Consider the following 57,671-nt stretch of genomic DNA (forward strand, 5'->3'; position numbering starts at 1 on the left):
TTTATAGATAAATTCAGTTAATTATTCTTTTAAATTATATTATTAAAGATTATTAATCTTTAAACAAATATAATAATGCAGGAAAACAGATAAATATTCTTTTGTGACCGAAGATGATTGACTTGGAGTTTCCCAGAGCGCTTTAAAAACTCGAAAAAGAAAACAATATCATTTATATTTGCCAAAAATTAAGACAGACATAGCAATGAATTTGATAGAAAATTTAAAATGGCGCTACGCCACAAAAGCTTATAATAACATTAAAGTAACAGAAGAGAAGATCGATCAGATCTTAGAGGCTATAAATCTTTCAGCATCTTCTTGTGGTCTGCAATCTTACCGTGTTTTTGTTGTAAGCAATCCGGAAATTCAAAAAAAATTAGGTGCTGATTCGTATAATGGACAGATTAGCTCTTGCTCTCATTTGTTGGTTTTTGCCGCATTCAATGATATGTCTTCGACTTACATTGACGATTATATGGCAATGACAGAAAAGCAAAGAGGTCTTGACGCCGGTGCCTTATCAGGATTTAAAAATGGACTACATTCCTATTTTAGCGCTATTAATGCAGAACAAAAAGCCAATTGGGCGGCCAAACAGGCTTATATTGCACTAGGAACGGCACTTATTGCTGCGGCAGAATTGAAAGTGGATGCCACTCCTATTGAAGGATTTAATGCCGCCACTATCGATGCCGTTTTGGGTTTGAAAGAAAAAGGACTGCATTCTACAGTTATCCTTGCTTTAGGATATCGTGATTCGGAAAAAGACTATATGGCAGCTACGAAAAAAGTTCGTTTACCTATAGATGAAATGATAACTAAAGTTTACTAATAAAAATTTAAAACAATACTAGATTTTGCTGCTGTTAGAATTTTAAAAAAGGAATTCGGAAATAACAAACGTGTCCGAAGTCTCCCGACTTCGGACAGCTGGGTTTCCCTCATTTAATGTGTTTCCGAATTCCTACGGTATTTGCATTAATGTTTTGGCTTCAATTTATTTTAGGAACCAAATTTTCAATCATCCACTCTCTAATGGTTGTAGTTCTTGAAGCAGCCTCTGTTCTTGGCTCTGAGTCATATAAACCATTACCAATTGCCGTCAACATTTCTGTTAAAGAGATTGCAAATGCTTCGCTTGTATGATGTTTTTCCAACAGCGTTCTTATATAACTCTCTTTTGAAATCTCCATAAAGTGAATAGGCTTTCCTGTTAATATACTCATTTGTCTTGCAATCTCATTATAGCTAATATCTTCCGGAACAAAAACTGTAACTCCTTCAACGCCAGTCCAGGTATTATCCGTCAAAAATTCTACAGCTTTTGATGCGATATCTTTTACGGCGATTTGCGGTGATTTATAATTTCCGTCCATTGGCAAAGAAAATACTCCCTGTTGTTTTAGAGATGCCATTTGATACAAAAGGGTTTCAAAAAATACCGGACAGCGCAATGCCCTTACTGATGCTCCGCATTGGCTAATTATATCTTCCCCTTTGTGCAGAGCTGTGACAAGACCTGCCTGCAAATTGCTTTCTTTACCGCCGCTGGATAAATAAACGACTCTTTTTGTACCCGCATTTTTAATTGATTTTGAAGCTACTTTTGCAAAATCTTCATAATAGCCATTTACATCTTGCTGGGTATTGCTTTGAGGTACACAAAAATAAAGAGTATCGCAGCCACGTAGTGCCTCTGTAAATTCATATTCGTTGAGCAAAGAACCTGTGGCAACTTCTACTTTTTCTAAAATATCAGCTGGTATTTTTTGAGGATCCCTTAAAAAAATTTTAACCCTTTGCCCCTGCTCTACTAATTGTCGAAGAATTATTGAACCTGTATTTCCTGTTGGCGTTGTTACTAAAATCATAATTGAACTTTTCTATGTTTGTTGAAGTGCAAAGATGATAAGAGCATATTTTGTAAACGTTGTCCTATGTTCACATTTTTAGATCTTTGATTTTAATCTGCTTAATGTTTGAGGAGTAAGTCCCAGGTAAGATGCAACCATTTTATTCGATAGCCTCGTGAGCAATTTTGTTTGATTTGTTAAAACCCAACGGACTTTTTCTACCGCATCCAGACCTTGAAAACAATATATACGTTCCTGGGATTTTATGTAGGCTAATTCTAAAATCTGTCTGTAAATAAACCCAAACTGCGGAACGATGTCTACCAAATGAAAGTAATCTTCGCGGTTTATCACTAATAGTTCCGAAGGTTCAATAGTCTGCATAAATTCAAATGAAGGTTGTTGATTGATTAAACTGGAGAGTGCAGTTCCTAAGGAATCTTCAAAATGAAAATATCTTGTTGACTCTTCCCCTTCTTTATTAATGTTAAATAGTCGGATACAGCCTTTATTGACAAAGTAGAAATTATTACAGATTTCACCCTCTTTCAAAAGAAATTCGTTTCTTTTAGTTTTCCTAAATTTAAAATACGAGTAAATATAAGAAAGTGTCTTATCGTCAATTTCAGTTCTTGATTTAAAATATTTTTCTAATTGTTTATACACATTAAATATTTTTAGGTTTCATTAAAAGCAGTGAACCGCAAAGTTACAGATTGTCTCGATTTCAACAGTAAAGTATATTTCATTAAAATTATTCCAGCTATAAATAATTTTCTGCCTCGTAAAAACGATCAATTCCCTTGGCGTCTTCAAATTTTAAGGCTATATAAACACGCCAAAAATGAATATCTTTGAAGTTTACCGACTTAGATGATGATAATACCAAAATACAAAAGAAACATTAATCGTATTTTACCATTTGGTTTAATATGGCTGGTATTTAGTTTAATTTATACGATCCTTGAGCGAGGGCTCTTAGGCGACCTAAACTTTTACCCTTCATCTGGTAATCAATATGTTTTTAGCAGAAATATTATAGTGATTCCGCTGTTGGCTACTATATTTGGAACAATAATAGGTATACTTGAAATCCTTTACTTTAATAAATGGTTTATTCGGATTAGCTTCACTAAAAAAATTTTATACAAATCTTCGATTTACCTGCTCATCATTATCTTCCTTCTGATAATCATATTCCTGACAACCGCTAATGAAATTCCTGCTGCAATTTCCAGTAAGGGCTTTTGGCTTTTACTGTTAGACTTTTTTACGGACTATTCGTTTCTGGGAATCCTAACCTATATTGCCAGCATTATTCTAATGACCCAGTTCTACACTGAGGTAAGTGAAAGTATGGGAACAGGTCTTCTCAGTAATTTTTTCCTCGGAAAATACAATAAACCTGTCGAAGAAGACAGAATATTTATGTTTCTGGACATGAAATCATCTACGACGATTGCCGAAAAGTTAGGACATGTCGTATATTTTGAAATGCTTCAACAGTATTTTTCAGATCTGAGTGGTCCTGTAATTGACTGTGCGGGAGAAATATATCAGTATGCGGGAGACGAAATGATTATATCCTGGAGATTAGAAAAAGGAGTAAAAGACAATACTTGTATACGGTGCTTTTTTGGTATGAAAGAATCCTTAATGGATAAATCAATTGTCTATAAAGAAAAATATGGCTTAGTTCCGCAATTTAAAGCCGGAATACATTGCGGAAAAGTTACAACTGGAGAAATAGGTGTCTTAAAAAAAGAAATCATATTTACCGGTGATGTACTTAACACAACAGCACGAATTGAAGGTCTATGTAACAATTATAATGTAGATATTTTAGTATCTGACTCAGTTATTGAGAAGCTTAACCTTAGTCCTAACTACAAAATAGAATCAGTAGGAAAAAACACTTTGAGGGGTAAAGACATACAATTTGAATTATTTACATTGTATCCCATATAATCCAGAGAAAATAAATATCAGTAAGCAATATGAGTTTTGAAAGGTTTTCTCTAAAACATAAAACAGGATCAATCCGCTACACGACATTCAAACCAAATTGTTTAAGCTATATAAAGACATGTTCTACCAGACGCCAATCTCTTTAAATCGTCGATAAAATTTATAGAAATTTGTACAGTTGAGGTCACAAAATTAAAATCCCATTTTTAACGAGATGGGATTTTTTTTTTATCTTTGAAATGCAGGATTTTTAATTCAAATGGCTTTATCTTTGAGCCTCTAGAAAATCAATATTCATTATGGAACAGAAAATACATCAGGGTAAAAACGTAAAGCGCTTCAGAGAAATGCTTAACATAAAGCAAGAAGCATTAGCTTATGATCTGGGAAATGACTGGAATCAGAAGAAAATTTCTATGCTGGAGCAGAAAGATGTTATTGAAGACAATCTGTTGAAACAAATTTCGGCTGTATTAAAAATTCCTGTTGAAGCTTTTCAAAATTTTGATGAAGAACATGCTGTGAATTTAATTTCGTGTAGTTTCTCAGATAATGCAATGTTCAATAATAAAATTGAAACTTTTAACAACAATCCTATTGAGGAAATTAAAAAACTTCATGAAGAAAAAATCGCTTTATTTGAACGTATGTTGAAAGAGAAAGATGAAATGATGGTGAGGCTTGAGAAATTGATTGGTAAATAATTTTTTATAGAAGATATATAATTTAAAAAAGAGACTTTTTGAGTCTCTTTTTTGTTTTAGAATATTGTTTACGGGTGCGAAGTCAGGAGACATTAGCTCAGCTTTTCATAAGAGGTCTTCGAAAAGTAGGGATTTTTTTTCATCACAGATTATTTAATTCACATAATATTCTATCTCGCCTCTTGAATTAGCCTATTTTTTTCAACTAAAAAAAATGTTATTTCAAAAACCAGTATTTATACTTACTAATTTATGCAACTTAATAGATAAGTTTGATAACAACAAATAAGTTAATAAATTATGGTTTTCCGTAAAGAAGCAAGAAATTAAATACTAATATTTGTTTTTATTGTTTAAGTTCAATTAAAAACATTCAAAATCATATGGCAAAAAGTAGAGGTTTCTCGATTTATCTATTAAAAGATATATTTACTCCCGAAAATGCATTGAAAGATGGCCACAATCTACAATTATTAGCAGAAGAGAATACAAATCTTCCTGATAATTCGATCATGTATTTATCTGATACTCCAATAAGCCCTCCATGGTGGAAAAATTACTGGGGAATACATAAAGACTTATATCAAATGCAAAAAGGAAGCTTAATCTTTCTTCCTATAGATAACAACTGGATAGTACTGACATTTGGTAGTACTTATCATCAACTAAAAGATAATTCCTATCATTATGATTTTGGATTAAAAACAACATTAAATGCACTTGATCCTGACAAAATTAAATCTACCGATATTTTGCAGCCTGAAAATGCAAAAAGACAAAGGGTACAGAGTCCAACGGCCTCAAGTCTAAATTTCTTTGACATCAGACATGATGAAAATATAATAAAAAAATTAACAGGTGCTGTAAAATCAGAATATATTGATTTATTTCGAAATGCAACTGGCGCTAGTAGTCTTCGAATTTCTTCAAAATTACCACCAGAAGAAATTACAAATTTATGTAAAGAAATTATTGAAATATATAATAAAACTGATTTTATTCAATCTTTTCCAGATATTCAAAATATAGTTCCCGTTAGAGATCCAGACAAAATCAATCAACTTAATCAAAACCTACTAAAAGCTTTTGAAAACGCTCCTCTGGAGCTTGTACTATCGATTCCCGAAATCATCGATTATTTAACATCTTTTAAAATTAAATTCAATGGTGCTGGCAAAACCAATTCTGATTATAATGATGTATATATAGCTGATTATAGAGCCTACCTTGAAGAACGCAACATAAATGAAATTAATGATGTTAATATCTTTTATAATCACCATATGTCTATTATTGATGAAAATGGTGTCCAAATTAAACAATTTAGCATCTATAAATGTTTTCTATATGACTGCGAAATCGACGGCATAACTTACCATTTAACAGAAGGAGAATGGTATTTAATTGATAAAGAATATATCAAAAAATTAGAAAACACTCTTAATCCTTACTTTTTAGATTCACATTCATTCTTACATCCTTGTGATTCTCAACGGGAGGATAATTATAATGAATCTGTAAAAAATGCTAACACAAATGTAATCTGTTTAGATAAAAAAAACATTTCAGTTACTGGACAAACCCAAATAGAACCTTGCGATTTAATTACTATCCTTGGAAATAAAGTAAACTTAATTCATATAAAGATTTCAACTCGTTCTTCAAGTCTCAGCCATCTATTCAATCAAGGAGTAAATTCAATTGAATTGCTTAGAATGGAAGAAGAATCAAAAGAAAAATTAAAAGCACTTGTTAACGATATTAACTTTGATAATTTAATAGATAAAGGAGAATTCAGTGTAACTTATGGAATTATCACTAAGAAGGATCCTATTGGCAAATCAAGTAAACTGCCTATATTTTCTCGTATAAGTTTACTTAGAGCGGTTAACTCTTTAAAATTAATGAATATTACTTGTTCAATATATTTTATCTACGATAATGTAGATCGAAAAAAAATTAATATAGAGAAAGAATAGGACTCTTGCAACAAAATCCTTTAATAAGCATCCAAATTCAAATTGTTAGGATTATACATTAATTATCTTAGTGCTGTAAATAAATTAAATTATACAAATATGATGGGGATTATAGTTAAGTTTTCAGAATTCTATGCAAAACCTGCTCCTATTGACTCAATTTCGCTCTTAAAATCCATACCAAAAGAAGAGTTAATCGCTACAATTTCAGCCATTAATGCACACTTGAATCCTATAACAAGTTCACATCTTGACGACTCTAGAAAAACTCAAATTAAATGCATAAGGGTGATTTTTCTAGATACTGAAAACTCTCTCCGAAATTCTTTTTGCACTCAAATTCTTAGCAGGTATTCTCAATTTCCTAAACAATACGCTCTATTTACCAGGAGCGCCTGTCTTTATGCTCTTCAAGAAATAATAGCAAACAATAGTTTTGCGCCAGAAACTCCTGAATATAATTTTGATCTACGTGAAAGAATTTTTAAATATCTATTGTGCGTAAATGAAAGAATTCAAGCACAGAACGACAATTTTAACGAAAACGATCATGCCCAGCTTGGAGAGAAATTTTTTGAATATTTTGCATTTAAACTATTACCTTTCAATCAGTATAATTATACCTTCAATTCAATAAATTCACTTTACAAATCTTGGACTCTTTTTAAAAATTTAAAAAACAATTCGTTTTTTGAACCTCATATTACTAATTACCTTAAAGAGCAGTTTAACGTTGAAGACATGGAAGATTTCTTCAAAAAGCAGATGTATACTTATTTTGGAAGTTACGATCGTAAATTACAATTAAATTATATAAATATTCGACCAGAAGAGACTGAGCAAATAAAAATTCTTGATAAATTAAGCCAGCGGAATAATTTTCCCCTTCCGAATGATAATGATCTAAATATTTTCAATTTTTTAGAAATTAAGAAAAGTCCACTTTATCGTAATTATAAAAAAGACGGTAAAGATCATATTACTTATGTAATGCTTGATAGTGATTTTTTTTTAGATAAATTATATGCCCTTTTCATTAATGATTTTTGGTTTGATTATTTGCAACCAAAAGATATTTGCACCCGTAATGATTGGGGGAGTTTTATTGGGACGGATTTCTTTGAACCTTTCATTGAAAATATATTTAAAGAAGCATTCCACAACCATAATAGAATTATTTTCAGGTCAACAGATCAGTTAAAGTTTACTTTACCGCGAACAACAGAAACAGAATATGCTGATTTTTACATTCGAGACAAATCCAACATAATTTTAGCTGAGGCAAAAAGTAACTTTTTACCAGCAAACAATGGTTTAAAAACGGTAAAAGATATTAATGACTACAGTAATTTAAGAATGGATGATTTCTATAAAAATTATGGATTAAAACAACTTGCTTTAAAAACAGTTATCAAATTTCATCAATACAAGACTTTTATTGAAGACGATCAAAATGTATTATCAAAAAAAATCACAATATTTCCCGTACTTATCGTAAACGACCCCATTTTAAGTTCAGGAACTGTAGCATTAGCTTTTAGATTGAAATTTATAGAATATTTAAAAGACAATAATTTTGAGATTGAAAATTCAATACATCGAATTATGCCTTTAGCAATTATTAACATAACTGAATTACAGCAAATGGAACAAAGCCTTCATGATCGTGAAGAAAATATTTTTAACTTTCTTCGTTATTTATTTTCCATAACTAATCCTGCAAGAATAGCTTTTGAAGGCAATTTCATTGTATTGCGTACTTTTGAACAGGTACTTGGCAAGCATATAAAAAATAAATTGATAGCTCAAAGAGTAATTAACTTAAAGAAATGGTTTAAAAAATAAATTTCTAACAGCAGCTTAGTATTATAGAGAGTTCAGAACTGAGTTTTTTTAGTCTTTAAAATAAAACCCTATAGCAATGATTTGTAATCCGTGCCGCAGAATATATCTTGACATATTAAAAAAAGAAAATCCATTTTTTATTAATATAGGAAAGTTCACGGAAAGAATTTCCGCGCTATAGTTTGTACGTAATAATCTCATTTCAACAACATTCTTTCAGTAATTATTTTATTTGAGGAAGTCTCAATTCCGGTAACTTCGGCATATTTTACATTTGGTAGCCAAAAAGAACCTCCTTCAATGCGCACAAATATTTTTTCTACTTGTATTTTTTTCTGATTCACGCTTACAAAAACATGATATTTTTGATCTGAATTTATCTTTTTCAAGGTAAAAGGCAACTTTTTATACGATACAAATTGGAGTTCAAACTCTTCATTATCTAAAGTTTTACTTTCTAGTCCATATGCGAATTTGCGCTGCATATAATTAAAGTCTTTCTTCTCCCCTTTCTCAGCATATCGAATCCAATAGGCTTTTATGGGATTGCTTTTGTCTATTTTTCCGTTTTCCTGGTAGTTTATGGCATAAATAGCGGTATTTATGTTAGGATCACGCTGAATATAAAATAGCATATTATCTATATTTTTTGGCGTTGGAAAATGCAATGGCGATGGATTTTTGGATTGTGCCAATAGATTGCCGGAAATTATATTTACTAAGATCGTTATAACGATTAGTGATTTTGTAAAATATTTAAATGATAATTTATTCATAAACGAAATATTTATATTCTAATTTGAAACTGTTGGGTGTAATTATTTTAACACATAGAAACATAGATACGGGACGCTTAAAAAAGGCGTTTCACTTGTTTAAACAAACATAGTTGGTTATGTGTTAAAACTAAATTTCTTTTTGTTTTCTTCTTTTATATATAAAATCTATCCCGAGGCTTCGAGCAATGTCATTAAGTTAAGCTTTTAGAAAATAAAATTATTGCAAATCAAATCCGTTCTATCCGCGTTTTTACGAAGTAAATCTGTTTTATCAGCGTCAAAATTAGACGCTGATTTTACTGATTAGCAAAAGCGAAAACGCTGATAAAAACGGATTTTCTAATTGCTTTCTTGATTGAACAGTTAAATAATTTTATAGTTTTTCCCTTAACTTAATAACATTGGGCTTCAGGACTATGTGTTGAATAGAAAAGCTACGAATTGGACTTAACCGGTTATTTAGATACTAATTTGATTCGACTACATTCTGTTTTTGGTTGGTTTTAAAAACCCAATATTTAATCAGTGGATAATTAAAACCATAAGAAACAAAACTGTCCGTGATTAATCTTCCGATTCTGTAATCGATTTGAAATGATTTTTGTAAAATAAGCGTACCAAATGATTTCAAGGAAATGCTTCCCAATACCACCAATGCAAATCTAAAAAGCTGACTATTGATACGGCTCCTATAACCGGATTGATTTTTAAATACCCAAAATCTATTGATGCTGAAATTGACAATTGCACCAACGCTTCCTGAGATTAAAATAGAAAAGGTAAAATGCAGTTTAAATACTTCTGTCAATAGAATCATTAATCCATAATCAGTAATGCCGCCTAAAAATGCCGCCACTTGTGCTTGTAGAAAAGTTAAAACAGATTTTTTCCGGAACATCAGTCTTGGTTTTTATCTCTTAAATCGCCTAATTTCAAAAGCTTTAAGCTATCTATAACATTGATTATAAATAATACAATAGAGATTAAACCAGCCAAATAGGCAATTGATCCCTGAAACAAAACTTCAATAATTAAAATTAAAGCAATAATAAATCGAAGCTCCGTAGGACCAACAAAGCCGGAATCGATACTGTATTCATTTGTAATTTTATAGCGTAACTGACTAATAATGATAGAACAGCCATATAATGCGACAAAAGCAAAGGCTATTATTTGTGTGCCATTTTTAGCATAAATATAATAGCCAAAACCTATTAGTACAATACCTATCCAGTCGGCAATAATATCGAGGGCAAAACCGTACCAACGACGCGGAATATTTCTATAATAAGCCAATCTTCCGTCTAGTGAATCGCCTAACCAATTTACAGCCAAGCCAATAATACCTAAAAGCAAATACCAATTTGTAAAATAAGTTCCTAAAACAAAAGCCAGAAAAACCAATCCCGAACCAAGCGTACCAATTAAAGTGAGTACGTTTGGCGAAATGAATTTAGGCACCTTTGGAAGCAAAAACACAATCGTTGACTGTTCTGCTCTTTTTAAAATATTAGTTCGCTTACGGTCAGAGAATGTTCTTTGTACAATTGTATTTTTATTTTCAAATTGTGTTTCCTTTTCCATTAATAGCGTAATATTTGCAAGCCTGATAATATAGCCAGTTCTACTTTTGCAATTCTAAATTTTATTTTTCTATGCCCATTTTTAAAAAAATCTGTGGTACGTTTTAGCTTACCTGATCTAACCAGATAACTAAATGCGAGGATAATCAGCATATTATTTAACAATACCCGCAAAACGTTGATAAAAAACCGTTGGGCTGTTCTCATTTTTAGGAGCATATTTTCCTGCTATAATCGGAATGTAAATCACCCTTCTTCTACTCTCTTCGCCACGAATAGAGGATTCTGCCACTCTATGCCACAAACGGCCATCATGAATAGTTAAATCTCCAGCTTCAGGATTGATCGAAACTTCTTTTGGATCAGGTTTATTATCTAAAAAGTATTTTTTACGAAAAAGCATTTGATAAATACCTTGCTTGTGCGTACCCGGAATGATTTTAAGTCCGCCATTTTCTGGTTTTAAAGTGCTTAAGTGAATCCCCACATTTAGCATCGGGTTTAATTTTGCACCATAAAAAATATCTCTTAAACCATCTGTATGCCAACCCATTTTAGTAAACTTACTTTCTGGCCCGTTGATATAATGGTTAAAAACCATTCCGTCTTTTTCTTCAGTTCCTAATCTTGCGCCCTCACCTGCCAATGGCAATAAACCATTAAATCTAGGATCCAGTAAAAGACCGCTTAAGGTTTGATGATGTTGATTGATAAAAGCAAAACGTTGTACAATTGGAGAACCATCCAGATCTTTTCCGTATTTTATGGGAACACCGTTTACTTTTTGAAGGTCATTTTCAATCCAATTTTGCTGCACTTGTTTCGAGGCATCAATGATGGATGAAACAGTTTCGGGATTTATAAATTTTTTGAAATGGATGAAGCCATGTTCGTTAAAAAACGCAATTTGCTCATTAGTTAATTGCTCAGTAAGGGTAAAGGTTTTATAAGAAGATACCATGATAATATAGATTTAATAAATGAAATAATATAGTTTGAAATTTTATCTAAAAGACTGCAACAACAGCAACAACAAAACATTAGCATGTTGGCGTGCATTCGGTTTTCAGATAAATTAAACATATTTTCTCTTTTATTTGACATACTCTATAGAATTAGTAGAATTTAATACAAACTTAATATAATTTTTCTTTTTACAAAGAATATTTTTTTATTTATTTTTCGAAAAAATTAAATTTTATAAATCCCGGCTGCGGTTTTTTCGATAAATCCCTTTGGTAGTATGCGATTGGCGTAAACCGAAATAATATTGGTAAACCCCGGAATAACTTCTGATTTTTTGCTGAACATGGCTTTTATGGCCATTTTAGCCACTTCATCAGGTTGCATATTAAACTTTTCGGCCATTTTGCTTAAAGCATTTAAACCTGCTCTTGCGGCAAAACCAGTATCAACCGGACCCGGACTAAAACAGGTTACAGAAACTGAAGTTTGGGCAAGTTCGAAACGCAAGGCACGCGTAAACGATAAAACAAAAGCCTTTGTAGCCGAATAAACTGCCAGCGTAGGTACAGCCTGATAAGCAGCAGTACTTGAAATATTTAAAATGTAGGCTTGTTTTTGTTGTGAAAGTATGGGAACTAATAAATGCGAAAGTTCTACCACTACATTCATGTTCAGTTGCATCATGCCAAGCTGATCACTTAGAGAAGACTGACTAAAATTGCCCCAAACGCCATAACCGGCATTATTAACTAAAATCCCAACCGGATAGCTATTCATTTTTATCCAATCGATTACTTTTAACGATGCATCATTTGTCGAAAGATCAATTGCTAAAATAGCCGCATTGATTCCGTATTTAGTTTGAAGATCATTAGATAGTACTTTTAATTCGGCAGAACTTCTTGCAACAAGCAATAATGGATAACCTTGTTTAGCCAATTCATAAGCAATAGATTTTCCTATGCCTTTGCTGGCTCCGGTTATTAAGGCATATGGTTTCGTTTTTTCGCTCATTTTATTCATTTAATAAATCAAATATAAAGATTAAAGCTATTATTATTTTCTAAAATTATTTCCTCTAGCTTCAATATCTTTTAGACAATGCATCAAACAGCCTCCATATTTATAGAGATATGGCTTATCCATTCTTATTCGAGGTCTATCAGATTCTGGATCTAAATTTTTATAACTAAAATTTTCAAAATTTAAAATGTAATCACCAGCTAAATCATCATAGCTTAAAACTGTAAAATCTGAAAGATTTAATCGTTTTAAAAATTCAACTAAATCTATCTCTTCTAAATCATCTAAATCAGTATTTAATCCTTCATATTCTCCAAGTTTACTAATTTTCTTATCTACATTTAAAATGAATTTTGTATCAATATAAAAATTAAATAACTCGTCAAGTGTCATTCCCTCTTTACATATATTTTGCAAACTTTCAACCGCACCACGTGTTTCATCCTTATATGGGATTATTAAGTAACCATCTTCGTAAAAATGTGGTATTTTATTATCAATTTCTATTTTTTCATCTGCGAAAATAAGAGTAATATGTTGCCCCATTTTTGATCAATTGTTTAAAAGATTAGTTATTGAGTAAAACGAAAATACTCCATTTTTTTATTAACTACATTTATTTCACTCTGTTAAATTTAAGTTCTTAATTTACTTCTTTAAAAATATATGAGATGATACAATTGTTATTTTTTTTATGGCAATACATTTTCATAATATTATTAATATATTTATATATGAGAAATTTTTACTTGTTAACATATTTATTACTTTTTTCCTCCATCACAATTTTTGGGCAGGTTCTAAAAGAAAGAGATAGTATTTATCAGGATACTGTCAAAAACATACACTTTAATTATAAGCAGCTTATTATTCCCGTGGTTTTAATAGGTTACGGTTTTTGGGGTGCTGAAAGCGGACAGATCAAAAGTTTCAATTTTCAAATTCGTGATGAACTAACTGAAAACATAGATCGCAAAGTAACCATTGATGATTTTACCAGATATGTTCCGGCGGTATCAGTTTATGCACTAAATGCTTTTGGAGTAAAAGGCAAGAATAATATGAGAGACCGTTCTGTAATTTTAGCCACTTCTACTATTTTCACTGTTGTAACAGTTTTTGGATTGAAATCAATAACCAATGTAGAGCGGCCAGACGGAACTTCAAATGATTCTTTCCCATCAGGACATACTGCTATTGCTTTTGCCGGAGCCGAATTTCTTTATCAGGAATACAAGGATAAATCAATATGGTATGGTGTTGCAGGTTATGCAATTGCAACAGGAACTGGAATTTTTAGAATGTATAATAACAGGCACTGGCTTACCGATGTAGCCGCCGGAGCCGGAATAGGAATTCTGAGTACTAAAGCCGCATATTGGCTGAACCCTTATATTAACCGAAAATTATTTGGCAAAAATGCTGAAAAAAAATCTACTTCATTTTTAACTCCTTCTTATAACGGGAGAGAATTCCTGATTTGTTATTCTAAAACATTTTAATAAAAAGGTGATGTAATAATTTCATGGTTTGATTACTAAATCAATGCCGTAGGGATAAATTCTGTATTAATCCTGAATTCTTATGTTTTGTAACATACTTTAATTTATTGTTATTTAGAGATCTTAATTAAGACTAAATCTAAATAATTATATTATTTTTGCGGCTCTTATAAACACCCACAATTTAAATTTTATGCACAAATTTTTATACTGTTTTCTGGTAACTCTACTGGTAAGCACAACTACTGTTTTTGCCCAATCTACGGGCGTCATTTCCGGACAAGTGAAACTTGTTGACGGACAGCCATTTGCATCTACTTCTGTTTCTATAGTTGAATTAAATCGCTCAACTCTTACCGATATAAACGGAAATTATAGTTTTAAAAACATTCCTCCTGCAACGTATCATATAAAGATTCAGGCATTAGGTGCTGCTGAAAAAGAAATCGAAACAACTGTAACTTCAGGAGAAACTGTAATAGTTGATTATCAATTGCCAGAAGAAAACGTAATGGCTTTGCAGGAAGTAACAGTTTCTGGTGCTGTTAACAGATTTTCTAAAAAAGAAAGTAAATATGTTGCCCGTTTGCCTCTTAAAAATCTTGAAAATCCACAAGTTTATAATACTGTATCTAAAGAAGTTATCATAGAGCAATCTGCAGTTGATCTTGGAAGTATTTCTAAGAATGTTCCTGGTGCCGGGATTCCAATGACTGCAAATCAGGGACGCGTAACGTTTCGTTCCCGTGGTTTTGAAACAGAACCAAATGCCAGAAATGGTGTGGCAGGTGCAGCTTTCTCCTCAATCGATCCGGCAAACCTGGAGCGTGTTGAAGCTATCAAAGGACCTTCGGCAACTTTGTTTGGAGCAAGTGTGGCCAGCAGTTATGGTGGTGTATACAACCGTGTAACTAAAAAACCTTACAATGATTTTGGCGGAGAAGTTGCCTATTCCGGAGGAAGTTATAATTTTAACCGTCTTACCGTAGATGTAAATACTCCTGTAAATGATGATAAAACCGCATTATTCAGACTTAATGGAGCTACAACACAACAAAAAAGTTTTCAGGATCTTGGTTTTACTAAAAATATTAGCATCGCGCCTAGTTTCTCTTACCAAATTACAGATAAACTTTCGTTATTGCTTGATGTAGAATTTGGTCAGGAACAAGGAACTTCTGTAGTGCGTTTCAATCCATATAATAAAAGTAATACAACGAGATCTATTGTTGATATTGCCTTTCCTTACGAAAGAACTTTCATGAGTAATGATTTGGTTTACAACACACAAATGTTGAACATCTTCGGGCAAATTAATTATAAAATTTCTGAAGAATGGACTTCTCAAACCATTTTCTCGAGAGCACGTTCTACTATCGACGGAAATATTACAGCAATTAATGCATTAAGCGATACTACAGCACGTGTACAGGTAATTTCTGGTAATACCAATTTTATCGCTACAGATCTTCAACAGAATTTTATTGGTGATTTTAAAATAGGAAAGTTTAGAAACCGTATGGTTATCGGCTTGGATTACTATAATAATTACAACGATTTTGACCGATTAACAATCAATACTGATACTTTTGATTTCGTAAATCCTCCTGCAAATTCCGGAACAAACCTGCAAATTGTAAATGCAATGGCTCAGGCAGGAAAAGGTACATTACGTAAAGAAAAAAACAGGGATAATACTTATGCCGCTTATGTATCTGATGTTTTTAATATAACAGACCGATTATTGGCCATGGCAAGTTTACGTGTAGATCGCTACGAATATCTTGGTGTTTACAACATTGCAACAGGTGTTACTGCTGGCGGACTTGGTGCTAATGGTACTTCTGCAGGTCCATACAACCAAACGTCACTTTCACAAAAAATGGGTTTAGTATATGAATTAAGCAAAGATCATTTATCATTGTTTTCGAACTACATGAATGGTTTCCTGAATAAAAGTGGACAAGCTCTTGATGGAACTGCATTTAAACCGGAACATGCCAACCAGTTAGAGTTTGGTGTAAAAGGAGATGTTTTTGAGCACCGTCTTGTAGGAACATTAAGCTACTACGATATTCAGGTTGCAAATTCATTAAGACAAGATCCTACAGATCCTACCTATTCTATTCAGGATGGTACACAGCGAAGCAAAGGTTTTGAAGCAGAGTTTACTGCAAATCCATTTTCGGGACTAAATATCATTGCTGGTTACGCTTATAATGATAGTAAATATACAAAAGCAGACGCGACGGTAAATGGCTTACGCCCTGCCCTTTCAGGTCCAGCAAATACTGTAAACTTATGGTTAAGCTATCGTGTACCGGAAGGTAAATTTGAAGGATTTGGTGCCGGATTTGGTGGTAATTACGGAAGCATGTCTTACGTTATTAATACACAAACAACCAAAGTTACAATCCCGGAATATAAAATGCTGGATGCTGCTTTATATTACGATCAGCCAAAATACAGAATTAGCTTTAAAGTGAATAACCTTACCAGCGAAAAAGCATGGAATGTGAGACTTACTCCTCAAGCTCCTGCTCAATTTATTGGTAGTTTTGCATTGAAATTCTAAGTCAATTTTAAAGAATATATATCCGATGAAAAACAAACTGTTAATCAAAATCTTTTTTAGTTTTTGTCTCTATTTCGTTAGTCCAAAAGTGATGGCAAGCGCTTACTGGATAGATATAAAAGGCTCCAATAAAATCAATGAACCTGTAAACATTGAATTATGTTATGGCAGCATGGATGAATATGGTGTACGACACAGAGATACCGGAAAAGAACTTCAGTTAGCAGGAGATTTTCAAATTCGAATTTTTGATGCTAAAGGCAATGAGCAGGAATTAAAACTTGTGCTTCAAAAAGATTCCTGGCTTGCCGTTTTTACTCCAAAAAGCGAAGGACAATATCGTATTATCGGTATTAATGATAAACATCCTGTTGTAGATCGTTCTGCTTCAGGAGGCGAAAACATTTTACCTATTGATTATATTGCAGCTGTATACAAGGTAGGCAACTTTAAAACATCAGATATTAATCCGGTTCAAAAGCTTGATCTTATAACAATTTCTGAGAATGGAAAGGTAACAGTTAAGGCTTTTCTTGATGGAAAAGCATCAAAATCGGGTACAAAACTTCGTGTTTTTAATCCTGAAAACTGGGAGAAAGAACTGGTTCTTAACAAAGATGGTGAAGCAGTTTTCTACCCTACAATGAAAGGATTATACATCATTCGTCAGGATTGGAATGAGCCTGTTTCAGGAATTTACAAAAATATTAATTACTCCAGCAAACGTCATCGCTGCAATTACTATTTACTGCATCAGTAAGCATTTGTAATCACTTTTTTGATAACATTATTATGAATTAAACCAGCAGAATTTTTCCTTATATCTGAAATACAAAACTCATATGAAAACTTTACTGACTTCTCTATTTTTAGTATTAATAATTATTCCTTCGTTTGGTCAAAGTCAGAAATTAAAAATAACGACCGGCAAAACGGTACTATACGCTGAGTTTACAGATAGCGAAACCACAAAAGACTTTATTAAAATGCTGCCTTTAACATTAAACATGAATGATCTTAGCGGAAGAGAAAAATACAGTGGAATTTCAAGAGAATTATCCAAAAACGGAAGCGTAAAAACATCCTTTCAAAAGGGAGATATATCCTATTGGCTTGAAGGAGGAATTGCTGTATTCTATAATCAGGATGATCATGAAGTAAAAGCAGGGTTAATTGTTTTGGCTAAAATTGAAAAAGGAATTGAAATTTTTAAAGAATCAGATTCCATGCAGGTTAAATTTGAATTTATTCAAAAATAAGCATAAAGCCTCCTTACTTTTACTGGAGGCTTTTTATTGTTATTTATTTAAAGAAGATCAATCTTATTTAAGGGAATTAAATCTCTATTAAAGATTTGAATAATTGAAATTTCTAAAAGTTACATTTCCTTCTCCTATGGAGCAAAGTGCGATTCTAAGCCCTAGAAAACCACTTAAAGCGTTATGATTATAAGAGGATACTTCGGCCGAATTTTCAATCTTAAGCCATTGCTTTCCATCAAGACTGTAAAACATATCTAAATTATTTTTAATATTTTTCAGTCGAAGGAATACATGTCTTTTATGTACTTTTTTTTCTGTCTCAAACTGCCATCCCCTTAGATTGGCCAGAATATTTTCTTTATCTGCCAAAATACCTGAATAATAACTGTTATTATAAAAAAGAACAAGGCCGCCAATTGCATCACCTTCTATTTCCATTTCAACTTCAGCCGTGTAAGAATGCCCGGACGGTACACAAACCATCGGCGAACTGTCTCCTACACCATGTCCTTTGCCTTTAATAATTATACTGTTATCTGTAATTTTAAAACGGGAATGATCTACTCCTCCAAAAAATTTCCAATAAGGCTTTAATTCAGAGGTTGAAAAGTTATCACTTTGTGAAAAGCGTTCTACTGCAGTACCTTTTGGCTTGACAATAGGTTTATCCGTTTGTATTTTATCAGGAACTTTATACCAGCCATCCTTTGTCCATTCAACAGGCTGTAAAAGTGTCTGGCGTCCCAAATTATAGTATCCTTTCTCATAAGCATGAAACATCATCCACCATTTACCATTATAGTCCTCAAAAACAGTGCTGTGTCCTTTAGACCACCATCTTTCATCACTGTTTTGAGTTCTCATTACGGGGTTATAAGGCGAATTTTCCCAAGGGCCAAATGGTGTTTTAGAACGTGCAGAAATAACCATATGACTAGTTGAAGGACCTGCAGTTCCCCCTTCTGCAACAGTCAGATAGTAATATTCTCCTCTTTTAAAAAGTTTTGGTCCCTCCATACAGAAACATTCAATTGACCATTCTCTAGGAATAGCCCAGCCATCGTAAGAATGCTTAACTTCTCCAACTGTTTTAAGTCCGTCTTTTGATAAACCAATATAATCCCCATTACTAAAATACAGATAACGGTCGCCTTTGTCATCTGTAATGTGCCCAGGGTCAATATTACCAATTTTAAGATCTATAGGATCACTCCATGGACCACTTATATTATCAGCACTTACTACAAAATTCGTTTTATTTGCAGGAAAATAAATATAATATTTATCATTGTATTTTACAAGATCAGGAGCCCACACATCACCCACATATTTATGTAGTGCACTCGTAACAGGTGTCCAGTTAATTAAATCCTGTGAATGCCAGATAGTAAGCCCTGGATAATAATCAAAAGAGGAATGCACTACATAATAATCTTTACCTTCCCTCAACAAACTCGGATCAGGATAATCCCCTCCAAAGATTGGATTTTGATACGTTGGTTTGTTAGCTAAAGCTTCAGGCTGGTTTTGTCCATTCATAGTAGAGACCAAAAGCATAATTATAAATAGTTGTAGTGTATTTCGTGGCATTATTTTAAAAAATTAGAGTACAATAAAATATAAATATACAATTTCAAATAATACTTATGGTCTTTTTAACTACAAGATCTGGAATTTTATAAAAATCTATTTTTTCTATTTAAAAAATGAATAGTACCATTTATAACTTGTATAAACTAATTCGTTGAAAGGTTGATTTACTTTATAGACATTTAAGTTGATTATCAGCCATATCCTGCATATGAAACACACCAAATCCCAGAATTGGCATTTAAACACCATTGTTTCATTTTATATTGTTCATTTTATCGTGATTTAAAATTTTCTTCTGCAAATTTCCAAACTAATTATGAATGTGCTCTTATATGAATTACCGTATCTCTTACCAATATTACTTAATTTAGCATTTACCCTTACGGTACATACAAACCAATTGAGAATAAAAATGTGAAATAATTATTTTACAAATCCATTAAAAAATCCGCCAATATCTTTAAATCATTCATAAAATGGTTTGCAAATTTTAAGCCTTTTAGAATCGATACATCTGCTTTTTAAAATTTGAACTATTACATAAAAAAGCCGGGATAGTATTACCCCGGCAATTAAAGCATACTTTAAATCATTATATAACAGGAAGACTTCCTCCGTCTATTGCATAAATAGAACCTGTTAGATAAGATGCCCTTGGTGAAACCAAAAAGCCAACAAGATCTGCAACCTCTTCAGGTTCAGCCATTCTTCCCATAGGTACACCACCAACCTGCTTCATTAATTCCTTTTCGGCATCTTCACTTTTAATTCCCGATGAAAGAGCAAAATCTTCAACAAATTTTAACATTGGCGGAGTTTTTGTAGCGCCTGGTGCAACCGTAATTACGCGTATTCCATCTCCAGCAACTTCGGTAGACAATGCTTTGCTGTAGCTGTTTAATGCTGCTTTAGAAACGGCGTAAGCCAGATTAAGATTCCATAATGCCTGTTTTCCTGCAACAGAAGAAATGTGTATAATTACACCGTTTTTCTTTTCCTGCATTTTAGGCAGTAAAGTTCTGTCTAGACGAATTGCCGAAATCAGATTCAGCTCCAGCTCATTCTCCCAATCCAAATCAGTTAATGCTTTGTAGCCTCCACCCGGTGTTGTAAGTCCGCCAACATTATTAATAAGAATGTCAATAGTACCAAATTTTTCAGAAATTTCTTCTTCCAGTTTCAAAACATCGTCAGCAGCAGTAAGATCAGCAGCAATAAAATGAGCCGTAGAGTTTTCTGATTCTGGTTTATTCCTTGCAGTAACAATTACGACTGCTCCTGCCTGGTAGAGACGTTCAGCAATAGCTTTTCCAATTCCTTTTGTACCGCCTGTAACCAAGGCGATTTTACCTTCTAATTCGGTATTGTAATTTAATTTTGATTTCATTTCCATTTTAAAATATTTTTAATAAAATTCAAAACTATATAGTTTTTACTATACTTTTGTTATCAATTACCTTTAGGAAAGTTACTATTTATGGATAACAATGTTTGCATAGAAACCAGCAAAGAAAATATGCTGGCATTAAAAGATTCTCTCGAATTGCTTAGCGGAAAATGGAAAGTCTGTATACTTTTGAGTTTATACATACATGGAAGTCAAAGATTCAAAGACTTACTTGCCAATTCTGTAGGTGGTATTTCTCCTAAAGTTCTGTCTAAAGAATTACAGGATCTGGAAAACAATTTACTTATTACAAGAACAGTAAATAATACCAAGCCAGTTACAGTTTCTTACACACTGACTAAACATGCCGCTGAAACGCAGCCTGTTATAAATGCTTTAATTACATTTGGGAAAAAACACAGAACTAAAATTATAGCAAAATAAATTTGTATTGCGCTTTAACACAATACTGTACTTTATTAATAATTAGCAACCTAAAATAATTAGGACGCTTATTAGAAGTTAAAAACTGAAAAGCCCATTTCTAACGAAATGGGCTTTTTTTCCTATTATTTATAAGTATTTAAACTTTATAATATCCTATTTTAAAGTTTGAATAAGGCATTATACCATTACAGCATTAATGTGATTTGTTTTCCTGATTTTCTCTACTCCCCTTTCTTTCATTAGCGCTACTGCATCGAGCATTTTTATTAAATGAATATAAGGCGTTGTCAGGTCAGTGTGAGGATCTCCGGCATGTGGAGACAATGAAAGCTCCAGGATTAAACATAGAAATAATTGAAATTCTTCGAGCGTTTTTTTATTAAATGCTTTTCGAAATACCATAAAAGGATTTTCATATTCTTCCCTGGTTAGCGACGAAAGATGAAAAACCGTTTCGCAGCGCAAAGAGGCTTTCACTTTCCATTTTTTGCTTTTGTATTGCAGGCAGTAACAAATTTTAAGAAAAGAGTTGATCGCAGTATACAAGATAAAAACATTCGAAGGATTCTCTTGTTTACATACTTTTGTTTTATAGCTGTACGTTACCACTTCGCTTAAATTCTGTTTATAATAATCAAGATCTGCAAAGTCAAAAAAGGCATCAATTGCCTTAAATGGATTTCCAGTTACAAAGCTTGCCCAAAAACCAGTGTCGAACGATATTTTATTCTTTTTCATACTCAGGGAGATTTAAAATTCATAAGCGAAATTCCGTTCTTTAAAAAAGATAAACTATTCTAAAAACAGCTATATTATCTTACAGAATAGATGTTTTACGAGATATTTTTTTATCTTTGAAATTCATGCTTTTTAATCGAAATGGCTTTATCTTTGAGCCTTTGCAAAAATTGATATTCATTATGGAACAGAAAATACATCAGGGAAGAAACGTAAAACGTTTCAGAGAAATGCTTAACATAAAACAGGAAGCATTAGCTTATGATCTGGGAAATGACTGGAACCAGAAGAAAATTTCTATGCTCGAGCAGAAAGATGTAATTGAAGACAATCTGTTGAAACAAATTTCAGCAGTATTAAAAATTCCAGTGGAAGCTTTTCAGAATTTTGATGAAGAGCAAGCCATAAATGTTATTTCTAATACTTTTGATAATGGAGCATTTTTTAATACAGGTCATAGTGCAACATTTAATGTTAATCCGATCGAAAAATTGATACAACTTCATGAAGAAAAAATCGCTTTATATGAGCGTATGTTGAAGGAAAAAGATGAAATGATGGTGAGGCTTGAAAAATTGATTACTAAATAATTATTTTTAAAAATATATAGATAAAAAAAAGAGACTTTTGAAGTCTCTTTTTTTATAACATTATTTTACCAGTTTTAATAAATGGTAATCCATACGGTTTCATTTTTTTAAAATTTCTTTAAAATTACAATATAGAATACTCCGCATATCTTCTAAACTTATATTTTTAATAGTTGCTAATTTAATAACCACTTTATCAATTTCAAGCGTGCTAAAAGGTTTTTTGTCTATAAGAATAAATGGAGAATCAGATTCAAGTAGCAATCTTTCATTGGGTATGTTTTCAATAATCTTTTGTCCCAAACTAGATGTTACCATTGCATAGTTTATTGAAAAATAAGCGCCATTTGACAATGCAGTATTTAAATTTTTTATGCTTCCTGAATACCAGTGCAAAATATAACTACTGTTAAATTCATTCCCTATTATTGAAATTACCTCATTAGCACTTCCTCTTGAATGGACAGTCAATATTTTTCCACCTAAATTATTACATCTTAATATTAATTCTTCGAAAAATTTAGTTTGCAAGACTTTAGAATTTTTACCTACTTTAAAATCTAAGCCTACTTCTCCAATATATCTAGCTTGAGGCAATAACAGCCACATTTCTGGTATATACTTTTGATACTGTTCAATTAATTCAGGGTGAAAACCTAACGCAGGTTTGATGTATTTTGAGTTTATTTTACTAGATAGCTTCTCATATAAAACAGGTAAATTTGTTACAGCTATTGTGTAAATTTTCTTTTTTTCTATCTCCGCTACGGTGTAATCAAAACTATTTAATAAATCTAAATGACAGTGCGTATCAAATAAAAAATCATTCATTTTGTAAATCTAAAAAATTACCTAATTCTACCATTCCTCTATCATATAAAGCACTATATTGATCTAGTTTTTCATCAATTTGTCCTGCAATTTGAATAGAAAATTTATTATTAATTGTTTTTCTATAGTCCTGTAATCCAATTTTAAAGGACTTCAACTCAATTTGTGCCTTTTTTTCTTTATAATTGTTATCTCTATAATGTGATTTATCTTGGTTATAAGCTTTAAGAATAGATGCCCTTCTAATTGTACAAGGTAAACAAGTTCCGCAATGAAAAGGTTTGGATTCTTTTTGATATCTACCTTGGTCTGGATGTGAACAGGACATAGTAAAATTATAATTTTCTTTAATGAAATTTGAATTGGAACAATTACTCAGCATTTCTCCTTTTGTTGAAAATTGATAAGGGTTTTTAAGGGTTATTCTTATTCCTAAATTTGTCAATAATGTTTGTAATAATTTCATATAATATGGATGAGTAGTTCTTGTGCTGCTACTTCCTAATCTTGTATTTGTCAAAGGAATGTTTAATGAAATTAAACCATTCTCAGGAATAAATAACTCAATATCTTTTTTGCAACAAGAAGCTAAAATTATAGCATGGGCAAAAAACATGAACGAACGTGTCCTTGTGCTATCCTCAACCCCCTTTAAAGGAGCTGCATGAAAATTGAAAAATTCATTTCCTGTTAATCCATATTCAACTTTTAACAACTCATTTATTTTATCCTGAAATGGCTTTACTCCCTTACCTCCACCATAATGGCCTACAAATCCTATATTTCTACTATGAGTAAGCAAATCGATTGCACCAATGAACGAATCTAATCCTCCCGATAACATACAAAAAGCATCGGGGTTAAATTTTCTATCTTTATATTTAGTATCTATAGTGTTTAATATTTTATTTTCTGTTTCATTTAAATTCCTTTCTCTGAATTCAAACTTCCAAATATCTCCACTTAAATAAGAAATCATATTTTCTAGAAGTGCTTTATTATTATTCCATTTTTCAACATTTAAAACGGGAATAAATAATTTAAATCCTCTAGTCCAATTGTCAATATAATCAGTCCTAGAAACTTTTCTATCAGCAAAATAAACCATTAGAGAAATGTAAAATAAATCCAGAGCTTCAGTTTGGAAAAAATTGGGCATTTTATATAATAATCGTAATGATTTATAGAATGTATGATGATAATCCTCTTTAGAAGCCAGATCTATATTAAAATCTGGATTACTAATAGTAAATGTATCTTTAGAATTAAGTTTAAAAATTATATTTTTCATATCATATTTTCCATTATAGTGTAACATTGATTGTATAAGCTTTCAACTTCATTTTTTTTAAAACTCATCTTTTCGAAATCTTTTCCTTTAAAAGCAATATCAACTTTAGCATTAATATAGTCTTTAATTTCTTCCTCAATTTTAATTGCTTGTGCTGAATTTACAAAAGCAGTTTCAATTCTACTACCTAGATCATTAATAATTCTTTCATAGAGATAACATTCAATATATTTTGGAACTATAAAATTTAATGTTGAATTGTCAATTTTATCAATTTCTAAGTTTCCTTTCTCTAATAATTCATATAATAGCTCCATTGTGACTATTAAGGCTTTTCTCGCAATGGAATCTTCCTTAGTAATTGGGGATGGTGCTAAATAATTAATTAACTCACTTAGAACATCTTTTGCAGATTTATCAGTAGAATCAATTTTATATTTTTCCAATGTTTCTCTAAAACCCTCTGATGAAACATTATTAATAAATTGACCTATACTTATTACAGTAGCAATTCCAGATTTAGCTGTCTTAGAAGCAGACTTGGCCCCTCCATATGCTTTAACATAGTTCGATAATGCTTTGTTTACAGTAGATTTACCTGAAGCTATTTTAGACATTGAAGTTTTAGCAGTTTGCCAACTTACATTCTTATCGCTAACCTTATTTTCCCCTTGTGGTTGTTCATCATTATTTTCTTGTTCATCATTATTTTCTTGATTATCTTTTTCATCATTATTTTCATTTTCATCAAAATCATTTGGAAGCAATGGATTTCCTTGAGAATTACCGTTAGAATAGCCACTATACATACTTGATGTTCCCATAATATTTTTTATTTTAATTCTTGTTCAATTGATGATTTTAATGAAGTGTTATCATTTTTCCACTTCTCTGCGAGCTCTTTAATTTCATTTAACTTATTACTTGCTTTAGCAAACTCTGCAATTCTTGGTATGAATGATATTTTAATCTTATTTGCTGGTAAGCTGCTTAAATGTGATACTACTTCAGAAAATAGAATTTCTTTTGTAGAACCCCATTCTATGTATGCTGTAAACAACTTCGCATCAATATCACTTGACACTTCAATATTTGAAAATAAAGTTTTTAAAATTTCTAGAGATTCGAACTCATTTATATTTGATTCTTTTTTTATAGCTTCTTTACGCGATATGTCAGATTTTGATAGTAATTGTGTTAAAGCACTTTCAGCTTCTATACTTATTGTAGTTGTTGATTTAATAATATTATTTTGCAAACTTTCTCTAGAAAAATAATAATAAGGCTGTAAATCTATGTTTGTTAATTTAGGTTCTATACTTAACCAATTTAAAAACCATTCATCATCTTTCCATATTTTTAGCTTCTTAACCGAACTCCATTCGTCTTTTTCTACAAATTCTAACTCTTTTGGCTTTCCATTTTCATTTGCTTGTAATTCACCTATTTGCTTAAATACAGTTTCTTTAAAATATTCAATTAGCATTATTTTTGCCAAAGCTTTTTTGTCTAATTCAACACCTTTAAACTTTGCCATTTTTAAACGCATTGAGTGGGAATTTAAAAACCTTTTACAATGCCTAGGATTTCCATTTAAACTTTTAGATAAAACAGAAGATAATTGTTTTGATAAAGATATTGTCTCCTTTATTTTTTCTTCATCCAAAGTAGCAAATTCATTTTTTATTAAATCAAATGTAATTTCAAAGCTTAAAAAATTTTGTTTTCTCTGTTTTTTGATAAACTGAATAATTTGGGAATAATCTTCTTTGAAAAGGTCCTGAAAGAATAGACAAGTAATATAAAATTCAACTTCATTTATTCCCAACTGAGGTATTTTTATTGGATATTGTATCATTTTTTCTAAATATTCCTTTCCTATATCAATCTGATTACCTTTGACCTCTGGAAATCTTTTTCTAACTGCGTACATAACTTGTCTTTCATCTGCACCAATAATAAAAGATGTTCCTTTAGTAAATAAAAAGAGCCGAATTGCTTCTAATGTTTCTAATATAGTATCATGATTGCATCTATCTAATTCATCAATAAATACAACAAGTTTTTTAGTTCCAGTTTCCTTTAGTAATTCTTCAAAATCATTTCTAAACTCTCGTAAATTTTTTCTAACCTCTTCTTTTTTAAATGTATTTTCTAATATTTTTTTTATACCATCATGTTTGACTTCACTACCTAATGCTTTAGTTTTACTGAGAACATTTTGAATAGTTAAATCTGCTATAGTACCAATACCTCCTGTTAATATAAAATCAGTTCCATACTTTATACCTTTACTTGCAATATCAAGGTAATCAAGATTTTTAAAAAGTTTTTTTAATATAGATTTTGCTTTTTCGCTGTTTTTTTTATTTTCTTTTATTTTATCAAGAATACTCCCTAACAAAGCTGTTTTAGCATCTTCATAATCTTCAAATAACCAGCCATTAAATTTTAGACACAAATAGTCATCTTTTTTTTCGTAGTCTTTTAAAATCATTTCGACCAAACTTGATTTTCCACTTCCCCAATCTCCATAAACTCCAATTGTGCATGGAGATAACTCATCATTTTCAATAATATCTTTTGTAATTTCAATTAAATAATCAAAATCTAATAGATCTATATTAGTCTCACTATCCTTCCACATATTTTAATTTATTTTAAAAATTTAAAATCGCTTTATTTGTAAAAAAAGCTTTACTAACAAATATATTGATTATTTAATATCTTCCACAAGTAAAAACACCTGTTCTACTAATTAGAGAAATCTACTCGCCTCCAACGTTAAATTATGATGTAAATATTCTAAAAATATTTAATTAATTTTATTTCTCACTTGAGATAAGTTTAATTTACTAATAAGCAGAATGCAAAATGATTCAGCACAAAAAATATATTACAAAAAATCAGCACTTTGTCCCGCAGTTTTTCCAGCGTTTTTTCTCTTATGAAAATAATGGAAAAACAATTGGTATGTTTAATATGAAATTGAATACTTTCAAAAACCAGGTACCGATTTATTCACAACTCAGCTGTGATTACTTTTATGATCGGGACGGAAATCTGGAAAATTGGCTTTCACAGCACGAAGCTAATTCCGCTCCAATCTTCAAAGAAATGTGGGAAAAAGAAAAACTGCCGATTGCTCAAAGTAAGGATCATTCTAAAATGTTGCATTTCATGGTTGTTTTGGATCTTCGAAATCCTATACATTTCAAAATTCTAAATAATTTTGAGCAAAAACTTCCCAACACAAAATCTAAAATCAGTGAAGGCAATGTTTCAACCAATATGCTATCTGGATTAAAAGAACATCAAACTTATCAGGGAAAACATGACTCACTCAAATCCGCAGAACTACTGGCTTCTGATCTTTTGGATCTAAAATACAAACTCATTAAAAATACAACTTCTAACCCCTTTATTATTTCAGATAATCCCCTAGTCCTCTACAATCAGTTTTTAGAAAAAAGAAATTGGAAGATCTGCAGCCAGAGAGATTTTGGACTAAAAGGATTACAGCTGTTCTTGCCACTGAACGATTCGTATATGTTAGCTGTATATGATACCAATATTTATAAACTCGGAAATAAAAAAGAACAGGTAGTAAACATAAATGATAAAAACAGTATTGACCAACTTAATCTTCTGCAGTTTCTTAATTCTGAAACTACCGTTAACTTCAATCATAGAGCGTCAGAACATTATATAAACACACTTTATGAAAGATCTAAAAAACATAAAAAAGCAAACGATGTCTTTATTAACGTGCACAAAATGGATGTTCCCAAAGGATTTGATAAACTTACCTCGCAGATGATCGAAATGGGAGTTTCAGACATAAATATCAAACTATCTCTGCATAAATTAAATTTTATCTCAAAATCTTCCTTTGTCAAACTAAAATCGCTTGAAGATCAGTACAGAAAAAATGTAAAATTCAAAGGTTATACTTACCAAGTTTATACAATTACACCAATTATTGAAAAGTCATAATAACTAAAAAATCCGAACTATAATATAAAATAAAAAACTCATAAAAGTAATTTCAACCGAAATCTCTTTTACTTTTGCCCAATGTTAGAAATTCTTTACCAAGACCAATATATTATAGCCATTAATAAACCTAGCGGGTTGTTGGTTCATAAATCATTTTATGCGCGCGATGCAAAAGTGTATGCCATTCAGGAATTAAGAAATCAAATTGGGCAACACGTTTATCCTGTTCACAGGTTAGACCGCAAAACATCTGGTGTTTTGTTATTTGCGCTCGATAAAGAGGTTTTAAAAATTATGAATGATCGTTTTGCCATTCGCGAAGTCGAAAAAAAATATTTAGCCATTTTACGTGGCTGGTCACCAGATGAGCTTACGATTGATTATGATTTAACGAATGATGATGACGTTACACAAAATGCAATAACTCACTTTCATCGTTTGCAAAATGCCGAAGTTGCTTTAGAATTCAACAATAAACCCACTTCACGATATTGTTTGGTAGAAGCGATTCCTGAAACCGGACGTATGCATCAATTACGAAAACATTTTAAACATATTTTTCATCCCATTTTAGGAAGTCGGCCACATGGCTGCAACAAACAAAATAAATTATGGCTGGAGAATTTCGACCTTAAAGGAATGATGCTTCATGCACATCAGTTAGTTTTTAATCATCCCATAAACAACGAACAATTAATCCTGAATGCAAAGATCAATGAAGAGTTTAGCAGAGTTGGCACTATCCTTAATCTGGATTTGAGTAAGTATCAATAGAATTTTCAATTTATCGGAAATAACTTTTTTGTCATAGAAATTTAATCTGATTTCTTTAAATATTCTATAAAACCCTATCGCGCGGATTTATAATCTGTGCCCGCAAAGTATATCTTAACACATTTAAAAAAGGCATTGAAAATCAACTATATGTTGACAATCAATGCCTTTTAATGAATACCATTAGTTAGCTACTTACTTTTTCGTTTTCAAAACTTTAAAACATACAAAAAGAATCCCCAACCAAATAGGAATTAATTCTACAGATAACTTCATATCAGTAATCCACATGATGGATAAAATACCAAATAAAAACACAAAGCATATATAATTGCTCACCGGATAAAATAAGGAAGGAAACTTAGTTTTTGTGTTTTCCTTGTCTTTCGAAAGTCTAAATCTTAAATGTGTATACGAAATCATAACCCAATTAATAACTAAGCAAGACACCACTAAAGACATTAAAATACTAAAAGCTTCATCGGGCATTACTTTATTTATTAAAATACAAATCGCTGCAAAACACGAAGAAATTAAAATAGCATTAATTGGCACCGAATGTTTGTTTAGTTTCTTTAAAAATTTAGGTGCACTACCCTGATCTGCCAAACCATATAACATACGTGAGTTACTATATACGCTGCTATTGTATACTGATAAAGCTGCGGTTAATACAATTAAATTAAGCACATTAGCGATAAGCTTTGTAAAAAATATTTTGTTGCCAAATAGCTCAAATTCCATCCCGTTTAGATTTTGAAAAACCATTACAAACGGACTGCTATCTGTCGTAATTTGTCTCCAAGGCGATAAAGCAAATAAAATGACCAATGCGCCAACATAAAATATTAGGATTCTGTAAATAACCTGATTGGTCGCTTTTGGAATGTTTTTTTCCGGATTTTCGGCCTCAGCAGCCGTAATCCCAATAAGTTCTAAACCTCCAAACGAGAACATAATTAGCGCCATTGCAGATAATAAACCCTGAAAATTACCCGTTGCAGTTTTTTCGAAGAAACCTTTAGGAAAAAAGCCTCCGTCGTTATATAAATTATGAATGGTTGCGTGCTCTCCTCCTGTTCCGCTTATTAGCAAATAAGTACCAAAAAGGATCATTGCAATAATAGCGACAACTTTTATAATCGAAAACCAAAATTCAGTTTCTCCGTAAACTTTTACCGAGGCAAAATTTAAAGCATTAATAACCAGAAAGAAAAATAAACTAGATGCCCAAAGCGGAATTTCGGGCCACCAAAACTGCACATAAACACCAATGGCTGTAAGTTCAGCCATACTGACTAAGATATATAAAATCCAGTAATTCCAGCCTGATGCAAAACCGGCAAAAGAACCGCAATATTTATAGGCAAAGTGACTAAAGCTTCCTGAAACAGGTTCTTCGACGACCATTTCGCCAAGTTGTCTCATGATAAAAAAAGCGATAATTCCGGCAATAGCATATCCTAAAATAACAGATGGTCCTGCTAATACAGCCGCCGGACCAATACCCAGGAAAAGCCCTGTTCCTATTGATCCGCCTAAGGCAATTAACTGAATATGGCGATTCGTCAGCCCGCGTTTAAGCTGATTATCTTGTACGTTTTCTTGTGTGTTTTTCACAAATTAGATTTTTAAGCGAGTAAAATATACCCACATATGTATAAACAGCGAATATAAGTTAAAAAAGGAATCCTGCCAAGCATGAAGATTATACTTGTATTTCTTAAATACATTTTAAAAGAAATTTGATAGCTTATCTAGCAAAAATGTGCCATTAGACACAAGATATTGGTAGAGATTAGCGTGTCGTAGGTACGCAACAAAAAGATAATGATTGCGTACCTACGGCACGCTAAATTTGTTCCAATTCTTTTTTTCTATCGATATTTTGTGCCCTAACGGCACAAATTATATATTTACTCTAGCAGATCAACAACAACCTGTATTCTCCTTCATTTTCTATTGGTGCTCTGTGAATACACGGCAGAACTTCTTGTTTTGGATGATCTACGGCCAATCTCCAAAGATGTCCTAATCCTAAATTAACAGGTTCTGCATCTGCATTTAGCTGATAATGCAAATCAAAATAATTTTCTTTCAAAAAGTCTTCAAATTCTTCCGTTGGTCCATCATGCAGCTCTTTTAGTTTGGCTTGGATTTCAGGAATCAGGATTTTTTGTTCTGCCTGCGAATTCGAAACAATATCACTTGCGGCTCCGTGATATGTACATAAAAAAGTATCTGTTGCAATGGGCGAACGATCCACATGAAACGAATACACATCTGTAGATATAAAATCAAATTCATCATCACGTTCGTAACATTTCAGTAAATTAAGAGCAGGCGAAGCGCCAAAATCAGTTAATAATTGTAAGTCATTTAAAATTATTTCTCTTGCGATATTCCCATTTTCTGAAAGTTGAAGTGCGATTAGATCTTCAGGATAAACTTCGGTTATATTTTCTTTTAACGATAATTGGGTTACGATCTCATTAAAATCGCCATCTAAATTTCTGAACCAGCATAGCGCATTCATTTCGTCCTTGAAACGGGTATTTACAAGCTCAGAGAATGTAGATACCAGTTCTATTTGGCTATTGTCAGAAAATGTATTACTCATAATATAAATTAAGAAGCTAGTTACTTCATAGATCACAAAATTATGTAATAGTAGTTAGTTGCGGTATTTTTATCGCTAAAAAATTTTAGAAAAAGCTGCCGGAGCTTTTATTCAAATGAGACAATACAAAAACTGAATGACTAGTTTTTATTTTCAGCGGCATTTATCATCTCCCAAATAATATCTAAAGTAATAATCGTTTTAAGGCGACTGCCACAGCTTAAATAAATCCAGGTTCCTATAGATTCTTCGGCGGCATACATACATGTAATTTGTTGGATATTTACGGTGTACTGAGTGAGATCATCTGTTCTAAACTGGATAGTTTTCATATTTTAGAGATTTAATCTTTGAAGATTAGTGGCAGCATTAAAGGTAATTAATAAGTGTTAATGATGAATTGCCGCCAATTTAAAATAGTATTATAATTGCTGCATTGAATCATTAAGTAAACGGGTTTCCAAACCCTCTACATCAGGCATAATCCATTCATTATTAATAAAATGTAAATTTATTTAAAACAATTCTGCATCAGTTTCGCAAAAAATGTTTATTTTTAACTCCCCCTGTAGATTCTTATAATCAACCATCTAAATTTAAAATTATGAAATGGTTTGCCAGCCTCAGAATGAAATTCAACAAAAATTTCGTTAAATCTGATCCTCAGCAGGAGCTCGTTGATTTAGATAAAGTAAAACAGCTTTACCTTTTAGAGCGATTTAATGAAGCTATATTTTACCTCGATAAAGCTGTTATCTCCGGTTTTAACAGTACGGTATATGAGCTCAGGGCGAAATGCTTTCAGAAATTAGATTTTCATTACAGGGCGATCGACGATCTGGACAAAATAATTGAGGATAATCCATTGGAATTTTCGTATTACCAAATCCGGGCTTTTTCAAGAAATGCAATATATGACATCTCCGGCCAGATTGAAGACCTGCACAGCTGTATTTACTATTACAGAAAAAATGATAACATTCAGGGCAGTGTTTTAGAAGAACTGGAAACAGATTTGCTCTCTGCGCGAAACCACATCGAAAAAACAAAACCTGATTTAGCAATACGAAGCAATAGTCCTTATCCGGCAATAAAAAACCTTATCACAGAATCCTTGGGACGCATCAAAAAAATAAGACTTGCCACAAGGATTCGCCAGTATTAAATTATTTTAACTGAGATCAAAATACAAACATACTGCTGTTCCTGACGCAATATCGCTTTTGATTTCTATGCTGCAGTTTATCTTTGACACCAAATTCTGTACTAACTGTAATCCTACTCCAATCCCTTTTTCGTTTTCAGTTCCTCTTCTGGTTTTGTAGTTATGATTTAATATCGAATCTACCATTTGCTGGTTCATACCAATACCGCTATCAGAGATAATAAGTACATTTTCTTCTGCAGTTATACTAATATGCCCGTCTTTAGGAGTAAACTTAATTGCATTTGAAATAATGTTTCTTAGAATTACAGTCAAAATCTCGACATCGCTTCGTATACCGTTTAGTTTTTCAGTTTTTACCGTAACAGTGATACTTTTGTTTTCATAGCTGGATTTATAAACTTTAAGTACTCCTGAAATCAGGACTTCAAAATCAATCGCCTCTTTTAAAGGTTTCATATTGTTGAAATTCATTCTGGCCCAGTTAAAAGTGGTGTCCAGTAATTTTAGCGCATCAAGTGAATCTTCCTTAATGAGCTGCATAATTTCGATAAATTCCTGCTGGCTAATTTCTGACTGTTCTGCCAGCGTAGACACAGACAAAAGATTGATAATGGGACTCTTTAAATCGTGGCCTAAAATAGAAAGCATCCTGTCATTGTTTAGGTTTTTTCTCTTTAGCTTTTCCTTCAGCAGTACATCACTGTTGATATTTACAAAGGCTGTAATATGAAGGTTATTTATAATTGAGCCTTTTATTTCATACCATTTCTTCTCACCAGACCTGCAGCTAAGCTGTGCTTTTATCTTGACAAAGCCCTTCGCTTTTTTTCTAACTGCATCAGTTTGTGATGTCCATTTTTCTATTATTTTTTCTCTATAAACAGTATCCGGATAAAGCAGTTCGACGAGATCACTTGTTCCGGAAATGTCGCTTAAGCGATAGCCAATTTTTTCAATAAAGTTTTTATTAAAGAAAAGATAAGAATCTTTATTTTCTCTTTGTTCAGAAATAATGATAGGATAAGGCAGGAAATCAGCCAGCTTTTTTAATTCAGATTGTGATAGGTCAGTACTTTCTTCTAACTGCATAAAGAATCCGTCTACGGACATTTTTTACTTACTGTTTTAATTTCTTGTACAGTCTTTGCTGCATCAATTATACTGCAATATTAAGGCAATTACGGCTAAATGTAAAGGAGTCTAAATTTGTAGTTCTAAATAAAAATTGAATAAAAATGCTTCTTGTAATCCTATACATCTATTTTTGTTGAAGTATGAAAAAAAATTACTTCTATTATTTCATTTATTTACGATTTGCTTAAAATCCAGTTGCATCTACTTCTTTTTTAATAACGTAAAAATAACAAGCGAAAACCGTTCATACAAGTTCAAAATTGCTCAAAACAGGCTTATTTAAGCTTTACAAATTTTATTTTGATTTTTTTTTAAGTTATAAACCTGAAAGATAAATCGATGTATAAAAACGTGAATCGCAATGAAACCCAAATTAAAAAAGACGCCTTTTATTGGCGCCTCTTTTAATTATGTTGTGTAAATTTATTTCACCTCAGAATCAATGCTCCAGCTGTCAAAAATACAGTCATTTTCATATCCTAATTCAGACATTTCAGTAACCCATTTACTTAACGATTCATGCATCATTTTAATCTTCTCTGTTTTTCCTGAAATTATAAAAAGATTTTTATCATGCATTGCGGTTTCAACGTTTGCTGTAAAACCTTTCTTTTGAATTTCGGTTTCTAACGCCTGCGCTTTTTGAAGCGTATCTGCGTAAAAAAAGTAATCTATTCTTAATTCATCTTCCTCTTCAATTTCAGCATCCCGAAGACTTACAAGAGATTCTGTCGCAAGTCTGTAATGCTTAACTAAATTGGCATTAAAATCATTTTTAGAAACTAATCTTTTGTGTTTTTTTGGCTTTAGAAAACTTAACATATTTATTTATTGGCTTATTATTAATATTACTTTTTTAAAGCAAACATAGATAAATATCATATCACATAAATGCTGGTAATAAAAGCTTAACACTGAAATAAATAGCGCTTAAACTAACTTGATCCTATTCTTCCGCTTCTTCCCCATCTCATATAAAAGTTAAACCAAAACTTTAGATATAAAAATCTGAAAATCAAAATTTTAAATAAAAAATAAAACCTTTTCAATGATTTCTTTTACGCTGAATATATCAAATCAAATCATGATCTTATTTTTTAAAAACTGTTAATGCTAATATTTGTCATGAGCATTTTACTAAAAACACCCGTAAATAAATACATATCAAAGCTTTATAAATTCATCGTTTAATCGCAGTTCAAAGTAAAATAATTGGCTGTGTTAAATTTCTTTATTTGAGCGTTAAATATGAGTAAAGTCCGTGATAAATCGAACAAAGTTTGCCTACTTTTGAAAAAGCTCTTCTAAAAATCTGGTCCTGGAAAATTTATTTTTTAAACTGATGTAAAAAAATCCGGATTTATGAACGAAAATCAAAAAAAAAGTTTTAATATTGGTTTGTATTGAAGATGCCCTACATATAATACCAAATAGCCCCCAAGACTATGAAAAAACTTACTCTAATTATTTGCTTACTGTTGGCAGCTGCCGGCGTAAATGCACAGCAGGAAAAAGGAATTATCGGATACAGCAACTGGCTGGATAACTGGACAGATTTTAAACCTCAAAAGACGGAATCTAAAGATGCCAATCAAATTTTAGCGGGAAATATTGCTGAAAACACAAAACTATTGAAAAGGAATGTATACATACTTCAAGGAAATGTATATGTAACCAATAATGCCGTTCTGACTATTGAGCCTGGTACAGTAATTATTGGCGATGCTGCTTCAAAAGGAACATTGGTAATCACAAAAGGAGCTAAAATTATGGCCGAAGGTCAGGAAACAGACCCTATCGTATTTACTTCAAACCAAAGCGTGAAAAAAGCTGGCGACTGGGGAGGTCTGGTAATTCTTGGTGATGCTCCAATAAACAAATTTGGAAACGCTGGTTCTTACAGCATGGATCTTGATCCTGCACTTACTGTATATGGCGGAAACAATACTGTATCAAGTTCAGGAGTTTTAAAATATGTACGAATTGAATTTGCAGGTAAAAAAGTAAAAGGTTCAGATGCTTTTAACGGATTGACAATAGCTGGAGCAGGAAATAAAACCGTTTTAGAAAATGTCATGGTAAGTTACTCAGGCGGAGATTCATTTGCTTTTTATGGCGGAGATGTGAATGCCTCTCAATTAGTTTCATACAAATCAATTAATGATGATTTTAAGTTTACACAAGGTATCCAATGTCGTCTATATAATTCACTTGCCGTGAGATCTTCTTATTTGTCAAGTAACAAAGATGGTTCAAGATGTCTTGAGGTAAAAACGTATGAAAAGAAAAACGAAACAGACTTTACCAAAAAAGCCACATTGGTTATTGCTTCAAACATGACAATGTTGAATGACAGCGAAAATATTACTGCCGATATTCAGTCAGGTTTAGTTAAGGAAGCTATTTATGTTGGTGAAAATGCCTCTTTGGAAATGAAAAGAAGTGTAGTTTCTGGTTTTAATCCTGCGGTTTTAATAGACAGCAAAACTGAAATCAATGATGCAAATCTAAAGAAAATCAAATTTGAAGAGATGTTTTTCAATCAATGCAATGGCAATATATTTACAGAAAACAGTGCTGATAATGCAGATTTAGAAAATTGGTATGGCAACAGTATTTTCTTTAATGTTTATTCTAAAACGGATAACAAAGAAACTTTTGTAGACATTTCTAATGCAAAAAAACCTGACTACAGACTTCAATTAGGAAAAATTACAGCCTCAAGCGGAAGATAATAAATACGCTATAAAATCAATAAAAAAAGGAAACAGAAATTAATATTCTGTTTCCTTTTTTAGTTTTAAGTTATAATTCTGTTTGTTGTATTTCATTTAATATCAGGGTTTATTTAAAAGTAATATCCAATGTTACATTGAAGACGGGCATGCCATTTATTATCAAACTCATTGTATAAACTACCCTGGCTCCCTCCTAAAAATGGATGATTATATCCTGCAACATATTCCACGTAAGTGTATATTCCGTCTAAAATTCTAATCAATGCACCGTTCGTAAGCATATGTGTAGCATTGAGATTGTATTTCTTTCCTAAATATCCGTATTCGCTGTAAAATGCGATTTCATTTAATGATTTACCTTTAAAAGGAATACTGTATTTTGCTGATAAAGCATAAACATCAGCTTTTGAAACCACTTGATAGGTATAATTAAATGATCCCATGTCTACATATTGAGAGTTTTCGCCTTTGGGATTAAATTCATATTTATAAACTTCTGCTTTTATCCCTACGTTTTTATAATCTAAATGGTAATGGAGTGCAAACGCATTTCGGCTTCCCATTTTATCTTCGACAAAGTTATAGAGTTGTCCAAATTGTCCTGAAGCTCCTATTTTATGTGAGAAGTCATTTGTTTTAATTTTATAAACAAGTTGTCCGGAAATCTGATTGATTTCTTTGTTATCTCCAACTACACTCGCCGACCATTGATTATCCCTTAAATCTGGATTGTTAGTAAAAGTCTCCATCGCATTTTTCATAAAAGCAATCTGATAATCCCAGACTTTTCCTTTATGATGGTACTTTGCTCCCATACTATATTTTCCTTCGAATCCAAGTGCATATCCTATTCCTAAAAACCAACTGTATGAATTATAGTCTAAGTTCCCAAAAGGATCTTGTACTAAACCTACCTGAATATCATCTCCATTTTCAAAATCATAACCTATCCAACCTTCTTTTGGCATTGTCCCTCCAGATGAAGCGGGCATAAATCTCATGTCAGCAAATACTCTAAACTTTTTATACGAAGCATCTACTACAAGGGCAAACAAGTCAAAACCAAATTCACCGCCTTCTTTTTTTCTGGTTTCATTATAAAATTCATCTTTATAATGTACTCGAAAAGCTCCATGTATATTAAATATTGGCTTTTCAGAATTCGTCACCAAAGTATCTACTTTGGACTCAATATCTGCTGCTTGCGAATAAATAAAATCACTAATTAATAGTGTAATTAAAACTAAAAATAACCTATAATACCTGTGTTGCATAATTTTTATATTAATTAAATTATAAAATCCAGATTAATTCAAGCTTCAATCAAGCGCATAAAATATGTGGGCATGAAATGTACAATGGTACATCACACCTGGTTTTTATTGCAAAATTGATTGTATACTTGACGAAAAGAATAGCTTTCTAATCTGACAATAGAAAGCTATTTTTAAATAATGGAAAGAAAAACCAAAGCTTTATTCTAGTTCTAAACTTTGCATTTCTTTTAATGTATTTTCTAACAATAGTGGTAATTTGTGATAAACTTTATCATTGATATGTTTATACTTTTTATGATTTTCCAGATTAGGGAGAAACTCATCTTTTTCTTTTACCATTCTTTTGACTGCGGTTTCAAAATCAGGATAATATCCTGTTGCTACCGCTGTACAAATAGCAGCGCCCAAAGCAGCCGAACCGCTCATTTCGTTTCGAACAACAGGCGTTCCGCTTATGTCTGCAAAAATTTGCATAAATAAATCACTATTTGCTCCGCCTCCAGATATGATAATCTTTTCAGGATTATGACCTAATGTTTCATTCATCAACTGATAATGATTGTTCAGTGTCAATGCAATTCCTTCTAAAATAGCGCGATAAATATGTCCACGACCTTGCAGTCCGTTAAAACCAATCATCACACCTTTTCTATACGACTGATATGCTGGTGCAAGCCAATCCGGAACGATCATTAGACCGTCTGATCCTACTGGAACTTTCAGAGCTTCTTCTTCTAAAATTTGTTCCGGTGAAACTCCTTTTTCTTTTGCTTTAATGTTTAATTCTTCGCCAATAAGATCTCTAAACCATGATATTAACCACATTCCTCTTCTTACGCCACCACTTTCGAATAAATAGCGATTGGGAATACAGGATAAGTTTGTAAAATAATTATCATGAGCTGGCCTGTTTTCATTACCTACAACCATAGAAGTGATATAAGTCCCTAAAGAAAATAATCCTCTGGTTGAATCTATTAATCCTGCGCCCAAAGCTTCTACGGCTTTATCATTTGCTGTAGCAACTACTGGCAATCCTTCCGGTAAACCTGTTAACTGAGCAGCAGCTTTAGTTACAGTGCCTAAAACAGTTCCTGGCATTTGCAGTTTTAATAATTTCTCATTTGGAATTTTAAAATTATCCAAAACAGCTTTATCCTCAGACCAGTTCCATGTTTCCATATCTACAGGAAATTGCCACTGAAAAGCATTTGCCGCCGTATCTTTTAATTCTCCGGTAAGACGATGCGTAATATATCCTGTTGTAGGACATGTATAAGCTATTTCTTCTGAATCTTCAAAAGTTTCATAGGCCCTTACATCCATCCAGCTCATAACCGGCGCCGCCAGATTCCCGTCCTTTTTCATAAATACCCTGCAACAACGAATGGTACAAAGTCCAACCCCTTTTATAAGGTTTACATCGCCTTTGAAGTTTTTCATTAACCGGATCAGAGCTACTTTTATGCTATCCCATAAATCATCGTCAGGATGCTCTACATATCCGGTTTTCCTAAACATCATAGGCTTTAGAGGTTCTATTTCAGAATGTACAATCTCCCCTTTTGAGTTGATAATATACACTTTGGTACTTTGAGACCCATTATCGATTGAAATAAAATATTGATCGTTCATAACAATTCGTTTTATCTCGTTAAGAATCCGCCATCAACAGATAAAATATGTCCGTTTACAAAGTGTGAAGCCTGACTTGCCAAAAATACTGTGGTTCCCATTAAATCAGCTACATCTCCCCAACGACCTTCCGGAGTATGATCTACAATCCATTTGTTACGTTCCGGATTTTCTATAGATGCCTGTGCGACTTTAGTTTTAAAATAACCCGGAGCAATTCCGTTAACTTGTACATTATACTGTGCTAATTCGTCACAATATGCTTTAGTTAAACCTGCTAATCCGTGTTTAGTAGCTGCATATGCCGGAGACCATTGCCCGCCCAGGAAAGAAAACAAGGAACAAATATTAATGATTTTTCCGCTTTTTTGAGGAATGAAAAACTTGGTAACTTCTGCAGACATTTCGAAAGCTGCCGTTAAATTGATGCTTACCATCGGATCCCATTCTTTTCTTCCAAAATTCAAAACATCAGCAATTAAACAAATTCCTGCGCAGTTTACCAATATGTCTACAGATCCTAATTTTTCTACACATCCTTCGACAATTTTCTTTGGTACGCCGTCTTTTGTAATATCTGCATTCATATACACCGCTTTTCCGCCTTCGTTCTCTATCAATCGATTGAAATCTGTATCATCCGGCATAATACTTGGCATAAAAACATTAGCTCCAGCTTTTGCTAAAGCCAAAGAAAAAGCCTGTCCTAATCCTGTATTTCCTCCTGTTACAATTGCGTTTTTCCCTTTAAGAGAAAAATAGCCCATGTTAAAATCTGTAATTTCCATTTTATATTTTTTTATTGTTATAATTTTTTTTTTTGAGTCTGTTGTTTAAAAATAGTCACAAAGCAAATTGCTGCTATTCCCAGAATCGCGCTTATTATAAAATAAGCATTGTAACCTCCCTCGGGACCAAATTTGTTGAAAATTACTGTACTGAAATACGGTATAAATATGTCCGGCAAGTATCCCAAAAGGGAAATAAAACCTACCGCTGTACCCATGATTTTGTTATCAATTCTACTGTCTCCCAGTAATGACCAATAGGTACCACGAATGGCATAAACAAATGTTCCTCCCAATATTATTAAAATGTAATAGACATTGAAACTTGTTGTTTCTGCAGGAAGAAAAGCTATACCAAATAAGGTAAGAACAGCTCCGCTTAAAGCGGTAACCAGTGTTAGACTTTTCCCAAATTTATCGGCTAAAAAGCCGCCTAAAATTCCGCCAATAGGTCTCATCCATAACACAATTACCATGATCGTATTTACTGTAACCGGAGTGATTTTAAGATTTTTTTCCATAAAACCACCGTAATAATACACTACCCAGGTTACTGCGTACGAGCAAAAAATAATTGCTCCCATGAGATACACAAACTTGTTTTTGATAACAGAATTAACATCTTTAAAATCAAAACCTTTTTCTTCTTCAAGAGTTTCTTTTACTACTGTTAATTCATTTTTAGTTGGTTTTACTACTTCTTTTTCTACAAATAAGGCAATAAGAATCCCTACAACAAGTAACACACCAGAATACATATAAATAACATATTGTAATGCTTCGGTTTTATTTGCCAATGTTTCTCCTTTTGCCAAAACATGAGAAAAAATAAGCAATGCTACACTTGCTAATATCGCCTCTATAACACCTCTTCCTCCATCCAGAAAACCAAAGAAACGTCCTTCTTCTTCAGGAGTAGATAACAACTTGACCAACTTCATGTGAGCTCCCCAGAATGTAAATACAGAGAACACTCCCCACAGACAGAATATGCCTATGATTGAGCCATATTCAGGAATCTGAGCAAACCAAAATCCGCCGACCGCAGTACCTAACAAGGAAAAAACCAGTAGATACTTAGCAGAAAACTTATCGCTTAATATACCGCTTGGGAAATATCCTAATATGAATATAAATCCCAAGACGGTATAGATAATATTAAGATCATCTAAACCAATTTTAAAAACTGCTAAAATGGTTTCCTGATAATTTGTCCTTAAATAAATCAGTGGATAAATTGCTCCGGCAGCCAGCACTATGAGGATAAATTGAATATATCTTTTCATATGCTTTGTTTTTTATAATGGCTATTATTTTTGATACTTTTCACCTTCTGGCTGAGGAAAAATAGTTCCGAAATTCATGATTCCATTAGGGTCAAAAACTTCTTTTAATTTCTCAAGCATGTAGTAAGCGCTTCCGTGTTCTTCTTTTGTCCACTCATTTCTGTATTTACCAATTCCGTGGTGATGACACATTGAACCGCCAAGTTTCAGGGTTTCTTCTACAATTATGGTTTGAATTGGGTGGTGATACAATCGCATTTCGTCTTGTGGCTCGCAATTGATATTGTAGTTGTATACAAAATACATATTGGTTCCGTTTATGTAACTGTGAGATGAATGCCCGCCAAGCATGGTAATATCTTTACTTCTTGGAAATTCGTTTCTAATTCTTTCGATTACATTGTAGTAAATCTTGGTAACATTTCCCCAGTCGGCAGATATTTCTGTTGTAAATCCGTCATGAGAGTTTTTAGTAACCATATCTTTGACTTCTTCTTCTATTCTTTCCTGAGTCCAGTTAAGATGATTGAACCAACCTGCGATCAAGGAAGGATCTACTTTTTCTGTGATGCCTTCTTTAAATTTTTCTACGGCATCTTCTATTCCTGTCGCTGTAGCGGCAACCATATTTTCGTTTCCTTCTGCCATAAAAACCAAAATACATTGTCCTTTATGGAATTGGCTAAAATGTTGAGCTGCATCTTCTTCAGAATATACTCTGGCTACAGAAGGTCTGTATCCATTTGCCATTACTTCTCTTAAAACCTTAATTCCTGTATCGACATCTTTTAGTAAATACCCAAAAAATTGATTGTTTTGAGGGAAATATCGATATAGTTTTACGGTAACTTCTGTGATGTAACATAAAGCTCCTTCGTTACCAATCGCAATATGCCTTATATCTGGTCCTCCAGCTCTTCTTGGTACATTTTTTATACGGGAAATATGTCCATCAGGAAAAACACATTCTAATCCTACCAACATATCTTCTATTCCTCCGTATAAAGTTGAAAATTGTCCAATGCTTCGAGTAGAAGCTAAACCTCCCATTTGTGCAACAGGTTTAGATTGAGGAGAATGTCCTGTTGTCAAATTATGTTTTCTCGCCTCATTTTCCAGATCTTGCAATACAACTCCAGATTGCGCAGTTGCCTGAAAATTGTAAGGGTCGATCTTTATAATTTTATTTAATTTTTTTCCGTCAACCACTAAGGTTTGTTCTTTCCAGTTTTCTAAACCTCCTTCAGTTGCTGTTCTTCCACTTCTTGGAATAACATTAATTCCGTAAGCATTGCAATATCTCAGAATTTCAGAAACCTGATCTGCAGAGTCCGGATAAACTATCGCAATTGGAGCAGGAACATCTAAAACTTTCTTTGCTTTGGCATATTTTTTATATCGGTCTGCAGATGCTTCGTATAAATCATCAGAATTGATGTTTATCTGCTCTTGTTTTAGCATCGTTCCTAAATCATTTAAAATCGTTTTATTTTCCTTCATATCCTTTAAGTTTTTTTGATTAATCCATCTTCATTTATGCTTGACCTTATTTTTTTTGTAATACAACTATTACGATATAGCAAACGTAAGAAAAATAATTCAAAAAAAACATAATTATTTTCCATATATATTATTTTAACATAAAATAATGGAAAATAAAAAAAAAATAAAATATAGATTATAGAAATAATCAAGAAATAATGCCACAAAAAGCGGAAAAAATAACATAAAACAGAAATAAAGTATCTGAAACGAGAAAAAAAGCTTTACTTTGAATGGAAAATAAAAAAGCCCATTTACACACACTTTTTCGTAAATAGCTTTTAAATAAATTGAAAAAGAATAAGAAGAAGATCAATTTCAAATAAAATGTAATATTTTTACTAAAAAATAACGAAGGAAATGTATATTATTAATAAAGATCTACTCAACCCATTAGAGAAAAACATTTATGCGATTCTACTGAAAGAAATAAAACAAAACAATACATTATCTATTATAGATGCTGCTTCAATTTGCAGTTGTTCACCTTCTAAAATTTCAAAATTTGTACAAAAACTGGGATTCAAAAGCTATAAAGAATATTTAGTTTTTATTAGCGGAAAAGCGTTTACTGTAGTCTCCAACGAAAATGAACGCTTAAATAAATTTCTTGATAATTTTAATCCTGACATTGTTGATGATTTTGCAATACATCTCCAAAAGTTCGAAAAAATCATTCTATTTGGTTATGGTCCTTCCTTTATTTCGGGACAATATTTTGAATATAAACTACGAAATTTATTAGATATCCCAATATGGGCAGTTGCACACGAAACATCTATAAATGACTTGTTGAGCAAAAATAGTCTGGTCATTATTTTTTCGATAACCGGACAATTCAAATCTTTTAAAGATCTGTACGAAAATATCATTTCAAAAAACAGCAAAGCAGCTTTCATATTAGAAGAAGGTCGTATTGAATTTTTAGAAGCATATGACTACACTATTACACTTAGTAATTATCATCAAAGCCCGGAGTTATTGCCACATGAAAAGACAAGAACAACTTTTTTTGCTTTCATAGAAGCTGTAATTAAACAACTAGAAGTACTGTCTTTTAACAATACATCTAAATCCAGAAAAAAATAAGCGTCTAAAATCACTTTTTCATTTTCATTACATATAATGATTCACTTTAATATTAGGAAAACATTATTCCCTATTATTTTGAGCAATGAAATTATAAATTTCGGTCTGGGCACGTCTTGGGATCTCTGTATCTAAAATTTCCAATTCGTTAATTCCTTCGCTATTTATACTTCTCCGTTTTGTATTGTCTTCCAGTTGTAATTCAATAATCTTATTTATTTCGGCAATATTTCTTTGATCATATATCGGAAAAGCAACTTCTATTCTTCGGTTTAAATTTCGACTTAACATATCCGCAGATGATAGATATACTTTTTCATCGCCATTATTGGCAAATTTGTATATTCTCGAATGTTCTAAAAACATATCTACGATGCGATAAATTTCGATGTTTTCAGTTATATTTTTAATTCCCGGTAATAAGGTGCAAATTCCACGTACGATCATGACCACATCAACACCAGCTTTACTTGCTTCAATAAGTTTATCAATAATATCCTTTTCGTCGACTCCGTTTACTTTCAAAAAGATATACGCTTCTTTACCGTCTTTTTTGTTTTTTATTTCGTCATCTATTAATTCTATTAATTTTTCCTTCATATTAAAACCTGCTGCCAGAATATGTTTTGGACCTTCGGTTTTCTTCTTGCTTTTTAAGAATGTAAAGACTTTCTTTAAATCATCAGTATATCTTTTTTCAGAAGTAAAAAATCCAAAATCAGAATAAATGTTTGCCGTACTTTCATTAAAATTTCCTGTAGACAGATAATTGTAATGTTTCTTGTTTCCGTACTTATCTTTCATTATCACCATTGCAACTTTGGCATGAACCTTTAGATTCGGCATACTTTGAATAATTTTTATGCCGGCATTTTTCATTTCTTTAGACCAGAATAAATTATTATATTCATCAAAGCGCGCTTTAACCTCTACAAAAACAGTTACTTTTTTACCATTTTTTGCAGCACTTATCAACGCATTTGCAATCAGTGATTCTGACGAAATACGGTATAAAGTAATTTTTATCTCGAGAACATTTCTATTAATTGCTGCCTGATTAAAAAACTGAAGTACATAATAATACGATTGATACGGAAAATGAAGCAATTGATTTTGTCTGTCAATAATTTCAAAAACCGACTTATTGCTTTCAAAAGGCAAATGTTGGAGACCAGGATAATTAGCTCCCTGAAGATTTGGTTTTACAGGATTTGGAAAACGGAATAAATCATAAAAATTGTGATGACTTCCTCCTTTTATCATTTCATTGTTATGAAGACGGAACGCTTTTTTACATACCGAAATTGTTTCGGCATCCATATTATAATCATATAAAAATCGTGTCGAGGAACCTCGTTTTCGTTCTTCGATTTTGGCTTCGATCTTTGCGATTAAATCTCCTGAGTTTTCATCTTCTATCAGATAATTTTCGTCTCTGTTTAGTTTTATAGCATTGCAGGAAACTACTTTTCCGGTTGGGAATATCAGAGATAAACATTTTTTTATAATAGTATCTATCGAAATAATATACTGTGTATCTCCCAGACTTTGCAATTTTTTATATCGATCCAATTTATCCGACGGAATATTCAAATAAGCATAATGATAATTGCCTGCCGAATCTTTTAGCTTTACTAAAAAGTATAAACTTCGATTGTTTAAGAAATAAGTTTTCGGAAGGTTAACCGATATATAAATTACCTGAATATAAGACAAAATAATACTTTTAAAATAATATTCGATCTCGTGCAAATGCTCTTCTAAAAGTTCTTGATTTTCATAATAAACAATATTATTTGCGGCTAATTCCGGTACTATCGAATAATTCCAGATTGACCCGAATCTATTTTGCTGAAGATTAATTTCAGTTAAAATCTTATCTAGTAAAGCTGCATTTTTCTTTGAATTTTTGATCAGCAATTTTCTGATTTTAACTCTGAAAAATTCATCCAGATTAGACGAATGAATCGCTAAAAACTTGATTCGTTCGTATAATGCATTATTAACATCATTTGCTTCATCCAAAATACAGTTATTGAAAGATAGCCAGGATATTTCTGAAGGTATAAGGTAGTTTTGCACGTTTATTAAGATACTATTATAAAAGAATAAATTGGTTGATACTTTATTGATGTACCTGTAAATTTGAGAATTAAATATATCAAAACAGAATTAAACACAACCAGTTAACCATAATTTAATTTACTGGTAACATATTTTAGTCTTCCTGATATCACGGTTATAACTTAGATCCAAACGCCATTATAACTGCGATAAATGCTTTATTCAACTCGTCGTTTTTACTGACTTCGCAAGCGACAAATAATCTTAATCCTATTAACTTTTTGTTAACGGTATTATAATATCGTCCAGATAGTACGATTTCTCTTTTACAGTACTTATAACTAGTAAGAATTATAATTCAAAAAACAAAGTTACTAATGCTAATCAAGAATTTATCAAAATCAGTGCATTTAAATCTATTATAAACCCATTAAACCCAGAATTATGAAAAAACAAAATCGAAAAAAGATTTTAAGTAAAGTCTTAATTATTGCATTAGCCGCAATTACATTCTCTTGTCAGGACACGACATTAGACGAAGCAGAAACTACCGCTGTGGTAAAAGAGCAAAAAAATTTCAAGAAAATGAGTTCAGCAGCAAGTTCTGATTTGGCCAGAAGATGGGCACCTATTCATTATAAAGATGTAGATGCCACAGGAACATATTCTGAAGGAGGAAAATCAGATTATCTTACGGCTATTAACTACGACAATGACTGGAATGGCGAAAACAACTGGAACAATCTTCCGGCTTTTGCCAATTCTTTAGCGGCACATTGTTATTATTCGATCGTAGAATCAAACACACATTGGTTCATTACTTATGCTTTTTTCTCTCCAAGAGACTGGACAGATAATCCGCTTTTATATTCATTAGACCAACATGAAAATGATTTAGAAGGTGTATTAATGATTGTAGAAAAAAATGGTTCAACTTATGGAACTTTAAAAGGAGCGGTTACGGTAAGTCACTCTGATTTCTTTTCGTATGTACCCTCCGGAAGTTCTTTTGTAAGCGGATTGGAAAGTATTGACGGAACATTACAAATGAGAGATTTTAACGGCGAATTGCATCCTGTTACGGCACAAGATTCTAAAGGACATAGTCTTAAAGCGTGGCCACAGCATGATATTGACGGAGACGGAATTATCTATTATCCATCTGCAAGCGGAGTGGCACAAATACCAGCTGACAATTATGATAATTATGTTGAGTACAAACTTGTTGATATTTTTGAAAGCGGCGGATTATGGGATCAGCGATTTAATACGCAATTGTTTTCAAGTCCAGCCGGAGGATTTACAGGAAATGATTTTAAAACTGGCGGTGCAAACGCTCCGTGGGCATGGAATGATGGAAATGATGCTATCGTACAAGGTGGAGAATTTGCCACAGATCCTGCAAAACTAGCAGATAATTATTTTGATGGTGTAGGCAATCTTTCCCGCACTTATACCGACAATAAATACAATGCTACCGCTGGAGGGATTGTAACACTTTATCAAAATTGCAATTATACGGGTTATGCAATTGCTTTGCCTGCTGGTAACTACACATTGGCTCAGCTAAAATCGTATGGTATTGCAAATGATGATTTGTCTTCTGTTCGATTAGAAAGCGGATACAAAATTACCATGTATCAAAACGATAATTATGGCGGAGAATCTGTTGTAATAACAGGAAACAATAGCTGTTTAGGAAGTTTTAATGACAAAGCCAGTTCAGTAAAAATTACTGCTCTGTAAGTTTCCTTTTTATTTTGAATATGCAAACGAAAATATAGAACTAAACTATATTATTGTTTGCATATCCTATTTTTATTCATAATGCAAATCAAGAACTGAAATGTGCATAGCGGCACAAATTGCAAAATACTTTCGACTTTTGATTGACATTCATAACTGAAAAATTCAATTATAAATTCTGGTCATTTTAAAATCTTCCGGAAGATGTAAAAGCATCGGGAATTTTTCGACTTTTACAGAACTGGTATCGAGTCCAAAACCTTTTTCCTCAGACAAACTGAATTTCTTAAGTAAAAAATAACCATTCATAATTAGTTTTTCAGACCACGTAAAATCGTTGTCCATAGAGAGTATTTTTTTAGACAATACAAATTTGAAATCTCCCATTATATTATTGTTGTTTAGCGATAAGTAGCGGCTTGTTATGTCTACTTCTCTATTAACAACCATATCCCGAATCACTTCCTTAAACATTAGGTTCGTCTTCATAGGTTCCCTGAATCCAAGATAAAAGTCAATTCTATATAAATCATCCTTCATTATTTCGGTTACTTTATAGTCTCTTCTATAAGGTTTGTCAACGATATTTATGTGAATAAACCAATATATATCGGCTCGTTTAGGACGCATCTGCAGGATAGAATACATTACTTTTTGCTCTATATCACAGGTTCTTACAGCATTTGTCATGTAAACTAAATGTGTCGCATATTTAGGAATTGATTCATCGATGCTTAGTTCAGAAAGTACTTTTTTATATTCATCGATAGGAACATATTTCGTGTAATTCTTGCTAATTGACTTGGCTTTCCACCAGGTCGCCATTACTGCAATGAGTATTAAGGCTACAAATACCGCAACATAACCGCCGTGCATGAATTTATTTAAACTGGCAATTAAAAAGCTAAGTTCAATTACCATATAAATTGTTATAGATGCTGAAATAATATACCACGGAACTCTTCTCATTATCAAATAATAATTAAGCAGTAAAGTGGTCATAATCATACACAAAACAATTGCGAGTCCGTAAGCAGCTTCCATTTTTTGAGATTCCCTAAAATGAAGTACAATCATAATACAGCCCAGCATCATGAGCCAATTTATAGACGGAATATACAATTGGCCTTTTTGTTCTGTAGGATATTTGATTTTTACTTTTGGCCAGAAATTAAGCTTAATCGCTTCGTTGATTAAAGTAAATGAACCGCTGATTAAGGCTTGTGAGGCAATTACTGCAGCCAGCGTAGCAATCACGATTCCGGCAGGTATAAACCATTCCGGCATCATTAAATAAAAAGGATTGGCATATTTTCCTCCAAGGCTAAATAACGTTTCTCCTTCATGCTGAATCAAATATGCTGCTTGCCCGAAGTAATTGAGAAGTAACGCACTTTTAACGAAAAGCCAGCTTATCCTAATGTTTTTTCTGCCGCAATGTCCCATGTCTGAATATAAAGCTTCGGCTCCGGTTGTACACAGGAAAACAAAACCTAAAACATAAAACCCTTCCGGATGAATGCTTAATAAATGATACGCATAATAAGGATTTACAGCTTTTAGAACATCTGGATGATGGGTAATTTGCATGACTCCTAATATTGCGAGCATACCAAACCATACCAGCATTACCGGCGCAAAAAATTTCCCGACTAATTTTGTTCCAAACTGCTGAATGGCGAAAAGAGTTACTAAGATGGCAATAATTATGGGTACCGTATCAATTTTAGGATATAATGTTCTCATTCCCTCAATTGCTGATGAAACGGACATTGGCGGTGTTATAATTCCATCTGCAAGTAATGCGCTCCCGCCAATAATAGCCGGAACAATTAACCATTTTACTTTTGTACGCCTTACTAAAGCATAAAGAGCAAAAATGCCCCCTTCCCCATTATTATCTGCACTTAACGTAATAAAAATATATTTTATAGTAGCTTGCAAAGTCAATGTCCAAAGTACCGCCGATACTCCACCCAAAACTACATTTTTATCAATATTATGAATTCCAATTATGGCTTTCATTACATACAAAGGCGAAGTACCAATATCTCCGTAAATTATTCCTAATGCTATAAATAAACCACCCAGCGTTAATTTACTGTGTAACTCGTTATGTTTTCTGCTCATAAATTTAAAATATTTCGCTCTTCAAAGAATCTTTTCTTATTTGTAAATACACTGTCTACTGTATAAATATACTCAGAATTATCCTGATTTTTCTTCAGAGTACTATTATCGCGTAAAAAAATCCATCATCTCTACAAATTATTGTAAAAGATGATGGATCACTCAATATTGTTTTTATTCTACTCCTTCGTCTAAAGCGCGTATAAATTTATTACAGCATTTAGCTTTTACTATTTTGTGCTACAATAAAATAAAAAATCCCATTTCTTACGAAATGGGATTTTTTATTTATTTATAAGTAGATAAACCTAAAAAAAGGCAATTTAGACATCTGGTAGCGTTACCCCTACTTTTCTTTATGTTGTCTATAAAATATCTGATAAAAAATACTATTTGTTATCAAATTCCCTGCGGTTGTAAAAAGAGTCATCATCACTATAATACACAGAGTCAGGATCATTTTCAGGATAATAAGACTTCATTACTCTTCTTTCGTATTCCCTGTTAAAATTTTGCTGCGCATTATATCTGCTGGTGTTTCTAAAAGTATCGTATCCTATATTGTTAGCCATAACAATTTTTGTGTCTTTATTTATACTAACAGATCCAATTGGTATGATAACATGACTGTCTCCGTCTTTATAAACAAATTCTCTTCCGTTGTCGCTCGCTATAGCATCGTGAACCTCATTACGACTGTCCTCGATTAATGCTTTATCAGCTTTTACATCCAGATATACAACACGCTTCATATCTTTATTAACCCAAAGATTATCAATTGTGCCTATAGTACGGTTGTCAGCATCTACTATTTTCCAACCTCGAACGTCAGAATAGTTTGAAGCAATTTTATAATCAGAAAGTTCGTCTAATTTGTATAAGTTTCTATCTTTATTTTCCATAATTTTTATTTTTGCATTATAAATTATTTTCCATTTATCCGGCTGCAGGAAACTTTTGCTTTTATGTCTTCTCTAATGTTATAACAATTAAATAGGTGACGAAAGAGTATTTTTATTCCTGCTATCTCCTGATTAATTTGTCGTATTGTCTGTACTTGTAGTGTTTTCAATTTCTACATTGTTTTGACTTTGCGTTTCGTTATCTCTTAAAAAGATATAATATACAAGTGCTGAGATCAACAGGACTGCAACAATCCATGGCCAAACCGGCTTTTTTTTCTCAATTTTAATTTCTGCCATAACTTATGTTTTTTGATTTATATAATAGTTTTAATGTATTATTAAAGATACAAATGCGATGAGTTTAGAAAGTATTTAATTTCATCAGGATGTTACACAATTCCCAGTATATTAATCTGATACCTAAATTTTATCAATGCAATATCAAGAGAAAACATCGCTATTAAAATGGGTAATGAGAACATCTGATTAGGGTCTTTTTAATATTTAAATTAGGGAAACCCAAAATATGAAGATAAAATTTCTATTTTATTATTAGTAAAAAGCTTATGTTTGTTTTAAATAAAATCCAAAAATAACCAGATATTTACCTTTTATACCACAAAATAAGATGATCGTTTTTATTTATCAAATTGTAACAAAACCTTTAACTTCAAAAATAATTCCTAATGAAATCTGTCCTTCCTGCAGTAAAAATGACAGCATAGAATTAACCTTATACATGAGATATATTGCTATGGGAATCCCGATTTTTGGGATGGGAAGACGAACTGGTGTTATTTGTACCAGCTGTGGCAGTGTTCTTAAAAATCCTGATAGCTCTATTTTTGCAAGAAAAAAATACTCAGATACTGTAGCTGCAGCTGTAAAAGAAATTCGGGCCAATCATAAAAGAACTTTATGGCAATTAGTTTATCCGTGGTCAATCTGGTTTGTTATTCCTGTTCTTATTTTAATTCTATTGGTAATAAGTTCAATTAATAAAAAAGCGACTAACGAAAAAGCTAAGGAATATGCTGAAATATTAATGCATCCGCAGCCAGGTGATATTTATAAAGCAACCTGGTACGAAAATAATTTATCTACCGGAGTGCTGATTAAGTTAATACGTATTGATGGAGATACATTATTTATAGCAAAAACCAAAAAAAATATCCAGATGAGTTTTGCTGAAAAAGATTGGAATACTCTCACAGAAGATCCGGCAGCATTTGAGACTAAAGAATATAAAATAAAGAAATTTTCATTATTAAAAGAAACTAATTTCGGCAACTTTTTTATGTACAATGCTGATGCAAATAAAAAAGATTATCCAGTATTTTTAGGCTCTGTACTTAATAGCAAATCCGAAATGGATCTGGGTTTTGAAACTATAGAACGTAAAAAATAAAAACACTATTTAAGGTAATAATTCCTGATGTTCGTAGCACATCAGGAATTTACTTCTACCTGTTTCTATGAAAATTTGCTCAACACAAGCTGTACAATTTAGTATTTTGTTACATATTTAATACCGCAATCTTTTAGATAACACCTGTTTTCTGCCTTCGCTTTGCATTACAACCGTTTTATACTAAGCAAATAGCGGTTACTTTTTCAATTCCTCCAATTCCAACGACTTAAAACAGAATACTTTATTTTCTTAAATTAAAAGCTATCTCTGATTAAAGTGTCTTAAACTTGTTCTATATTTTTAAATGAAATGAATTATATTCTCAAATAATTCTTAATCATCTAGTTCTAAAGTATTCTAATTACAAATCCGAAAAAAAAAATAAAGATTGATCAATATTGGAAAAATATTTATCGATACTTACTAAAAAACAATCCTAAACAAGTAAACCGGATATTTACGTACCTAAAATCGTACTTTTTTACTCCCCATCCTAATAGTAATTAATCAACTTTGCAGTAATAGATTACAAAAATTTTGTTTTTTATTTTCGTATCGATTCATTCTGATTTTTAAAATCAGGAAAAGTCTTTCGTCTTTATCTAATACTATTTTCACGATCTATTATTTACTAACCATTAATTATTTTAATAACCACAAAAACTTTTAAAAATGAAAAAATTTCTAAAATTAACAAGTTTACTATTTATTACAGCAGTAGTGTTTAATTCCTGCGAAAGGGAACAAGATTTAAATGCGCCACAAAGCGTTAACAAAGACGAACTAAAAATCGTTAACAACGACGTGGCAAAAAGTACAAACAAAGATGCCTCTGCTAATGCAGCTTTAGCCGGTGGCGGTGTCGGAGCCAGAACGATCACATTAAAAACCAACACATTAACTTGTCCGGGTGGTTTGTGTACATCATTTGGTGTTTATTCAGAAGGTGTTTACACGGTTTGGTTCCAGATGAAATTTAATTCCGGATTTTACTGGAGCAGAGGCGGTAAATGCGGATATGGAATTTTAATTGGTGACCAGAACACCGGTGGCGATCCAGGATGGGATGGCAATGGCGGTAGTGCCAGATTTATGTGGTATTGCCCAAATGGATCAAATACTGCCAAAGGAAGCGGTGCTTATCTTCAACCGTACGTTTATTACAAAGATCAACCGGGACAATATGGCAATGATTTTGGAAAAAAATACTTCATCCAGGAAGGAGTTACTTATAACTGCCAGATATCTGTTAAGTTAAATACCGGATCAAATACAAACGGATATGTCAAATATTATGTAAATGGTACCGAGATACTGAATCAAACAATTCGTTGGGTAACTAATGATGCTAAACGAAATGTAAATGCAGTAAGCCTTCACACGTTCCGTGGAGGTAGTCAGGATTACTGGACAGCTCCTGTAACGAGTTCTATTTATTATGCCAGTGCATCCTGGGATGCCCAATAATATATTAGTTTAAACTATAATAGATAAAAGCCCATTTTCTAAGAAATGGGCTTTTTTTATGCCTTTTTTTAAGGTATCAAATATTATTTTCTGCCTTATTGATTTACTTCGTTTTTTTCCTGCCAGTCAAAAGTTCCTACGCGCTTAGCAATAAACCAATGATTGTCTATGCGAATGTAATCGTCCTCATAAATTGCACCTATTCTGTTCATCATTTTTTTTCCATTCTCATTGCCAATCAAAGTAATTAGACAATAACAAGTTCCTCTGGCAGTATCGCCATTTATAGTCACCAAATGCTGACCGTTGAAATGATAAACAGTGTCTATTTCACCAAGAAATTTGGCAAATGTAGACGCCATTGTTTTTCTTCCTTCCAGTTTTAAAATTGTTTTACCTTGAAAAATAGTTTCTGATAGAGCATTCTCAGAAAAAAATTGAACCTGATTCTTAAAATCTTTTTTATCTCCAAGAATAGAAATCGTATCTACAAGTTCTTTAAGTAAAATTCTGTCTTCTAATTCTTTATGATCCATAATATATTTTTATTAAAAATCAATATTATGCAACAGTTAGAACAATCTTTCCCTGAATGTGTCCTTTTGCAGCTCGTTCATGTGCTTGTCTTGCATTAGCAAGCGGAAAAGAACTATCAATAACAACACGAATAATTTCCTGATCAAGCAAAGCTGCAAGTGTTTTAAGTTGCGCGCCATTAGACCGCACCTGAGTTGCTGAAACTGTAACTCCTAATTTTTCAGCTTCTTCAGCACCGGAGAATCCAAGAGGAAAAATTGGAAATAATGCTCCGCCCGGTTTTAATGTTCGTAAAAAACGACCACTTTCAGGACCGCCAACTGAATCGATTACAAGATCTATATCGTGTACAACATCTTCTGCCTGAAATTTAGTATAATCTATAAATTCATCAGCACCCAGCTCTCTCAGCAATACTTCTTGTTTTCCGGATGCTACTGCGATAACTTTCGCTCCTTTCCATTTTGCCAATTGAACTGCAAAATGTCCAACTCCGCCTCCTGCTCCATTTACCAATACGGTTTTACCTTCAAGAGGAACAGGTTCATGTTTGTTAGGCTGTAATGGATTTTGTTCGTCGTGCCCCACTTCTATCATAAACTGCCAGGCCGTAAGCAGCGACATTGGTGCAGCTGCCGCATGTAAGTGATCAATGTTTTTGGGTTTTAACGCAATTTCAGAAATGGGTACGTTTACATATTCGGCATACGCCTGACTAGGCCCGTAACTGGGAAAACGAACCATAGAATAGACTTCATCGCCTATCGAAAATTCCTTCACATCACTGGCAACCGCGTCAATCACACCAGAAATATCTGTGCCTAAAATTACAGGAAAAGGAACTTTTGGCTGCCATTCAGGCGGCAACATTTTATATCCGTCACGCAAATACCAATCCGGCGGATTAAGTCCTATTGCATGAACTTTTACCCTCACCTCTCCACTATTTAATTCCGGAATCGGGGCATCTTCATAAATTAACACCTCAGGACCTCCAAACTCATGCTGACGAATCGCTTTCATTACTTTAGCGTGTTCATTATTATCTATTTTATTTTTTAATTGTTCCATTTTTATTTGTGTTATTAATCAGATACAAAAGTAAATTAACAGTATATTTGTCGCAAGTATGTACTAAATAGTATCTTATATACTAAAAAGTATGTATTACTGATAATCAATTAGTTATATTCTGTAAAAAATGAAAAATAAAACAATAAATTCTGAAAACGTACAAATGTGTGGTGTAGATTATGCTTTTAAACGCATTGGAGGAAAATATAAAGGACGAATTTTATGGCATTTACATTCAAAAACAGTACTGCGTTATGGCGAGTTAAGCAGAACTTTACCAGATATAACGACTAAAATGCTGACTCAAACTTTACGTGAATTAGAAGAAGATAAATTGATAATCAGAGAAGTATATCATGTAGTTCCACCAAAAGTAGAATATTCGTTGAGCACCACAGGTATGGAACTAATTCCGTTTATAAAGCATTTGCATAACTGGGGCAATGAACAACTGGAAAAGGAAAATGCAACATGTGAAAATTAAGCAATCTATAAACCTTTTTTTAAGGATTGCTTTTTTTAAATAAGATCAAGAAGACCACTTTACAAATAAGTTACACTTTATCAATTCCCAAAAGTTTGGAATTTAAAGTCATCAATTCTAATTTTTTCCTTTTATTATACTGGCCTAAAACAACCCAAAGACCCATTAAAAAGAAAAAAACACCCAAAGCTCCCATAATTAGTGGATCAATCAAAAAGACGTACATTCCATTAATCTCTGCGTTATCCGGATTAGTCGGATCATAAAAAACTTTAACCTTGCTTCCTTCCATATAATTGGGAGAATAATACGCTACAGAAGAAGTAAATTTTATTTGCTGACCGGATTTTGCAACAAATGAAACAAATGGGTAATAAACCATTGTATTCTTGCTCGAAACAGGTATAAATTTAATAATTGTGCCACTGATAACCTCTGCCTTTGAAAAGAAATTTTGTTTATTACTAAAAAGATAAATCGCTAAGGCTAAAAAAAATAAGCCAGGCAGAAAGTAAACATATATACCAGCAGAAATATATCGTTTCATAATTTATTTAATAATGATATCTATTGTAATTAACCAATTTTGAATTTGAGCTCAAATTTAACCTTTTATAATTGATAAAAACCATAATAATATTCCTAAAAGAAAGATTTCTTCTAATCAACTTAGATTCCATTTTTTATTTAAATATGTTAAAATAGGTTTCAAATTATAATTTGCATTGAAGATAACGGAATTGGATTTGATGAAGAATTTGCTCCCAAAATTTTTGATCCATTCTATCGATTACATAACACAGGTCAATATGCGGGCAGCGGTCTTGGACTTACATTAGTAAAAAAAATAATAGACAATCATTACGGCTTCATAAAAGCGTCCA

Annotated in this window: 53 protein-coding genes (1 of these 53 running past the window's edge); 21 read left to right on the plus strand and 32 right to left on the minus strand. The window is 32.3% G+C overall.

The genetic code is table 11. The annotated features are described in order from the left end of the window. Nucleotides 1–205: 205 nt before the first annotated feature. Complete coding sequence (locus BXU01_RS00005; RefSeq protein WP_083691123.1) at nt 206–835, plus strand: nitroreductase family protein; 630 nt, start codon at nt 206–208, stop codon at nt 833–835. A 160-nt stretch (nt 836–995) separates the two neighbouring features. Here BXU01_RS00005 and BXU01_RS00010 read toward each other — a convergent pair whose 3' ends face one another. After that, complete coding sequence (locus BXU01_RS00010) at nt 996–1,874, minus strand: NAD(P)H-binding protein (protein WP_083691124.1); 879 nt, start codon at nt 1,872–1,874, stop codon at nt 996–998. A gap of 78 nt (nt 1,875–1,952) precedes the next feature. Further along, the gene (locus BXU01_RS00015; protein WP_083691125.1) at nt 1,953–2,522 is read right to left on the minus strand and encodes a Crp/Fnr family transcriptional regulator; all 570 of its coding nucleotides are present in this window, start codon (nt 2,520–2,522) and stop codon (nt 1,953–1,955) included. 207 nt (nt 2,523–2,729) lie between these two features. Between BXU01_RS00015 and BXU01_RS00020 the strand changes: the two genes are divergently transcribed. The 4 genes from BXU01_RS00020 (at nt 2,730) to BXU01_RS00035 (ending at nt 8,352) form a co-directional block, all read left to right on the plus strand. Next, a complete protein-coding gene (locus BXU01_RS00020; protein WP_206196590.1) occupies nt 2,730–3,824 on the plus strand; it encodes an adenylate/guanylate cyclase domain-containing protein in 1,095 nt (364 codons plus the stop codon). Nucleotides 3,825–4,123: 299 nt separating this feature from the next. Then, complete coding sequence (locus BXU01_RS00025; RefSeq protein WP_083691127.1) at nt 4,124–4,528, plus strand: helix-turn-helix transcriptional regulator; 405 nt, start codon at nt 4,124–4,126, stop codon at nt 4,526–4,528. A 383-nt stretch (nt 4,529–4,911) separates the two neighbouring features. Further along, nucleotides 4,912–6,507: a DUF6119 family protein gene (locus BXU01_RS00030; protein ID WP_083691128.1), complete on the plus strand. Its 1,596-nt coding sequence runs from the start codon at nt 4,912–4,914 to the stop codon at nt 6,505–6,507. 99 nt (nt 6,508–6,606) lie between these two features. Next, nucleotides 6,607–8,352, plus strand: a complete 1,746-nt coding sequence (locus BXU01_RS00035) for a hypothetical protein (RefSeq protein WP_123773891.1) — start codon at nt 6,607–6,609, stop codon at nt 8,350–8,352. Between the two features lie 197 nt (nt 8,353–8,549). Here the strand turns inward: BXU01_RS00035 and BXU01_RS00040 are convergent, their stop codons facing one another. The 6 genes from BXU01_RS00040 to BXU01_RS00065 form a co-directional block, all read right to left on the minus strand. Then, nucleotides 8,550–9,128: a DUF4833 domain-containing protein gene (locus BXU01_RS00040; protein ID WP_083691130.1), complete on the minus strand. Its 579-nt coding sequence runs from the start codon at nt 9,126–9,128 to the stop codon at nt 8,550–8,552. Between the two features lie 469 nt (nt 9,129–9,597). Beyond that, nucleotides 9,598–10,029 carry a GtrA family protein gene (locus BXU01_RS00045; RefSeq protein WP_083691131.1) on the minus strand — a complete coding sequence of 144 codons (432 nt, stop codon included), beginning with the start codon at nt 10,027–10,029 and terminating at the stop codon, nt 9,598–9,600. Beyond that, entirely contained in the window at nt 10,029–10,715 is a 687-nt protein-coding gene (locus BXU01_RS00050) for a CDP-alcohol phosphatidyltransferase family protein (RefSeq protein ID WP_083691132.1), read from the minus strand. Before BXU01_RS00050 ends, BXU01_RS00045 begins: the two co-directional genes overlap by 1 nt. Before the next feature lie 153 nt (nt 10,716–10,868). Continuing rightward, nucleotides 10,869–11,675: a phytanoyl-CoA dioxygenase family protein gene (locus BXU01_RS00055; RefSeq protein WP_083691133.1), complete on the minus strand. Its 807-nt coding sequence runs from the start codon at nt 11,673–11,675 to the stop codon at nt 10,869–10,871. A gap of 230 nt (nt 11,676–11,905) precedes the next feature. Next, nucleotides 11,906–12,694, minus strand: coding sequence for an SDR family oxidoreductase (locus tag BXU01_RS00060; protein WP_083691134.1), 789 nt, complete (start codon nt 12,692–12,694; stop codon nt 11,906–11,908). A gap of 42 nt (nt 12,695–12,736) precedes the next feature. After that, nucleotides 12,737–13,249: a hypothetical protein gene (locus tag BXU01_RS00065; protein ID WP_083691135.1), complete on the minus strand. Its 513-nt coding sequence runs from the start codon at nt 13,247–13,249 to the stop codon at nt 12,737–12,739. 188 nt (nt 13,250–13,437) lie between these two features. Between BXU01_RS00065 and BXU01_RS00070 the strand changes: the two genes are divergently transcribed. The 4 genes from BXU01_RS00070 to BXU01_RS00085 all read left to right on the plus strand — a co-directional run bounded on the left by BXU01_RS00070 (nt 13,438) and on the right by BXU01_RS00085 (nt 18,039). Further along, nucleotides 13,438–14,205 carry a phosphatase PAP2 family protein gene (locus BXU01_RS00070; RefSeq protein WP_083691136.1) on the plus strand — a complete coding sequence of 256 codons (768 nt, stop codon included), beginning with the start codon at nt 13,438–13,440 and terminating at the stop codon, nt 14,203–14,205. 193 nt (nt 14,206–14,398) lie between these two features. Then, nucleotides 14,399–16,780, plus strand: coding sequence for a TonB-dependent receptor (locus tag BXU01_RS00075; RefSeq protein WP_083691137.1), 2,382 nt, complete (start codon nt 14,399–14,401; stop codon nt 16,778–16,780). Nucleotides 16,781–16,805: 25 nt separating this feature from the next. Next, nucleotides 16,806–17,540 carry a hypothetical protein gene (locus tag BXU01_RS00080; protein ID WP_206196591.1) on the plus strand — a complete coding sequence of 245 codons (735 nt, stop codon included), beginning with the start codon at nt 16,806–16,808 and terminating at the stop codon, nt 17,538–17,540. An 82-nt stretch (nt 17,541–17,622) separates the two neighbouring features. Beyond that, nucleotides 17,623–18,039 carry a cyclophilin-like fold protein gene (locus BXU01_RS00085; RefSeq protein WP_083691139.1) on the plus strand — a complete coding sequence of 139 codons (417 nt, stop codon included), beginning with the start codon at nt 17,623–17,625 and terminating at the stop codon, nt 18,037–18,039. A gap of 87 nt (nt 18,040–18,126) precedes the next feature. On the opposite strand, the gene BXU01_RS00090 is transcribed toward BXU01_RS00085, so the two are convergent. Then, nucleotides 18,127–19,632: a family 43 glycosylhydrolase gene (locus BXU01_RS00090; protein WP_083691140.1), complete on the minus strand. Its 1,506-nt coding sequence runs from the start codon at nt 19,630–19,632 to the stop codon at nt 18,127–18,129. A 595-nt stretch (nt 19,633–20,227) separates the two neighbouring features. After that, complete coding sequence (locus tag BXU01_RS00095; RefSeq protein WP_255373669.1) at nt 20,228–21,028, minus strand: SDR family oxidoreductase; 801 nt, start codon at nt 21,026–21,028, stop codon at nt 20,228–20,230. 84 nt (nt 21,029–21,112) lie between these two features. On the opposite strand from BXU01_RS00095, the gene BXU01_RS00100 reads away from it, so the two are divergent. Next, nucleotides 21,113–21,466: a helix-turn-helix domain-containing protein gene (locus tag BXU01_RS00100; protein WP_083691141.1), complete on the plus strand. Its 354-nt coding sequence runs from the start codon at nt 21,113–21,115 to the stop codon at nt 21,464–21,466. 180 nt (nt 21,467–21,646) lie between these two features. On the opposite strand, the gene BXU01_RS00105 is transcribed toward BXU01_RS00100, so the two are convergent. Further along, entirely contained in the window at nt 21,647–22,207 is a 561-nt protein-coding gene (locus BXU01_RS00105) for a hypothetical protein (RefSeq protein WP_083691142.1), read from the minus strand. A 182-nt stretch (nt 22,208–22,389) separates the two neighbouring features. Between BXU01_RS00105 and BXU01_RS00110 the strand changes: the two genes are divergently transcribed. Continuing rightward, nucleotides 22,390–22,797, plus strand: a complete 408-nt coding sequence (locus tag BXU01_RS00110) for a helix-turn-helix transcriptional regulator (protein WP_083691143.1) — start codon at nt 22,390–22,392, stop codon at nt 22,795–22,797. A gap of 99 nt (nt 22,798–22,896) precedes the next feature. Here BXU01_RS00110 and BXU01_RS00115 read toward each other — a convergent pair whose 3' ends face one another. From BXU01_RS00115 to BXU01_RS00130, 4 genes are read right to left on the minus strand one after another with little or no spacing between them, the layout of a single operon-like run. Continuing rightward, nucleotides 22,897–23,628: a TatD family hydrolase gene (locus BXU01_RS00115; RefSeq protein ID WP_083691144.1), complete on the minus strand. Its 732-nt coding sequence runs from the start codon at nt 23,626–23,628 to the stop codon at nt 22,897–22,899. After that, a complete protein-coding gene (gene qatC / locus BXU01_RS00120; protein WP_083691840.1) occupies nt 23,621–24,919 on the minus strand; it encodes a Qat anti-phage system QueC-like protein QatC in 1,299 nt (432 codons plus the stop codon). Before qatC ends, BXU01_RS00115 begins: the two co-directional genes overlap by 8 nt. Then, nucleotides 24,916–25,743, minus strand: coding sequence for a Qat anti-phage system associated protein QatB (gene qatB / locus BXU01_RS00125; RefSeq protein WP_083691145.1), 828 nt, complete (start codon nt 25,741–25,743; stop codon nt 24,916–24,918). Before qatB ends, qatC begins: the two co-directional genes overlap by 4 nt. Before the next feature lie 8 nt (nt 25,744–25,751). Further along, on the minus strand, nt 25,752–27,566 hold the full coding sequence (locus BXU01_RS00130) for a P-loop NTPase fold protein (RefSeq protein WP_083691146.1): 1,815 nt from the start codon (nt 27,564–27,566) through the stop codon (nt 25,752–25,754). A 227-nt stretch (nt 27,567–27,793) separates the two neighbouring features. On the opposite strand from BXU01_RS00130, the gene BXU01_RS00135 reads away from it, so the two are divergent. Both BXU01_RS00135 and BXU01_RS00140 read left to right on the plus strand, forming a co-directional pair. Continuing rightward, complete coding sequence (locus tag BXU01_RS00135; protein ID WP_083691147.1) at nt 27,794–28,915, plus strand: DUF4238 domain-containing protein; 1,122 nt, start codon at nt 27,794–27,796, stop codon at nt 28,913–28,915. 81 nt (nt 28,916–28,996) lie between these two features. Further along, nucleotides 28,997–29,692 (plus strand): pseudouridine synthase, encoded by a 696-nt coding sequence (locus BXU01_RS00140; RefSeq protein ID WP_083691148.1) that lies wholly within the window; start codon nt 28,997–28,999, stop codon nt 29,690–29,692. Nucleotides 29,693–29,887: 195 nt separating this feature from the next. On the opposite strand, the gene BXU01_RS00145 is transcribed toward BXU01_RS00140, so the two are convergent. The 3 genes from BXU01_RS00145 to BXU01_RS00155 all read right to left on the minus strand — a co-directional run bounded on the left by BXU01_RS00145 (nt 29,888) and on the right by BXU01_RS00155 (nt 32,644). Then, complete coding sequence (locus BXU01_RS00145) at nt 29,888–31,312, minus strand: amino acid permease (RefSeq protein WP_083691149.1); 1,425 nt, start codon at nt 31,310–31,312, stop codon at nt 29,888–29,890. Nucleotides 31,313–31,613: 301 nt separating this feature from the next. Next, a complete protein-coding gene (locus BXU01_RS00150; RefSeq protein ID WP_083691150.1) occupies nt 31,614–32,312 on the minus strand; it encodes a DUF1826 domain-containing protein in 699 nt (232 codons plus the stop codon). A 140-nt stretch (nt 32,313–32,452) separates the two neighbouring features. Beyond that, nucleotides 32,453–32,644 (minus strand): hypothetical protein, encoded by a 192-nt coding sequence (locus tag BXU01_RS00155; RefSeq protein WP_083691151.1) that lies wholly within the window; start codon nt 32,642–32,644, stop codon nt 32,453–32,455. Nucleotides 32,645–32,916: 272 nt separating this feature from the next. On the opposite strand from BXU01_RS00155, the gene BXU01_RS00160 reads away from it, so the two are divergent. Beyond that, entirely contained in the window at nt 32,917–33,477 is a 561-nt protein-coding gene (locus BXU01_RS00160; RefSeq protein WP_123773894.1) for a hypothetical protein, read from the plus strand. A gap of 6 nt (nt 33,478–33,483) precedes the next feature. Here BXU01_RS00160 and BXU01_RS00165 read toward each other — a convergent pair whose 3' ends face one another. Both BXU01_RS00165 and BXU01_RS00170 read right to left on the minus strand, forming a co-directional pair. Continuing rightward, on the minus strand, nt 33,484–34,590 hold the full coding sequence (locus BXU01_RS00165) for a sensor histidine kinase KdpD (RefSeq protein ID WP_083691153.1): 1,107 nt from the start codon (nt 34,588–34,590) through the stop codon (nt 33,484–33,486). Nucleotides 34,591–35,037: 447 nt separating this feature from the next. Continuing rightward, entirely contained in the window at nt 35,038–35,436 is a 399-nt protein-coding gene (locus BXU01_RS00170; protein WP_083691154.1) for a ribonuclease E inhibitor RraB, read from the minus strand. A gap of 623 nt (nt 35,437–36,059) precedes the next feature. Between BXU01_RS00170 and BXU01_RS00175 the strand changes: the two genes are divergently transcribed. After that, complete coding sequence (locus tag BXU01_RS00175; RefSeq protein ID WP_083691155.1) at nt 36,060–37,349, plus strand: hypothetical protein; 1,290 nt, start codon at nt 36,060–36,062, stop codon at nt 37,347–37,349. 113 nt (nt 37,350–37,462) lie between these two features. Here the strand turns inward: BXU01_RS00175 and BXU01_RS00180 are convergent, their stop codons facing one another. The 5 genes from BXU01_RS00180 to BXU01_RS00200 form a co-directional block, all read right to left on the minus strand. Continuing rightward, a complete protein-coding gene (locus BXU01_RS00180) occupies nt 37,463–38,626 on the minus strand; it encodes a hypothetical protein (RefSeq protein WP_083691156.1) in 1,164 nt (387 codons plus the stop codon). A gap of 201 nt (nt 38,627–38,827) precedes the next feature. Continuing rightward, nucleotides 38,828–40,264 carry an FGGY-family carbohydrate kinase gene (locus BXU01_RS00185; RefSeq protein ID WP_083691157.1) on the minus strand — a complete coding sequence of 479 codons (1,437 nt, stop codon included), beginning with the start codon at nt 40,262–40,264 and terminating at the stop codon, nt 38,828–38,830. Between the two features lie 11 nt (nt 40,265–40,275). Then, complete coding sequence (locus tag BXU01_RS00190; protein ID WP_083691158.1) at nt 40,276–41,052, minus strand: SDR family oxidoreductase; 777 nt, start codon at nt 41,050–41,052, stop codon at nt 40,276–40,278. 17 nt (nt 41,053–41,069) lie between these two features. Further along, entirely contained in the window at nt 41,070–42,338 is a 1,269-nt protein-coding gene (locus BXU01_RS00195) for a nitrate/nitrite transporter (RefSeq protein ID WP_083691159.1), read from the minus strand. A 24-nt stretch (nt 42,339–42,362) separates the two neighbouring features. Beyond that, on the minus strand, nt 42,363–43,838 hold the full coding sequence (locus tag BXU01_RS00200) for an FAD-binding oxidoreductase (protein ID WP_206196592.1): 1,476 nt from the start codon (nt 43,836–43,838) through the stop codon (nt 42,363–42,365). Between the two features lie 402 nt (nt 43,839–44,240). Between BXU01_RS00200 and BXU01_RS00205 the strand changes: the two genes are divergently transcribed. Further along, the gene (locus tag BXU01_RS00205) at nt 44,241–44,969 is read left to right on the plus strand and encodes a MurR/RpiR family transcriptional regulator (protein WP_083691161.1); all 729 of its coding nucleotides are present in this window, start codon (nt 44,241–44,243) and stop codon (nt 44,967–44,969) included. A gap of 63 nt (nt 44,970–45,032) precedes the next feature. On the opposite strand, the gene ppk1 is transcribed toward BXU01_RS00205, so the two are convergent. Continuing rightward, a complete protein-coding gene (gene ppk1, locus BXU01_RS00210) occupies nt 45,033–47,051 on the minus strand; it encodes a polyphosphate kinase 1 (protein ID WP_165689737.1) in 2,019 nt (672 codons plus the stop codon). A 426-nt stretch (nt 47,052–47,477) separates the two neighbouring features. On the opposite strand from ppk1, the gene BXU01_RS00215 reads away from it, so the two are divergent. Further along, the gene (locus tag BXU01_RS00215) at nt 47,478–48,779 is read left to right on the plus strand and encodes a hypothetical protein (protein ID WP_083691163.1); all 1,302 of its coding nucleotides are present in this window, start codon (nt 47,478–47,480) and stop codon (nt 48,777–48,779) included. 165 nt (nt 48,780–48,944) lie between these two features. Here BXU01_RS00215 and BXU01_RS00220 read toward each other — a convergent pair whose 3' ends face one another. From BXU01_RS00220 to BXU01_RS23565, 3 genes are all read right to left on the minus strand, one after another. Beyond that, nucleotides 48,945–50,909 (minus strand): KUP/HAK/KT family potassium transporter, encoded by a 1,965-nt coding sequence (locus BXU01_RS00220; protein ID WP_083691164.1) that lies wholly within the window; start codon nt 50,907–50,909, stop codon nt 48,945–48,947. 389 nt (nt 50,910–51,298) lie between these two features. After that, the gene (locus BXU01_RS00225; protein WP_083691165.1) at nt 51,299–51,811 is read right to left on the minus strand and encodes a PRC-barrel domain-containing protein; all 513 of its coding nucleotides are present in this window, start codon (nt 51,809–51,811) and stop codon (nt 51,299–51,301) included. A 132-nt stretch (nt 51,812–51,943) separates the two neighbouring features. Continuing rightward, entirely contained in the window at nt 51,944–52,111 is a 168-nt protein-coding gene (locus tag BXU01_RS23565) for a hypothetical protein (RefSeq protein WP_165689738.1), read from the minus strand. Nucleotides 52,112–52,442: 331 nt separating this feature from the next. On the opposite strand from BXU01_RS23565, the gene BXU01_RS00230 reads away from it, so the two are divergent. After that, nucleotides 52,443–53,222: a hypothetical protein gene (locus tag BXU01_RS00230; protein ID WP_083691166.1), complete on the plus strand. Its 780-nt coding sequence runs from the start codon at nt 52,443–52,445 to the stop codon at nt 53,220–53,222. Nucleotides 53,223–53,897: 675 nt separating this feature from the next. Next, a complete protein-coding gene (locus tag BXU01_RS00235; protein WP_083691167.1) occupies nt 53,898–54,692 on the plus strand; it encodes a polysaccharide lyase in 795 nt (264 codons plus the stop codon). A gap of 95 nt (nt 54,693–54,787) precedes the next feature. Here BXU01_RS00235 and BXU01_RS00240 read toward each other — a convergent pair whose 3' ends face one another. Continuing rightward, nucleotides 54,788–55,228: a nuclear transport factor 2 family protein gene (locus BXU01_RS00240; protein WP_083691168.1), complete on the minus strand. Its 441-nt coding sequence runs from the start codon at nt 55,226–55,228 to the stop codon at nt 54,788–54,790. Between the two features lie 25 nt (nt 55,229–55,253). Beyond that, nucleotides 55,254–56,300, minus strand: a complete 1,047-nt coding sequence (locus BXU01_RS00245; protein WP_206196593.1) for an NADP-dependent oxidoreductase — start codon at nt 56,298–56,300, stop codon at nt 55,254–55,256. Between the two features lie 130 nt (nt 56,301–56,430). On the opposite strand from BXU01_RS00245, the gene BXU01_RS00250 reads away from it, so the two are divergent. Beyond that, nucleotides 56,431–56,787 (plus strand): helix-turn-helix domain-containing protein, encoded by a 357-nt coding sequence (locus BXU01_RS00250; protein WP_083691169.1) that lies wholly within the window; start codon nt 56,431–56,433, stop codon nt 56,785–56,787. 70 nt (nt 56,788–56,857) lie between these two features. Here BXU01_RS00250 and BXU01_RS00255 read toward each other — a convergent pair whose 3' ends face one another. Further along, nucleotides 56,858–57,334, minus strand: coding sequence for a DUF3592 domain-containing protein (locus BXU01_RS00255; protein ID WP_083691170.1), 477 nt, complete (start codon nt 57,332–57,334; stop codon nt 56,858–56,860). A 171-nt stretch (nt 57,335–57,505) separates the two neighbouring features. On the opposite strand from BXU01_RS00255, the gene BXU01_RS23965 reads away from it, so the two are divergent. Next, nucleotides 57,506–57,671 carry the 5' portion of an ATP-binding protein gene (locus BXU01_RS23965; RefSeq protein WP_369819523.1) on the plus strand. The gene runs 47 nt beyond the window's last position, so the window shows 166 of its 213 coding nt (coding positions 1–166); its start codon is at nt 57,506–57,508; its stop codon lies off the right edge, out of view.

It is taken from the genome of [Flexibacter] sp. ATCC 35103, assembly GCF_001975985.1.
Classification (GTDB): Bacteria; Bacteroidota; Bacteroidia; order Flavobacteriales; family Flavobacteriaceae; genus Flavobacterium.

Excerpts from the sequence above, each read along its gene's own strand:
- BXU01_RS00185 (WP_083691157.1), bottom strand. The coding sequence starts at position 40,264 with ATGAACGATCAATATTTTATTTCAATCGATAATGGGTCTCAAAGTACC.
- BXU01_RS00045 (WP_083691131.1), bottom strand. The coding sequence starts at position 10,029 with ATGTTCCGGAAAAAATCTGTTTTAACTTTTCTACAAGCACAAGTGGCG.
- BXU01_RS00020 (WP_206196590.1), top strand. The coding sequence starts at position 2,730 with ATGATGATAATACCAAAATACAAAAGAAACATTAATCGTATTTTACCA.
- BXU01_RS00230 (WP_083691166.1), top strand. The coding sequence starts at position 52,443 with ATGATCGTTTTTATTTATCAAATTGTAACAAAACCTTTAACTTCAAAA.
- BXU01_RS00100 (WP_083691141.1), top strand. The coding sequence starts at position 21,113 with ATGGATAACAATGTTTGCATAGAAACCAGCAAAGAAAATATGCTGGCA.
- BXU01_RS00055 (WP_083691133.1), bottom strand. The coding sequence starts at position 11,675 with ATGGTATCTTCTTATAAAACCTTTACCCTTACTGAGCAATTAACTAAT.
- qatB (WP_083691145.1), bottom strand. The coding sequence starts at position 25,743 with ATGGGAACATCAAGTATGTATAGTGGCTATTCTAACGGTAATTCTCAA.
- BXU01_RS00150 (WP_083691150.1), bottom strand. The coding sequence starts at position 32,312 with ATGAGTAATACATTTTCTGACAATAGCCAAATAGAACTGGTATCTACA.
- BXU01_RS00165 (WP_083691153.1), bottom strand. The coding sequence starts at position 34,590 with ATGTCCGTAGACGGATTCTTTATGCAGTTAGAAGAAAGTACTGACCTA.
- BXU01_RS00095 (WP_255373669.1), bottom strand. The coding sequence starts at position 21,028 with ATGGAAATGAAATCAAAATTAAATTACAATACCGAATTAGAAGGTAAA.
- BXU01_RS00130 (WP_083691146.1), bottom strand. The coding sequence starts at position 27,566 with ATGTGGAAGGATAGTGAGACTAATATAGATCTATTAGATTTTGATTAT.
- BXU01_RS00105 (WP_083691142.1), bottom strand. The coding sequence starts at position 22,207 with ATGAAAAAGAATAAAATATCGTTCGACACTGGTTTTTGGGCAAGCTTT.
- BXU01_RS00110 (WP_083691143.1), top strand. The coding sequence starts at position 22,390 with ATGGAACAGAAAATACATCAGGGAAGAAACGTAAAACGTTTCAGAGAA.
- BXU01_RS00190 (WP_083691158.1), bottom strand. The coding sequence starts at position 41,052 with ATGGAAATTACAGATTTTAACATGGGCTATTTTTCTCTTAAAGGGAAA.
- BXU01_RS00250 (WP_083691169.1), top strand. The coding sequence starts at position 56,431 with ATGAAAAATAAAACAATAAATTCTGAAAACGTACAAATGTGTGGTGTA.
- BXU01_RS00235 (WP_083691167.1), top strand. The coding sequence starts at position 53,898 with ATGAAAAAATTTCTAAAATTAACAAGTTTACTATTTATTACAGCAGTA.
- BXU01_RS00170 (WP_083691154.1), bottom strand. The coding sequence starts at position 35,436 with ATGTTAAGTTTTCTAAAGCCAAAAAAACACAAAAGATTAGTTTCTAAA.
- BXU01_RS00115 (WP_083691144.1), bottom strand. The coding sequence starts at position 23,628 with ATGAATGATTTTTTATTTGATACGCACTGTCATTTAGATTTATTAAAT.
- BXU01_RS00140 (WP_083691148.1), top strand. The coding sequence starts at position 28,997 with ATGTTAGAAATTCTTTACCAAGACCAATATATTATAGCCATTAATAAA.
- BXU01_RS00155 (WP_083691151.1), bottom strand. The coding sequence starts at position 32,644 with ATGAAAACTATCCAGTTTAGAACAGATGATCTCACTCAGTACACCGTA.
- BXU01_RS00005 (WP_083691123.1), top strand. The coding sequence starts at position 206 with ATGAATTTGATAGAAAATTTAAAATGGCGCTACGCCACAAAAGCTTAT.
- BXU01_RS00065 (WP_083691135.1), bottom strand. The coding sequence starts at position 13,249 with ATGGGGCAACATATTACTCTTATTTTCGCAGATGAAAAAATAGAAATT.
- BXU01_RS00070 (WP_083691136.1), top strand. The coding sequence starts at position 13,438 with ATGAGAAATTTTTACTTGTTAACATATTTATTACTTTTTTCCTCCATC.
- BXU01_RS00200 (WP_206196592.1), bottom strand. The coding sequence starts at position 43,838 with ATGAAGGAAAATAAAACGATTTTAAATGATTTAGGAACGATGCTAAAA.
- BXU01_RS00025 (WP_083691127.1), top strand. The coding sequence starts at position 4,124 with ATGGAACAGAAAATACATCAGGGTAAAAACGTAAAGCGCTTCAGAGAA.
- BXU01_RS00030 (WP_083691128.1), top strand. The coding sequence starts at position 4,912 with ATGGCAAAAAGTAGAGGTTTCTCGATTTATCTATTAAAAGATATATTT.
- BXU01_RS00050 (WP_083691132.1), bottom strand. The coding sequence starts at position 10,715 with ATGGAAAAGGAAACACAATTTGAAAATAAAAATACAATTGTACAAAGA.
- BXU01_RS00220 (WP_083691164.1), bottom strand. The coding sequence starts at position 50,909 with ATGAGCAGAAAACATAACGAGTTACACAGTAAATTAACGCTGGGTGGT.
- BXU01_RS00255 (WP_083691170.1), bottom strand. The coding sequence starts at position 57,334 with ATGAAACGATATATTTCTGCTGGTATATATGTTTACTTTCTGCCTGGC.
- BXU01_RS00010 (WP_083691124.1), bottom strand. The coding sequence starts at position 1,874 with ATGATTTTAGTAACAACGCCAACAGGAAATACAGGTTCAATAATTCTT.
- BXU01_RS00240 (WP_083691168.1), bottom strand. The coding sequence starts at position 55,228 with ATGGATCATAAAGAATTAGAAGACAGAATTTTACTTAAAGAACTTGTA.
- BXU01_RS00160 (WP_123773894.1), top strand. The coding sequence starts at position 32,917 with ATGAAATGGTTTGCCAGCCTCAGAATGAAATTCAACAAAAATTTCGTT.
- BXU01_RS00075 (WP_083691137.1), top strand. The coding sequence starts at position 14,399 with ATGCACAAATTTTTATACTGTTTTCTGGTAACTCTACTGGTAAGCACA.
- BXU01_RS00060 (WP_083691134.1), bottom strand. The coding sequence starts at position 12,694 with ATGAGCGAAAAAACGAAACCATATGCCTTAATAACCGGAGCCAGCAAA.
- BXU01_RS00205 (WP_083691161.1), top strand. The coding sequence starts at position 44,241 with ATGTATATTATTAATAAAGATCTACTCAACCCATTAGAGAAAAACATT.
- BXU01_RS00245 (WP_206196593.1), bottom strand. The coding sequence starts at position 56,300 with ATGGAACAATTAAAAAATAAAATAGATAATAATGAACACGCTAAAGTA.
- BXU01_RS00180 (WP_083691156.1), bottom strand. The coding sequence starts at position 38,626 with ATGCAACACAGGTATTATAGGTTATTTTTAGTTTTAATTACACTATTA.
- BXU01_RS00135 (WP_083691147.1), top strand. The coding sequence starts at position 27,794 with ATGATTCAGCACAAAAAATATATTACAAAAAATCAGCACTTTGTCCCG.
- BXU01_RS00035 (WP_123773891.1), top strand. The coding sequence starts at position 6,607 with ATGATGGGGATTATAGTTAAGTTTTCAGAATTCTATGCAAAACCTGCT.
- qatC (WP_083691840.1), bottom strand. The coding sequence starts at position 24,919 with ATGAAAAATATAATTTTTAAACTTAATTCTAAAGATACATTTACTATT.
- BXU01_RS00195 (WP_083691159.1), bottom strand. The coding sequence starts at position 42,338 with ATGAAAAGATATATTCAATTTATCCTCATAGTGCTGGCTGCCGGAGCA.
- BXU01_RS00215 (WP_083691163.1), top strand. The coding sequence starts at position 47,478 with ATGAAAAAACAAAATCGAAAAAAGATTTTAAGTAAAGTCTTAATTATT.
- BXU01_RS00090 (WP_083691140.1), bottom strand. The coding sequence starts at position 19,632 with ATGCCACGAAATACACTACAACTATTTATAATTATGCTTTTGGTCTCT.
- BXU01_RS00085 (WP_083691139.1), top strand. The coding sequence starts at position 17,623 with ATGAAAACTTTACTGACTTCTCTATTTTTAGTATTAATAATTATTCCT.
- BXU01_RS00040 (WP_083691130.1), bottom strand. The coding sequence starts at position 9,128 with ATGAATAAATTATCATTTAAATATTTTACAAAATCACTAATCGTTATA.
- BXU01_RS00225 (WP_083691165.1), bottom strand. The coding sequence starts at position 51,811 with ATGGAAAATAAAGATAGAAACTTATACAAATTAGACGAACTTTCTGAT.
- BXU01_RS23565 (WP_165689738.1), bottom strand. The coding sequence starts at position 52,111 with ATGGCAGAAATTAAAATTGAGAAAAAAAAGCCGGTTTGGCCATGGATT.
- BXU01_RS00175 (WP_083691155.1), top strand. The coding sequence starts at position 36,060 with ATGAAAAAACTTACTCTAATTATTTGCTTACTGTTGGCAGCTGCCGGC.
- BXU01_RS00080 (WP_206196591.1), top strand. The coding sequence starts at position 16,806 with ATGAAAAACAAACTGTTAATCAAAATCTTTTTTAGTTTTTGTCTCTAT.